Origin of the sequence: Collinsella sp. CLA-JM-H32B, from assembly GCF_040098065.1 — a bacterium.
In the GTDB taxonomy this organism is placed as follows: domain Bacteria; phylum Actinomycetota; class Coriobacteriia; order Coriobacteriales; family Coriobacteriaceae; genus Collinsella.
In genome coordinates this window covers 57672-115342 of sequence record NZ_JBBNNA010000003.1, presented here as the reverse complement: position 1 = coordinate 115342, position 57671 = coordinate 57672, and the positions used below count along the sequence as shown (strand labels likewise).

Annotated in this window: 50 protein-coding genes and 2 tRNA genes (2 of these 52 cut by a window edge); 47 read left to right on the top strand and 5 right to left on the bottom strand. The window is 61.2% G+C overall.

What is annotated here, in order from left to right:
• Positions 1 to 111, bottom strand: partial view of a LysR family transcriptional regulator gene (locus tag AAA138_RS03570; RefSeq protein WP_349089590.1) — the start only. 237 nt of this gene lie to the left of the window's left edge; 111 of the gene's 348 nt are visible here — the first part of the coding sequence; its start codon is at positions 109 to 111; its stop codon lies off the left edge, out of view.
• 193 nt (positions 112 to 304) lie between these two features.
• On the opposite strand from AAA138_RS03570, the gene AAA138_RS03565 reads away from it, so the two are divergent.
• From AAA138_RS03565 to ffh, 27 genes are all read left to right on the top strand, one after another.
• A complete protein-coding gene (locus AAA138_RS03565; protein WP_055251158.1) occupies positions 305 to 1816 on the top strand; it encodes an IMP dehydrogenase in 1512 nt (503 codons plus the stop codon).
• A gap of 260 nt (positions 1817 to 2076) precedes the next feature.
• Positions 2077 to 4653, top strand: coding sequence for a leucine--tRNA ligase (leuS, locus tag AAA138_RS03560; protein ID WP_349089589.1), 2577 nt, complete (start codon positions 2077 to 2079; stop codon positions 4651 to 4653).
• Positions 4654 to 4910: 257 nt separating this feature from the next.
• Positions 4911 to 5405 (top strand): ribosome maturation factor RimP, encoded by a 495-nt coding sequence (gene rimP / locus AAA138_RS03555; protein ID WP_118267782.1) that lies wholly within the window; start codon positions 4911 to 4913, stop codon positions 5403 to 5405.
• A gap of 1 nt (position 5406) precedes the next feature.
• The gene (nusA, locus tag AAA138_RS03550) at positions 5407 to 6654 is read left to right on the top strand and encodes a transcription termination factor NusA (RefSeq protein ID WP_022094169.1); all 1248 of its coding nucleotides are present in this window, start codon (positions 5407 to 5409) and stop codon (positions 6652 to 6654) included.
• Positions 6655 to 6745: 91 nt separating this feature from the next.
• Positions 6746 to 9460: a translation initiation factor IF-2 gene (infB, locus tag AAA138_RS03545; protein ID WP_138341290.1), complete on the top strand. Its 2715-nt coding sequence runs from the start codon at positions 6746 to 6748 to the stop codon at positions 9458 to 9460.
• Between the two features lie 11 nt (positions 9461 to 9471).
• Positions 9472 to 9882, top strand: coding sequence for a 30S ribosome-binding factor RbfA (gene rbfA, locus AAA138_RS03540; protein WP_117647311.1), 411 nt, complete (start codon positions 9472 to 9474; stop codon positions 9880 to 9882).
• Positions 9875 to 10918 carry a DHH family phosphoesterase gene (locus tag AAA138_RS03535; RefSeq protein ID WP_217750068.1) on the top strand — a complete coding sequence of 348 codons (1044 nt, stop codon included), beginning with the start codon at positions 9875 to 9877 and terminating at the stop codon, positions 10916 to 10918. The genes rbfA and AAA138_RS03535 overlap by 8 nt, the downstream gene beginning before the upstream one ends.
• A 15-nt stretch (positions 10919 to 10933) precedes the next feature.
• Positions 10934 to 11866, top strand: a complete 933-nt coding sequence (gene truB, locus AAA138_RS03530; protein WP_349089587.1) for a tRNA pseudouridine(55) synthase TruB — start codon at positions 10934 to 10936, stop codon at positions 11864 to 11866.
• Positions 11863 to 12870: a riboflavin biosynthesis protein RibF gene (gene ribF, locus AAA138_RS03525; protein ID WP_349089585.1), complete on the top strand. Its 1008-nt coding sequence runs from the start codon at positions 11863 to 11865 to the stop codon at positions 12868 to 12870. Before truB ends, ribF begins: the two co-directional genes overlap by 4 nt.
• Positions 12863 to 14977, top strand: coding sequence for a DNA primase (gene dnaG, locus AAA138_RS03520; RefSeq protein WP_349089583.1), 2115 nt, complete (start codon positions 12863 to 12865; stop codon positions 14975 to 14977). The genes ribF and dnaG overlap by 8 nt, the downstream gene beginning before the upstream one ends.
• 110 nt (positions 14978 to 15087) lie before the next feature.
• Positions 15088 to 16434, top strand: a complete 1347-nt coding sequence (gene rpoD, locus AAA138_RS03515; protein WP_118080532.1) for an RNA polymerase sigma factor RpoD — start codon at positions 15088 to 15090, stop codon at positions 16432 to 16434.
• Positions 16435 to 16598: 164 nt separating this feature from the next.
• A tRNA-Asn gene (locus tag AAA138_RS03510) sits at positions 16599 to 16673 on the top strand.
• Between the two features lie 34 nt (positions 16674 to 16707).
• Positions 16708 to 16782 (top strand) — tRNA-Asn (locus AAA138_RS03505).
• A 161-nt stretch (positions 16783 to 16943) separates the two neighbouring features.
• Entirely contained in the window at positions 16944 to 17333 is a 390-nt protein-coding gene (locus AAA138_RS03500) for an Asp23/Gls24 family envelope stress response protein (protein ID WP_187361832.1), read from the top strand.
• Between the two features lie 27 nt (positions 17334 to 17360).
• Positions 17361 to 19022, top strand: coding sequence for a DAK2 domain-containing protein (locus AAA138_RS03495; RefSeq protein WP_006234030.1), 1662 nt, complete (start codon positions 17361 to 17363; stop codon positions 19020 to 19022).
• A 10-nt stretch (positions 19023 to 19032) separates the two neighbouring features.
• Positions 19033 to 21210: an ATP-dependent DNA helicase RecG gene (recG, locus tag AAA138_RS03490; protein WP_349089580.1), complete on the top strand. Its 2178-nt coding sequence runs from the start codon at positions 19033 to 19035 to the stop codon at positions 21208 to 21210.
• Positions 21207 to 21851: a 16S rRNA (guanine(966)-N(2))-methyltransferase RsmD gene (gene rsmD, locus AAA138_RS03485; protein WP_349089578.1), complete on the top strand. Its 645-nt coding sequence runs from the start codon at positions 21207 to 21209 to the stop codon at positions 21849 to 21851. Before recG ends, rsmD begins: the two co-directional genes overlap by 4 nt.
• Positions 21844 to 22341, top strand: a complete 498-nt coding sequence (gene coaD / locus AAA138_RS03480; RefSeq protein ID WP_349089577.1) for a pantetheine-phosphate adenylyltransferase — start codon at positions 21844 to 21846, stop codon at positions 22339 to 22341. The genes rsmD and coaD overlap by 8 nt, the downstream gene beginning before the upstream one ends.
• Before the next feature lie 68 nt (positions 22342 to 22409).
• Positions 22410 to 22907 (top strand): hypothetical protein, encoded by a 498-nt coding sequence (locus AAA138_RS03475; protein WP_022094019.1) that lies wholly within the window; start codon positions 22410 to 22412, stop codon positions 22905 to 22907.
• A complete protein-coding gene (locus AAA138_RS03470) occupies positions 22907 to 23461 on the top strand; it encodes a DUF177 domain-containing protein (RefSeq protein WP_349089576.1) in 555 nt (184 codons plus the stop codon). The genes AAA138_RS03475 and AAA138_RS03470 overlap by 1 nt, the downstream gene beginning before the upstream one ends.
• A gap of 64 nt (positions 23462 to 23525) precedes the next feature.
• Positions 23526 to 23705, top strand: coding sequence for a 50S ribosomal protein L32 (gene rpmF / locus AAA138_RS03465; protein WP_022094017.1), 180 nt, complete (start codon positions 23526 to 23528; stop codon positions 23703 to 23705).
• An 88-nt stretch (positions 23706 to 23793) separates the two neighbouring features.
• Entirely contained in the window at positions 23794 to 24813 is a 1020-nt protein-coding gene (gene plsX, locus AAA138_RS03460; protein WP_349089574.1) for a phosphate acyltransferase PlsX, read from the top strand.
• A 114-nt stretch (positions 24814 to 24927) separates the two neighbouring features.
• The gene (locus tag AAA138_RS03455) at positions 24928 to 25170 is read left to right on the top strand and encodes an acyl carrier protein (protein ID WP_035138134.1); all 243 of its coding nucleotides are present in this window, start codon (positions 24928 to 24930) and stop codon (positions 25168 to 25170) included.
• A gap of 3 nt (positions 25171 to 25173) precedes the next feature.
• Complete coding sequence (gene rnc, locus AAA138_RS03450; RefSeq protein WP_022094014.1) at positions 25174 to 25899, top strand: ribonuclease III; 726 nt, start codon at positions 25174 to 25176, stop codon at positions 25897 to 25899.
• Positions 25900 to 25909: 10 nt separating this feature from the next.
• On the top strand, positions 25910 to 29446 hold the full coding sequence (gene smc, locus AAA138_RS03445) for a chromosome segregation protein SMC (protein WP_349089573.1): 3537 nt from the start codon (positions 25910 to 25912) through the stop codon (positions 29444 to 29446).
• Positions 29446 to 30363, top strand: a complete 918-nt coding sequence (gene ftsY, locus AAA138_RS03440; RefSeq protein ID WP_349089571.1) for a signal recognition particle-docking protein FtsY — start codon at positions 29446 to 29448, stop codon at positions 30361 to 30363. Before smc ends, ftsY begins: the two co-directional genes overlap by 1 nt.
• Positions 30364 to 30373: 10 nt before the next feature.
• Positions 30374 to 31849 (top strand): signal recognition particle protein, encoded by a 1476-nt coding sequence (ffh, locus tag AAA138_RS03435; protein WP_349089569.1) that lies wholly within the window; start codon positions 30374 to 30376, stop codon positions 31847 to 31849.
• Between the two features lie 120 nt (positions 31850 to 31969).
• Here ffh and AAA138_RS03430 read toward each other — a convergent pair whose 3' ends face one another.
• A complete protein-coding gene (locus AAA138_RS03430; protein ID WP_349089568.1) occupies positions 31970 to 32722 on the bottom strand; it encodes a DUF134 domain-containing protein in 753 nt (250 codons plus the stop codon).
• Between the two features lie 166 nt (positions 32723 to 32888).
• On the opposite strand from AAA138_RS03430, the gene thyA reads away from it, so the two are divergent.
• The 4 genes from thyA to AAA138_RS03410 all read left to right on the top strand — a co-directional run bounded on the left by thyA (position 32889) and on the right by AAA138_RS03410 (position 36759).
• Positions 32889 to 33737 carry a thymidylate synthase gene (gene thyA, locus AAA138_RS03425; protein ID WP_154515464.1) on the top strand — a complete coding sequence of 283 codons (849 nt, stop codon included), beginning with the start codon at positions 32889 to 32891 and terminating at the stop codon, positions 33735 to 33737.
• A 9-nt stretch (positions 33738 to 33746) separates the two neighbouring features.
• Entirely contained in the window at positions 33747 to 34265 is a 519-nt protein-coding gene (locus tag AAA138_RS03420; protein ID WP_349089567.1) for a dihydrofolate reductase, read from the top strand.
• 109 nt (positions 34266 to 34374) lie between these two features.
• Positions 34375 to 35289 carry an RNA methyltransferase gene (locus AAA138_RS03415; protein ID WP_349089566.1) on the top strand — a complete coding sequence of 305 codons (915 nt, stop codon included), beginning with the start codon at positions 34375 to 34377 and terminating at the stop codon, positions 35287 to 35289.
• A 120-nt stretch (positions 35290 to 35409) separates the two neighbouring features.
• Entirely contained in the window at positions 35410 to 36759 is a 1350-nt protein-coding gene (locus tag AAA138_RS03410) for an MATE family efflux transporter (RefSeq protein ID WP_349089565.1), read from the top strand.
• Between the two features lie 22 nt (positions 36760 to 36781).
• On the opposite strand, the gene AAA138_RS03405 is transcribed toward AAA138_RS03410, so the two are convergent.
• Positions 36782 to 37267 carry a cob(I)yrinic acid a,c-diamide adenosyltransferase gene (locus AAA138_RS03405; RefSeq protein ID WP_195245806.1) on the bottom strand — a complete coding sequence of 162 codons (486 nt, stop codon included), beginning with the start codon at positions 37265 to 37267 and terminating at the stop codon, positions 36782 to 36784.
• Between the two features lie 92 nt (positions 37268 to 37359).
• Between AAA138_RS03405 and ftsH the strand changes: the two genes are divergently transcribed.
• Positions 37360 to 39252 (top strand): ATP-dependent zinc metalloprotease FtsH, encoded by a 1893-nt coding sequence (ftsH, locus tag AAA138_RS03400; RefSeq protein ID WP_195520463.1) that lies wholly within the window; start codon positions 37360 to 37362, stop codon positions 39250 to 39252.
• Between the two features lie 76 nt (positions 39253 to 39328).
• Complete coding sequence (locus AAA138_RS03395; protein WP_349089564.1) at positions 39329 to 39781, top strand: DUF523 domain-containing protein; 453 nt, start codon at positions 39329 to 39331, stop codon at positions 39779 to 39781.
• A 130-nt stretch (positions 39782 to 39911) separates the two neighbouring features.
• Here the strand turns inward: AAA138_RS03395 and AAA138_RS03390 are convergent, their stop codons facing one another.
• The gene (locus tag AAA138_RS03390; RefSeq protein ID WP_349089563.1) at positions 39912 to 41000 is read right to left on the bottom strand and encodes an iron-containing alcohol dehydrogenase family protein; all 1089 of its coding nucleotides are present in this window, start codon (positions 40998 to 41000) and stop codon (positions 39912 to 39914) included.
• 486 nt (positions 41001 to 41486) lie between these two features.
• On the opposite strand from AAA138_RS03390, the gene ileS reads away from it, so the two are divergent.
• The 11 genes from ileS (at position 41487) to AAA138_RS03335 (ending at position 53974) form a co-directional block, all read left to right on the top strand.
• Positions 41487 to 44288, top strand: a complete 2802-nt coding sequence (gene ileS / locus AAA138_RS03385) for an isoleucine--tRNA ligase (protein ID WP_349089562.1) — start codon at positions 41487 to 41489, stop codon at positions 44286 to 44288.
• A 240-nt stretch (positions 44289 to 44528) separates the two neighbouring features.
• On the top strand, positions 44529 to 45128 hold the full coding sequence (lspA, locus tag AAA138_RS03380; protein ID WP_349089561.1) for a signal peptidase II: 600 nt from the start codon (positions 44529 to 44531) through the stop codon (positions 45126 to 45128).
• Positions 45128 to 46141 carry an RluA family pseudouridine synthase gene (locus AAA138_RS03375; RefSeq protein WP_349089560.1) on the top strand — a complete coding sequence of 338 codons (1014 nt, stop codon included), beginning with the start codon at positions 45128 to 45130 and terminating at the stop codon, positions 46139 to 46141. The genes lspA and AAA138_RS03375 overlap by 1 nt, the downstream gene beginning before the upstream one ends.
• 82 nt (positions 46142 to 46223) lie before the next feature.
• Entirely contained in the window at positions 46224 to 47519 is a 1296-nt protein-coding gene (locus AAA138_RS03370; protein WP_022094595.1) for a glycosyltransferase family 2 protein, read from the top strand.
• 81 nt (positions 47520 to 47600) lie between these two features.
• Positions 47601 to 48023 (top strand): prepilin peptidase, encoded by a 423-nt coding sequence (locus AAA138_RS03365; protein ID WP_349089559.1) that lies wholly within the window; start codon positions 47601 to 47603, stop codon positions 48021 to 48023.
• Positions 48024 to 48054: 31 nt separating this feature from the next.
• Positions 48055 to 49302: an HD domain-containing protein gene (locus AAA138_RS03360; protein WP_349089558.1), complete on the top strand. Its 1248-nt coding sequence runs from the start codon at positions 48055 to 48057 to the stop codon at positions 49300 to 49302.
• Positions 49303 to 49363: 61 nt separating this feature from the next.
• Positions 49364 to 50713, top strand: coding sequence for a replication-associated recombination protein A (locus AAA138_RS03355; protein WP_349089557.1), 1350 nt, complete (start codon positions 49364 to 49366; stop codon positions 50711 to 50713).
• A gap of 95 nt (positions 50714 to 50808) precedes the next feature.
• Entirely contained in the window at positions 50809 to 51402 is a 594-nt protein-coding gene (locus AAA138_RS03350) for a hypothetical protein (protein WP_349089555.1), read from the top strand.
• A complete protein-coding gene (locus AAA138_RS03345; protein WP_117736300.1) occupies positions 51395 to 51772 on the top strand; it encodes an ATP-binding protein in 378 nt (125 codons plus the stop codon). Before AAA138_RS03350 ends, AAA138_RS03345 begins: the two co-directional genes overlap by 8 nt.
• A gap of 1 nt (position 51773) precedes the next feature.
• Positions 51774 to 52565: an RNA polymerase sigma factor SigF gene (locus tag AAA138_RS03340; RefSeq protein ID WP_117635146.1), complete on the top strand. Its 792-nt coding sequence runs from the start codon at positions 51774 to 51776 to the stop codon at positions 52563 to 52565.
• On the top strand, positions 52562 to 53974 hold the full coding sequence (locus AAA138_RS03335; protein WP_349089553.1) for an AI-2E family transporter: 1413 nt from the start codon (positions 52562 to 52564) through the stop codon (positions 53972 to 53974). The genes AAA138_RS03340 and AAA138_RS03335 overlap by 4 nt, the downstream gene beginning before the upstream one ends.
• A 6-nt stretch (positions 53975 to 53980) precedes the next feature.
• On the opposite strand, the gene AAA138_RS03330 is transcribed toward AAA138_RS03335, so the two are convergent.
• Positions 53981 to 54220 carry a hypothetical protein gene (locus AAA138_RS03330; protein WP_349089552.1) on the bottom strand — a complete coding sequence of 80 codons (240 nt, stop codon included), beginning with the start codon at positions 54218 to 54220 and terminating at the stop codon, positions 53981 to 53983.
• Between the two features lie 196 nt (positions 54221 to 54416).
• On the opposite strand from AAA138_RS03330, the gene alaS reads away from it, so the two are divergent.
• The 3 genes in view from alaS to mltG are tightly spaced (at most 17 nt apart) and all read left to right on the top strand, a layout consistent with a single transcriptional unit that may run on beyond the window.
• Positions 54417 to 57074 carry an alanine--tRNA ligase gene (gene alaS, locus AAA138_RS03325; protein ID WP_349089550.1) on the top strand — a complete coding sequence of 886 codons (2658 nt, stop codon included), beginning with the start codon at positions 54417 to 54419 and terminating at the stop codon, positions 57072 to 57074.
• Positions 57075 to 57091: 17 nt separating this feature from the next.
• On the top strand, positions 57092 to 57520 hold the full coding sequence (ruvX, locus tag AAA138_RS03320; RefSeq protein WP_117746034.1) for a Holliday junction resolvase RuvX: 429 nt from the start codon (positions 57092 to 57094) through the stop codon (positions 57518 to 57520).
• Positions 57513 to 57671 carry the beginning of an endolytic transglycosylase MltG gene (gene mltG / locus AAA138_RS03315; RefSeq protein ID WP_349089548.1) on the top strand. The gene runs 1197 nt beyond the window's last position, so 159 of the gene's 1356 nt are visible here — the first part of the coding sequence; it begins with the start codon at positions 57513 to 57515; its stop codon lies off the right edge, out of view. Before ruvX ends, mltG begins: the two co-directional genes overlap by 8 nt.

Here is a 57671-nt window from a genome sequence, read left to right as displayed (position 1 = left end):
GTGCTCGCGGGCAATACCCTGCAGCAGCAAGACGCAGCCGTGGCCGAAGACGCCCGGTAGATCTTTGTCGCACGCTTGAATGACCAACTTTGCCGTCGTCTTGTACTCCATGTGCTCCACGTCTCCCCGCTAAAGTGTTTGCTGGGCAAACGCAAAGCCTGCGTCAAGCCCTCGTGTGCTCTTCTTAAATCATGCATTGTAGCAGTCAAAGTGCGTTAAGATACTTCCCCAGTATTGGGCGCCCAAGGTTGGGCTGGGTCCTACGAGGCCTGCAGCCGACCGGTCGCATGGAAAAAGGAGAAACATGGCTACGTTCTTTCCCGGTGAGTCCCACACGTTTTCGGAGTATCTGCTGGTTCCTGGTTACTCGTCCTCGCAGTGCATCCCCAACAACGTCTCTCTTAAGACGCCGCTGACCCGCTTTAAGCGCGGTGAGAAGCCGGCAATCACCCTGAACATCCCCATGGTTTCCGCCATCATGCAGTCCGTCTCGGGCGTCGACATGGGTGTCGCGCTCGCTACCGAGGGTGGCCTGTCCTTCATCTATGGTTCCCAGAGCGCCGAGTCCGAGGCCGCTATGGTCAAGGCCGTCAAGGATCACAAGGCCGGCTTCGTTCAGTCCGATTCCACGCTGACCCCCGACATGACCATGGAGCAGGTCATCGAGCTCAAGGAGAAGACTGGTCACTCCACCATGCCGGTTACCGACGACGGCACTCCCAAGGGTAAGCTCCTGGGTATCGTCACCAGCCGTGACTATCGCCCCAGCCGCGATGACCACCAGACGAAGGTCTCCGAGTTCATGACCCCGCGTGAGCAGCTCATCGTGGGCGACAAGAACATCAGCCTCAAGGTTGCCAACGACGTCATCTGGGACAATAAGCTCAACGCCCTGCCCATCGTCGACGACAACGATCACCTGATGGGCATCGTCTTCCGCAAGGACTACGACAGCCACAAGACCAACCCCAACGAGCTGCTCGACGGCGATAAGCGCTACATGGTTGGCGCCGGCATCAACACCCGCGACTATGCCGAGCGTGTGCCGCTGCTCATCGAGGCCGGTGCCGACGTCCTGTGTATCGACTCTTCCGAGGGCTTCAGCGAGTGGCAGAAGCGCACCATCGAGTGGATTCGCGCCAACTACGGCGAGGACGTCAAGGTCGGTGCCGGTAACGTCGTCGACGCCGAGGGCTTCCGCTTTTTGGCAGACTGCGGTGCCGACTTCATCAAGGTCGGTATCGGCGGCGGTTCTATCTGCATTACCCGCGAGACCAAGGGCATCGGCCGTGGCCAGGCCACCGCGTTGATCGACGTCTGCCGTGCTCGCGACGAGTACTATGAGGAGACCGGCGTCTACGTGCCCGTGTGCTCCGACGGCGGTATCGTCTACGACTACCACATGACGCTCGCCCTTGCCATGGGCGCCGACTTTATGATGCTGGGCCGCTACTTCGCCCGCTTTGACGAGAGCCCGACCGAGCGCGTCAACGTCAACGGCCAGTACATGAAGGAGTACTGGGGCGAGGGTTCCGCGCGTGCCCGCAACTGGCAGCGCTACGACCTGGGCGGCGCCGCGAAGCTCAGCTTCGTCGAGGGCGTCGACTCCTACGTCCCGTACGCCGGCTCCCTCAAGGACGGCGTGGGCGGTACGCTTTACAAGGTTAAGTCCACGATGTGCAACTGCGGTGCCCTCTCGATCCCCGAGCTCCAGGAAAAGGCTCGCCTGACCCTGGTCAGCTCCACCTCCATCGTCGAAGGCGGCGCCCACGACGTTGTAGTTAAAGATTCGCAGCAGTCCGTATCTTATCGATAAGGTTAGAGCTGCATATCAAAGGTTGAGTATCAACCACGTTATTTAGATAAAGCGAGATGCCTGCAAGTCGCAGGCATCTCGCTTGTCGTATTTGCTATCATCAGTCAAGTTAACCTTAGGGTCGGTCGGCTTGGCTTTGTTCGCTACAAGTTCCGCACGCAAAGAAGAGCACTAAATGTGCTCTTCGTCTTGCGCAGGACTGTCCGCAGTAGCGAATAAAGCCAAGCCGACCGACCCCAGCTAAGATTAAAGGAGCTGATATGTGCGATTGCACAGATCATAAGGACGAGATCCCTGTCTACGACGCGCAGGCCATTGAGTCCAAGTGGATGAAGGCCTGGGAGGACTCCAACCTCTTTGCCGTCGACACCGACGACAGTAAGCCCAAGAAGTACGTGCTCGAGATGTTCCCGTATCCGTCGGGCGACCTGCACATGGGTCACGCGCGCAACTACACCATCGGTGATGCCATGGCCCGTCAGGCCCGCATGCGCGGCTACGACGTGCTGCACCCCATCGGCTTCGACGCCTTTGGCCTGCCCGCCGAGAACGCTGCCATCAAGCACAACACGCAGGCTGCCGCCTGGACGTATAAGAACATGGACCAGGCGCTCGCCACGATGAAGCGCATGGGTTTCTCCTACGATCTGGATCGCATGGTCAAGACCTGCAGCCCCGACTATTACCGCTGGGGCCAGTGGATCTTTGAGAAGCTGTGGGAAAAGGGCCTGGTCTACCGCAAGAAGAACCCGGTCAATTGGTGCCCCACTTGCAAGACCGTTCTGGCCAACGAGCAGGTCACCGAGGGTAAGTGCTGGCGCTGCGGCACCGAGCCCGAGAAGCGCGATCTGGAGCAGTGGTACTTCAAGATCACCGAGTACTCCCAGGAGTTGCTCGACGATCTGGAGAAGCTCCCCGGCTGGCCCGAGCGCGTCAAGCAGATGCAGGCCAACTGGATCGGCCGCTCCGAGGGCGCCGAGGTCGACTTTACTCTGTGCGACAAGGATGGCGAGCCCATCGAGGGTGACGAGGGTAAGATCACCGTCTTCACCACGCGTGCCGATACGCTCTTTGGCGTTTCCTTCTTTGTCCTGGCTCCCGAGTACGCGCGCCTGCACGAGCTCGTCGAGGGCACGGAGTACGAGGAAGCCGTCACCAAGATCGTCGAGGACTCCAAGCATATCTCTGCCGTCGAGCGTGCCCAGGGCACCCTCGAGAAGCACGGTGCCTTTACCGGCCGCTATGTGGTGAACCCCGTCAACGGCGAGAAGGTCCCCGTGTGGGTTGCCGATTATGTCGTTGCCGACTACGGCACCGGCGCCGTCATGGCCGTTCCCTGCGGCGACCAGCGTGACTTTGAGTTCGCCCGCAAGTACGACCTGCCTATTGTGCCGATCATCCTGGACGATGACGACCGCGCTGCCGTCGAGGCCAGCGGCGAGACCATCGATACCTTCCATGCCGAGAACGTCGACTGGGATTGCGCCCACGCTGCCGAGGGCACGCTCGTCCAGTCCGGCAAGTACACCGGCATGCGCGGCGGTAAGCACTCCGAGGGCGAGGCTGCGATCGTGGCCGACCTCGAGGCCATGGGCTGCGGCCGTCGTAAGGTCGAGTTCCGTCTGCGCGACTGGCTCATCAGCCGTCAGCGCTACTGGGGCAACCCCATCCCGGCCATTCACTGCGAGCACTGCGGCATCGTGCCCGTGCCCGAGGACCAGCTGCCGGTGACGCTGCCCGAGAACCTGGACCTGGGTGCCGGCGAGACCCTCGCCGAGTGCAAGGAGTTCTACGAGACCACCTGCCCGGTCTGCGGTCGCCCGGCCAAGCGTGAGACCGATACCATGGACACTTTCACCTGCTCCAGCTGGTATTACCTGCGCTATACCGACCCGCACAACACCGAGCTGCCCTTCTCCCGCGAGGCCGCCGATCGTTGGATGCCCGTCGATAACTACATCGGCGGCATCGAGCACGCCATTTTGCACCTGCTCTACAGCCGCTTCTTTACCAAGGCGCTGCGCGACCTGGGCCTGCTGAGCGTTGACGAGCCCTTCACCAACCTGCTGTGCCAGGGCATGGTCAAGGACGAGAACGGCGACACCATGTCCAAGTCCAAGGGCAACGTCGTGCCACCGAGCTCGGTCATCGAGCCCTACGGCGCCGACACCATGCGTCTGGCGATCCTGTTTATCGCCCCGCCCGAGAAGGACTTCGACTGGGATCCCAAGGCCGTCGAGGGCGCTAACCGCTTCATCAAGCGCGCCTGGCGTATCGTGTGGCAGCTCGTCCAGTCCGGCGACGCCAACGTGGCCTTTGACAAGTCCGCGCTCGACGAGGTCGCGATGAAGCTCTATCGCGAGCGTCACCGCACCATCGCCAAGTGCACCGAGGACTTCGACCGCGGCCAGTTCAACACCGCGATCTCGGCCGTCATGGAGCTCGTCAATGCGGCGAGCGCCTACCTCAACGCTACTGAGGGCGCTTCCCGTGACAAGGCTCTATGCTACGGCGTGGCCAAGGACATCGTGAGCGTCCTTGCCCCCATCTGCCCGTTCTGGGCTGACGAGCTGTGGCACGAGGCCCTCGGCTGTGAGGGCAACGCCTACACCGCCGCCTGGCCCGAGTTCGACCTGGCCGAGTCCATCGAGGACACGGTACAGATCGTCGTACAGGTGCTCGGCAAGGTCCGTGGCCGCATCGACGTCGCCCGCGACGCCTCCAACGAGGAGATGCAGGCTGCCGCCGAGGAAGCCGTTGCCAAGTGGCTTGAGGGCAAGACGGTCGTCAAGGCCATCTGCGTGCCTGGCAAGCTGGTCAACCTGGTGGTCAAGTAAGCGCTGCGCGCATAGCTGACATCAAAAAGCGAGGGGCGATTCCGCAGGGAGTCGCCCCTCTTTTTGGATATGGATACTTGTGACAACACCCAATTATCCATTTCTTGTGGAGAACCTGTGCTCACGCTGACCTGCGGGTTTGTGTTGTGGTTGCACGTTTGCGCAGGTATTGGTATAGTTTGCTTGCAAATGAAGTTGTAATTGAAAGAAGTGGGGTTTCGGCCCCGCTTCTTTTTTGTATGGATGGAGGTGCCGCAATGGTCAAGACCAAGACCGAGCAGGCGATCATCGACGCGCTCGAGGCCGTCGCTCCCCAGCACGATGTCGACATCGTCGACGTTGAGCTCGTGGGTGCCACCAAGGCCCCCTGCGTGCGTGTGCGTATCGAGGGTGCCGAGGGTCAGAGCCTGTCGCTCAATGACGTCACGGCCAACACCAAATGGGTCGGCGATGTGATTGAGGAGCTCGACCCCATCTCTTCGAGCTATACGCTCGAGGTGTCGAGCCCGGGTATGGCGCGCCCGCTGCGCCGCCCGAGTGACTTTGCCCGCTTTGTGGGCGAGAACTGCGAGCTCACCTCCACCGCCACCGAGGGCCGTCGCAAGTACGCCGGCAAGATTGCCGCCGCCACCGAGACGAACGTGACCCTCGAGCTCGAGGACGGCGAGTCCGTCACCCTCGATTTCTCCGATGTTAAAAAGTGCAAGTTGAAGCCCACCTATGACTTCAAGCCCGCGAAGGAAGGAAAGTAAGATGGCAGCATCCGACATGATGTCCGCCCTGATGGAGCTTTGCCAGGAGAAGCACATCGACCAGCTCTACCTGATCGACCGCCTGGAGCAGTCGCTCGCCAAGAGCTATGCCGAGATCCTGCATCTTGAGTGGGGCGCTAAGGTGACCATTGACCGCACCACCGGCAAGATCTACGTCTACCGTCTGGAGCCGATCGACGATTCCATGGACGAGGAGGGCAACTTCACCGAGTTCGAGGAGATCGACGTCACTCCCAAGAACACGAGCCGCATCGCCGCCCAGCACGCCAAGGCCGAGATCAACGCCATCGTGCGCAACTCTGCCCGCGAGCAGATCTACGAGGAGTTCTCCGGCCGCATCGGTGACCTCATCAGCGGTACCGTGCTGCAGTCCACTCCCGACTTCACGATCGTCAAGATTCGCGAGGGCGTCGAGGCCGAGCTTCCGCACTTCGACCAGCGCCGTTACGAGAACGAGCGCAACGAGCGTCCGATGGGCGAGCGCTACCTGCACAACCAGCACATCAAGGCCGTGATCATCGACGTTCGCGACCCCAACTCCAACCTGCAGCCGGTTCGTGGCGAGCACAGCCGTCCGCCGATTGTCATCTCCCGTACGCACCCCGAGCTCATGCGTCGTCTGTTTGAGCAGGAGGTGCCCGAGATCTATGAGGGCACCGTCCAGATCAAGTCGATCGCCCGCGAGCCCGGTCAGCGCTCTAAGGTCGCCGTCCACTCGCTCGACGATCGCCTGGACCCCGTGGGCGCCTGCGTCGGCCCCAAGGGCAGCCGTGTTCGCGCCGTCGTGGGCGAGCTCCGTGGCGAGCGCGTCGACGTCATCCTGTGGGATGCCGATCCGGCCGTCTACGTTGCCAACGCCCTGTCGCCTGCCAAGGTCACCCGCGTCCTTATCGACGAGGAGAAGGCCTACGCCGGCGTTATCGTGCCCGACGACCAGCTGTCCCTCGCCATCGGCAAGGAGGGCCAGAACGCCCGCCTCGCTGCTCGCCTGACCGGCTGGCACATCGACATCAAGTCCGAGACCCTTGCCGCCGACATCCTCAAGAACGTTCCCGTTCACGAGGAGCCCGCCGCCGACCTGATCGGTGACGAGGAGGACGAGGACGTCCGTCGCTGCGAGTTCGTGTCCGAGGACGGCATCCAGTGCCGCAACCAGGCCCGTCCCGGCTCCCGTTTCTGCGGTGTCCACGACACCGACGCCTTCGATGATGCGGAGGACCTGATCTAGCGCGCGGTCGCGCTGGGCAGGTCCCAGCGCATACCCCACGCTCGTTCAGTCTCTAGGCACCCAAGGTGCCAGAAAGGGTAGGTGAAGTCATATGGCAAAAGTCCGTGTGTCCACCCTGGCCAAAGAGTTCGGCATGACCTCCAAGGAACTGATGGGTCATCTCGCCGAAATGAAGATTCCCGCTAAGTCCGCTTCCTCCGCCCTGGAGGACGCCTACGTTGCTATGGTCCGCAAGCAGCTCGCCTCGGTGATCGAGGCCCGCGCCCAGGAAGTCGAGGCCGCCAAGCAGGCCGAGGAGCAGGCCGCTGCCGCCGAGGAGGCAGCGCGCGCTGCCGAGGCAGAGCGCGAGCGCATCGCCGCCGAGAAGGCGCGCGAGGAGGAGCGCCGCCAGTTTGCCGCCGCCCAGGCCGCCGAGGAGGCCGCCCGCGCCGAGGCCGAGGCTAAGAAGAAGGCCGAGCAGGAGCGCCTTGCCCGCGAGAAGGAGGAGGCTGCTCGCGAGGCCCAGCGCCGCGCCGTTCCCGCTTCCGACTCCGGTTCGCGCTTCCGTTCGCTGCTCGACCAGATCGCCGCACAGGAGACCGTGCTCAAGGAGAAGAAGGACGCCGAGGAGAAGGCCAAGGCCGAGCGCGCCGCCGAGCGCGGCAACCGTCGTGGCGGCAACAACGACCGTCGCGGTGGCCGTCGTAATGATCGCAACGCCTCCGACAACAACTCCGAGCGCAACGCCTCCGAGAACCGCCCGCACAGCCATCGCACCAACGCCAGCAACAACGTCGCTGCCGGTATGGACTTCCCCAACCCCGACAAGCAGGGCAAGGGCAAGAAGCGCAAGGGCGGTCACAACAACGAAGAGGACCACTACAGCCGCATGGCTCGCGAGGCCGAGGAGTACAGCCGCGAGAAGGTGCTCGAGGAGGCTCGTGCCGCCGTCGAGGAGGCCTCTCGCGAGTCCACCGGTCGCCGCAAAAAGCGCAAGGAGAAGCGCGAGCGCGAGGCCGCAAAGGCTCAGGAAGAGCGCAAGATAGAGGAGGCGCTGGCCCAGGGCGTGAACCCCGAGGAGCTCGATGCCATCAAGGTCTCCCAGGGCGTCACCGTCCAGGAGCTCGCCGAGGCGCTCGACGTTCCGGCCAACGACATCATCAAGCGCCTGTTCCTGCTGGGCACGCCGCTTACCATGACGCAGTCCATGTCCGACGACCTCGTCGAGCTCGTTGCCGACGATCTGGGCCGTCAGATCAAGATCATCACCCCCGAGGAGGAGAACACCTTCTCGTTCTACGACGATCCCGCCGACCTTAAGCCGCGTGCCCCGGTCGTCACCGTCATGGGCCACGTCGACCACGGCAAGACTTCGCTGCTCGACGCCATCCGTCACACCGGCGTCGCTGCCGGCGAGGCGGGCGGCATTACGCAGGCCATCGGCGCTTCGCAGGTCATGATCAACGACCGCAAGATCACCTTCATCGATACCCCCGGTCACGCCACCTTTACGGCCATGCGTGCCCGCGGCGCCAAGGTGACCGACATCGTCATCCTGATCGTGGCTGCCGACGACGGCGTCATGCCCCAGACCATCGAGTCGATCAATCACGCCAAGGCCGCCGGCGTACCCATCGTCGTCGCCGTCAACAAGATTGATAAGCCGGGCGCCAACCCCGATCGCGTGCGCCAGGAGCTCACCGAGTACGGCATCATCCCCGAGGAGTGGGGCGGACAGAACATGTTCGTCAACATCTCGGCCAAGCAGAAGATCGGTATCGATGACCTGCTCGAGACCGTCCTGCTCCAGGCCGACGTGCTCGAGCTCAAGGCCAACCCTGACACCTTCGCTTCGGGCAACGTCCTCGAGGCTAAGCTCGACAAGGGCCGCGGCTCGGTTGCCACCGTGCTCGTGACCCGCGGTACCCTGCACGTGGGCGACACGCTGGTCGCCGGCCTCACCTATGGCCGCGTCCGCGCCATGCTCGACCCCAAGGGCAACGCCGTCACCGAGGCCGGTCCCTCCGACGCCGTCGAGATCCTGGGCCTGCAGTCCGTCCCCAACGCCGGCGATGAGTTCCGTGTGTTCGAGGACGAGCGCGAGGCTCGTGCACTGGCCGACGAGCGTTCGCTCAAGGCCCGTATCGAGGAGCAGAGCCGCGTGAAGCACGTGACGCTCGAGAACCTCTTCGAGACCATCGCCGACGCCGAGGTCAAGGAGCTCAACCTGATCATCAAGGCCGACGTCCAGGGCTCCATCGAGGCCCTTCAGGACTCGCTCGACAAGATGGACCAGTCCGAGGTGCGCATCAACACGATCCACTCCGCCGTTGGCGCCATCAACGAGACCGACGTCGTCCTGGCCGACGCCTCCAACGCCATCATCATCGGCTTTGGCGTTCGTCCCGACGGCAAGGCCCGCTCCGCCGCCGAGCGCGAGGGCGTCGAGATCCGTTGCTACGACGTCATCTACAAGTGCCTCGAGGACCTCGACGCTGCCCGTATCGGCATGCTCAAGCCCACCGAGGTTGAGGTCTCCACGGGCACTGCGACCGTCCTGGACACCTTCAAGGTGCCCAAAGTCGGCATCGCCGCCGGTGTCCGCGTCGAAGAGGGCGAGATCGCCGCGACCGATTCCGTGCGCCTGGTGCGCGACGGCATTGTGGTCTTCAACGGTAAAATCGCCTCGATGCGCCACTACAAGGACGAGGCCAAGAGCCTCAAGAGCGGCTCCGAGGGCGGTATTGGCCTGGAGAACTTCCAGGACATCAAGCCTGGCGACACCATTGAGGGCTACCGCATTGACCAGGTTGCCCGTACCGAGTAGGGGGTAGCGCTATGAAGCAAACGCAGGCAACCCGCCGTCTGGGCGAGCAGCTTCGCGAGAAGCTCGGTTATATCCTGCTCTTTGAGGTTTCCGATCCGCGTCTCGACCTGGTCACCCTGACCGCGGTCGAGGTCGCGGTGGACCGTTCGTTCGCGCGCGTGTACGTGTCGTGCGACGCGAGCCGTTACGACGAGGTCATGGAGGCGCTCGCCAGCGCCAAGGGCCGCATCCGTAGCCTGTTGGCCCGCTCGCTCGATTGGCGCGTCACGCCCGAGCTCGATTTTCGCATCGATCGCTCGACCGATGAGGCCGAGCGCATCACGCGTGCGCTGGAAAACGTTCCCGCCACGCTTGCGATCGAAAAGGACGAGGACGGCTATCCCATAGCGGATGCCGCCCAGGAGGCAGCTTTAGATGAGTAATTCCGCCGACCTCGCATCGTGCGAGTCTGCAGATATTCAGCGACGCATCCTCGAGCTCATCGAGGATGCGTCCTCCATTGCGATTTCGGGACATACGTCTCCCGATGGTGACGCCCTGGGCTCCGTGCTGGGCCTGGGCTTATCGCTTATGAAGTTTTTCCCCAACAAGGACATTGCCCTGCTGCTGGCAGACGATGACCCGGTTCCGCGCATCTACCGCTTTATGGAGGGCGCCGACCGTCTGGTGCCGGCATCTGCGTATACCGGCAATCCGGATCTGTTCATCTCGGTGGACGTGCCGGTCGTCGAGCGTCTGAACAACTCCGCCGAGGTGCTCCGCCGCTCGTCGCATGTGGTGTGCTTCGATCACCATCCGGCGCGCGAGGAATTTGCCGAGCTGAGCCTGAGGTGCGTCGGCGCCGCGGCCTGCGCCATGATCATCGACCGCTTTTTGGACAATTGCGGCATTGTGGCTCGCAACGGTGTCGCGACCTGCCTGTTGTGCGGCCTGGTGACCGATACCGGTCGTTTTCAGTACCAAAACGCCGATGCTGCTGCGTTCCATGCCGCCTCGCGCCTGGTCGCGCACGGTGCCGATCCGGCGCGCGTCGCGCTCGAGGTCTACCAGAGCATGCGCGTAGAGTTCTTGCATCTCAAGTCCATCGTTATGGGTCGTATCAAGACCGTGGCGCACGGTCGCGTGGCATATAGTTATGCGTACCAGAGCGACCTCGAGGCCTGCGGCGTCACTTCGGATGAGTGCGACGGTCTGGTCGATGTGGTGCGTTCAGTGATGGGCGTTGAGGTCTGCCTGTTCCTAAAGGGCATCGAGGGCGATACCAAGGTGCGCGGCAACCTGCGCTCCAAGGGTGACCTCGATGTGTCCGAGATCGCTGCCAACTTTGGCGGTGGCGGGCATCATGCCGCCGCCGGCTTTTCCAACAACGGAACGATTCGCGAGACGCTCGCCGTGGCACTTCCCATGCTGGCCGAGCTGGTGGGGGAGGATCCCGCTTCGGTGACCGTCGAGCTCTAACTTTTTGGATGGTACATGGCTCGTCGTACGCCTTCTCAATTGAATATGCTGCTCGCCGTCGATAAGCCGGTGGGCTGCACGTCCCACGACGTGGTATCGCAGTGCCGACGCGCTCTCCATGAGCGACGCATCGGCCATGCCGGTACGCTCGACCCCATGGCCTCGGGTGTCATGGTGGTGGGCGTGGGCCAGGCGACCCGTCTGCTGGGCATGCTAACTCTCGATACCAAAAGTTATGTCGCCGACATTTCGTTTGGCGTCGAGACCAACACCGATGACGCGGAGGGCGAGGCCGTTCGCACGGTGCCCGTTGCCCCCGAGCTGCACGATCTCGCTTACGCCCGTGAGCAGCTGGCCGCTATGCTTGGCCCGCAGTTGCAGGTGCCGCCAGCTTTTTCGGCCATCTCGGTCAATGGCGTTCGCGCCTATAAGAGTGCTCGCGAGGGCAATGCGGTTGAGTTGCCCCCGCGCCCCGTCGAGGTCTATGCCGCCGACCTGATCGCCGTGGGCGGCGAGGGCGATACGTGCGTCTGGACCGTGGCGTTTTCGGTAAGCAAAGGCACCTACATTCGCGCGCTCGCTCGCGATCTGGGTCGTGCCTGCGATAGCGCTGCACATATTTCCGCGCTGCGCCGTACGGCCTCCGGCGTGGTTTCCATTGGCGCCTGTCATGCGGTAGAGGAGCTCTCTGCCGAGACCGCTGCCGGTTTCGCTCTGGATCCCATCGCCGCCCTAGGTGCCACGCGTGTCGATTTGCCGGGTAATCTTGCAGACGACCTGCTTTGTGGCCGCCGCGTTCCCGTTGAACGCGCGCTTGCGGACTTCGATACGGCGAAGGCGCCGTTCGCGCTCGTGCTCGATGGGGGATTGAAGGCGCTTGCTCGTATCGAGGGCGGCCGCTTTGTTATGGAGCACGTCTTTCCGCAGGCGATCGGCGGTGTTCGATGATGCTGGCGCCCCGCGAGCTCGCGCGTATCTTTTTCGCGGGTGAGTTGGATGAGGCCCGTATCGTTTCTGCCGATGCATTTGATGGGTGCGAGTTCTTGGGTGCCGCGTCGATCGCCATTGGCGTGTTTGATGGCGTGCATCGTGGGCACCAAGAGCTGATTGAAGCGGTTATTCGCGATGCACATGATCACGGCAGCAAAGCGGTCGTGGTCACCTTCGATCCTGATCCGGACGTCGTGGTGAGTCCGTCGCCCGCCCAAAAATTGATGACGACGGCCGACCGCCTGCATGCCCTGGCTCAAACCGGGGTCGATGCGGTGGTGGCCGTTCCCTTTACGTCCGCCGTGGCGGCACTCGACCATGTCGGGTTTCTGGCGCTGTTGTCGCGCGTTGTCGACATTCGCTCCATTCGTGTAGGTAGCGATTTTAGGCTCGGCCGCGGCGGCGCTTCGGGCGTTGCCGAGATGCGCGCCTGGGGCACTGAACGTGGGGTTGACGTTTACGGTCACGACCTGCTCTGCGTTAACGGGCAGACCATCTGCGCCACGCGCATCCGCCATGAGCTGGGCCAGGGTCATGTGGAGCTGGCTGCCGAGCTTCTCGGCCGTCCCTATATGCTGCGCGGCGTTGTGGCGGCTGGCCGTCACGAGGGCTCCGACATGGGCTTTCCCACAGCAAACATCCAGGTTCCCGACGGCATCCAAGTGCCTGCCGATGGCGTCTATGAGGGTCTGGTGCTGGTCGACGATACCGTATGGCCTGCTGCCGTTAACGTCGGCCTGCCGCCGACCTATGCCGATGATGCCGCCTCGGCGCATCTCGAGGCCAACTTGATCGGCTATGCGGGCGACCTGTATGGCGCTTCCGTGTCGCTGGCGTTTACGCGCTGGCTGCGTCCGTCTCGCGTGTTCGATTCCCTGGACGAGCTTATCGCGACCGTCGAGGGTAATATCGACGATATCCGTCATAACTTGGGTGAGCAGGGGGTGAGTATCCGTGATTAGTGATGAGGAAAAAGATCAGGTACGCGCGGCGTCAGACTTGGTTGCCATCGTGCAGGAAACGGTTGAGCTCAAGCCCCGCGGCCATGAGTTTTGGGGCTGCTGCCCGTTTCATGGCGAAAAGACCCCATCGTTTCACATTATCCCTGCTACGCAGGTGTGGCACTGCTTTGGCTGCGGCGAGGGCGGCGACGTCTTCACCTATATCATGAAGCGTGAGAACCTGAGTTTTCCCGATTCGATCCGCTATTTGGCTGATCGTGCGGGCATTGAACTGCACGATACCGGTGCGCAGCGCGATCGCGGCACCAAGCGCGCTCGCATCTATGACCTGTGCGCCGAGACGGCTCAGTTCTACCACACCATGCTTATGCGCGGTAAGGACAGCCGTCCGCGCGAGTACTTTGCCAGCCGCGGTATGGGTGGCGATGTCTGTCGACGCTACTGCCTGGGTTTTGCGCCGGGTCGCAACGCGCTGGTGTCGCATCTGTCGCAGGCGGGCTTTACCCCGCAGGAGATGATCGACGCCAACGTGGCCGTGAGCCGTGGGCGTGGGCAGCTTGCCGACCGTTTTTACGACCGCGTGATGTTTCCCATCTTTGACGAGCAGGGTCATAACATCGCCTTTGGCGGGCGCATTATGGGCGACGGACAGCCGAAGTACCTCAACACCGCCGAGACGAGCGTGTTCCATAAAAAACGAAACCTCTACGGCTTTAACTGGGCCAAGGAGTTTATCGTCGCGCAGGATACCGCCATCGTGGTGGAGGGATATACCGACTGTATCGCCTGCTGGGAGGCGGGGATTAAAAACGTCGTCGCCACGCTGGGCACGGCGCTAACGGAACATCATGTAAAGACGCTCGCCCGCTTTGCCAAACGCATTGTCTATATGTTCGATGGCGACGCCGCCGGTCAAAAGGCCGCGCGACGCGCGATTCAGTTTATCGAGCAGGATTCGATGGACCTGCGCTGCGTGGTGCTTCCCGACGGCAACGACCCTATGGAGTTCATCACAGCGCATGGGGGCGAGGCGCTGCAGGCGCGCATCGATGCCGCCGAGCCCCTCATGGACTTTGTGTACCGCTCACTGCAGGAGTCGAGTGACATTACCACGCCGGGCGGTCGTGCCAAGGCGCTCGAGGATGCGCTGACGCTTATCTATCCGCTGCGCGATAGCTATATGATCGATACGTACTTTATCCAGATTGCCGACTTGTTGGGTTTGGACTTGGAGACGGTGCGTTCGAGCTCGGGACGCGTGTTTCGCGATGTTGCCAAGCGTGAGGATGTCGAGCGTCGTCGCGAGCAGAACTACGAGCGCCAGCGGGCGCAGGCCGAGCGCGCAGGCAGCGCGGGCGGTCGGGCGTCTGGTTCGCGGGAGGCGTCTCGCGGTGCCTGGGCGTCGGGAGCGACGCCGCCGGTGTCCGCACCGGTCGAGGAAGAGCCGTACGACTATGTGCCGCTCGAGGCCTACGGGGCCGCGCCGGTCGAGGTCGTCGACGATATGCCGCCGATCGATGTGCCGGTTGGTGTGGATGGCGCGGCGCCGGTTGCCGATGCAACGGACGTGTCTGCGGCATCGACGATGCCGATCGTGCTGACCGACCTGGAACGAAAGTCTTTGGCGGGGGAGCGCGAGCTGCTGACGATGCTCACGAGCTACCCCGACCTGTTCCGCACGTATGCCGACCGCATCTGCTCGATCGAGTGGGTGGATCCGCGCCACGAGTCCATCGCGTGGGCCGTGCTCGCGACGCCGCCGGGCACCGACCCCACGGCGTGCATGGATGCGGCGCGCGCGGTGTGTCCCGAGGCAGCGTCGCTTGTCAGCGCCGGGCGCATTTCGTCGACGAGCAAGCACCCCACCGAGACGAACATCGTGTTTATGCTTGATACCCTTGAGCTCTACACCATCAAGCGCCGCATGCGCGCCGCACAGGCCAAGCTTCGCCAGGACCGGTCGCTCGACGATGAGGCGCGCCGTGTGCTGACGATGCAGGCGATGCAAGATTCTCAGCGCCAGCGCGAGCTCCAAAAGTCGATTGGTGGCGTGGCCGATCCGTTCCGTTTGATCGGTTTGGAGACTGCGGGCGCCGACCAGGCCTAGATGTTGTGGTCAACCAGCGTATTTGCGCCTATATCCAGTCTGAATTTTGGGTATAGACGTTAATGTGTGTGCTAAAGTAATGAGTCCTGTGGACTATGAAGGGAGAATCTGTGCCAAAAAAGAGTGAGAGCACGGGTACTGGGCTGGAATCCTACGTTGCAAAGCTCATGGGCAACGGCTCAAACAGGACTTCGGTAACCGAGGACGAGATTCAGGTCGCTCTGAAGGATATCGATGTGTCTGACGAGCAGCTCAACGCGGTGTATTCCGCGCTGCGCAACAGCGGCATCCAGATTATCTCCGCGAGCGGAAACGACGACGCCCCCATGGACGTCGACGATGACGATAACGATAGCGATACCGACGATTTCGATGACGACGAGCACGATTCCGGGTCGCTGGACGATCACGAGCTTAAGATGGCCCGTCAGGCCGACGCCGAGATGGGTTCTTCCAAGAGCAAGAAGAAGCGCACCGTGCGCACGTCCCGTTCGCGTTCGCGCGTGCGTGGCATCGATGCCTCCACGGTGATGCTGACCGGCGACCCGGTTCGTATGTACCTTAAGGAGATCGGTAAGGTCGACCTGCTGACCGCCTCCGAAGAGGTCGATCTGGCCATGAAGATCGAGGCTGGCCTTGACGCCACCGAGAAGCTCGAGGCCGCCGAGGCGGGCGAGATCGAGCTTACCCGCGCCGAGATGCGTCGCCTGACCCGCATCGAGAACGTGGGTCTCGAGGCCAAGCAGGCGCTCATCAGCGCCAACCTGCGTCTGGTCGTCTCCATCGCCAAGCGCTATGTCGGTCGCGGCATGCTGTTCCTGGACCTGATCCAGGAGGGCAACCTCGGTCTGATCCGCGCCGTCGAGAAGTTCGACTACCAGAAGGGCTTTAAGTTCTCCACGTACGCCACGTGGTGGATCCGCCAGGCCATCACGCGTGCTATCGCCGACCAGGCCCGTACTATCCGTATTCCCGTGCACATGGTCGAGACCATCAACAAGCTCGTCCGCGTGCAGCGCCAGCTTCTCCAGGACTTGGGTCGCGACCCGACCCCCGAGGAGATTGGTGCCGAGATGGACATGAGTGCCGATCGCGTCCGCGAGATCCAGAAGATTTCGCAGGAGCCCGTGTCGCTCGAGACCCCCATCGGCGAGGAAGAGGATTCCCAGCTGGGCGACTTCATCGAGGACTCCCAGGCTATCGTTCCGCCCGATGCTGCCAGCTTCTCCATGCTGCAGGAGCAGCTCACCCAGGTGCTCGACTCACTTGCCGATCGTGAGCGCAAGGTTATCGAGTTGCGCTTTGGCCTTGTCGACGGACATCCCCGCACGCTCGAGGAAGTCGGCCGCGAGTTTGGCGTTACGCGCGAGCGCATCCGCCAGATCGAGTCCAAGACCCTGGCCAAGCTTCGTCATCCCAGCCGCAGCAGCAAGCTCAAAGACTACATCGAGTCTTAACCTCGCAAGCAAGAAGCGCCCTCAAGCACATCCGCTTGGGGGCGCTTTCATGTAGTCATTGGGGACGTCCCCAATGACTAGGTCGGAAAAATTCTCAAAAAAGTTCTTGCCCTAAGCTGATTCGTCCGTATAATAAACTTCGTTGCTTGAGAGCACGCACCTTTTCCTCGGTAGCTCAATGGTAGAGCACGCGGCTGTTAACCGCGCTGTTGTAGGTTCGAGTCCTACCCGGGGAGCCAGAATTTCTCAGCCCATTCTGCTGGGCTTTTAAATTCCTCGGTAGCTCAATGGTAGAGCACGCGGCTGTTAACCGCGCTGTTGTAGGTTCGAGTCCTACTCGGGGAGCCAGGTTGTAAAACCCGTCGCTTATGCGGCGGGTTTTTTCATGCCGCGATCGCCTGGCGCGAACGTTGCCATATCAACATTTCGTGTCGAGGATGTAATCCCGTGACCCACCACCTCAACATGGCGCGGTCGTTGTAGAATAATGCAATGATTGCTCCCACGAGATGGTGCCGCGAGCACCAGATAAGGAGATTCTTGTGTCTGAGACCATTAACGGCAGCCTGAGCGTCTCGAACGACGTTATTGCCGATATTGCCGGTTATGCCGCGATGACGTGCTATGGCGTCGTCGGTATGGCCGAACAGCTTCAGGGCGCCGAGAGCGTGCGCCTGCTTGCCGGTCAGCGCCTCCGCAAGGGCGTGCTTGTCTCCGCCGACGAGAACGGCCTTACGGTCGATCTTCACGTCGTGCTCGAGAACGGCGTCAACATGAAGTCCGTCTGCCACAATCTTTCGAGCTCCGTTGCCTTCACCCTGCAGGAGATCGCCCAGATCGATCCCGCCAGCCTTAAGATCGGCATCCACATCGACGCGCTCAAGAGCCGTCTGAACTAGCATCCGAAAACGGAGATTCAAATACCCATGATTGCAAAGACCATTCGCACCTGTTTTCCGATCGCTGCGGCTGCCGTTTCCGACAAGGCCGAGGAGATCAACAAGCTCAACGTCTTCCCCGTACCCGACGGCGACACCGGCACCAACATGTCGCTCACGCTCGCCTCGGTGACCAAGGAGCTTTCCGCCCTTCCCGCCGATGCCGATATGGAGGCCATTGCCGGCGCCATCACCCACGGCTCCCTGATGGGTGCCCGCGGCAACTCCGGCGTCATCACCTCGCAGATCCTGCGCGGCGTGGCCGAGGGTCTCGTCTCTGCCGACGAGCCCATTACGTCCGCCAACATCGCCTTCGCTTTCCGTCGCGCCGTCAAGGTCGCCTTCCAGGCCGTCCGCAAGCCCATCGAGGGCACGATCCTCACGGTGCTTCGCGATGTCTCGACCAAGGCCGATGAGTGCGAAAAGAAGAAGTTCTCGGCCGAGGACGCACTCGATGCCATCGTCGTCGAGGCCTACCAGTCCGTCGCCCGCACGCCCGACCTGCTGCCCGTTCTGAAGGAGAACGGCGTGGTCGACTCCGGCGCCTTTGGCTTTGCCATCTTCCTGGAGAACTTTGTTGCCGCCGCGCTTGGCCGCAGCACCGTTGTCGAGGATTTCTCCGCCACGTTTGATTCCGCCGGTTCTGCCCGCGACGCGGCTCTCGGCCGCGTTGAGATCGAGGCTAACGACGATTGGGAGGGCTCGGAGTTCCGCTACTGCAACGAGTTCCTCTTTAAGGCCGACGCTCCCTTTGACGAGGATGAGTGCCTTAAGTTCCTGGGCTCCATGGGCGACTGCGAGCTGCTCGTGGGTGCCTACCCCGACTACAAGATCCACGTGCACTCCAACACCCCCAACCTGGTGCTCGAGCACATGCTGCAGCTCGGTCAGATCTACGAGGTCTTTATCCACAACATGGAGATGGAGGCGCACGACCGTACCGCCAAGATTCACGAGGACCAGGAAAAGGCCGCTGAGCCCGCCAAGGCGCTGGGCTTTGTCGCCGTTGCCGCCGGTTCCGGTGAGGCCGACATCCTCAAGTCCCTCGGCGTTGACGTGATCGTCTCGGGTGGCCAGACCATGAACCCCTCGACCGCCGACCTGCTGGGCGCGGTGGACCAGGTCAACGCGACCTCGGTCATTATCCTGCCCAATAACGGCAACATCCGCATGGCTGCCGAGGCCGCCGCCTCTGCCTGCACCGACAAGAAGGTCGCCGTCGTTCCCACCAAGACTGTCCCGCAGGCGTTCTCCGCGCTGTTCGCGGTCCTGCCCGATTCCGAGCTCGAGGACGCCGTCGCCGCCATGGTCGACGCCATCAGCGAGGTCCGCGATGGCGAGGTCACCCGTGCCGTGCGCGATTCCAGCGCCTCTGATGGCTCTCCGATTCACTCCGGTGATGTCATGGGTATCATTGCCGGTTCCATCGATGTGGTCGGCTCCGACGTGAAGCAGGTCACGCTCGACTGCATCAACCGCATGCAGGAGGAAGAGGAGGGCGACGCGCTGACGATTCTGGCCGGCGAGGAGCTGTCCGATGAGGCCTTCCAGGAGATCGTCGACGCCATCGAGGAGGCTCAGCCCGACTTGGAGATCGATGCCCATCGTGGCGAGCAGCCGCTCTATCCTGTGATCTTCTCGATCGAGTAGGCATCTGCCCATGTCCGAGCTGTGCTCCGTGCCGCGCGTCTCGGAGCGCTTTGCCCAGAGCAATGCGCTCGACGAGGATATCGCGCGACTCAAATATGTTTCGGGTAAACGTGAGGAGGCCCTTCGCCGTCTGGGAATTCGGACGGTGGGGGACCTCCTTCTCCATATCCCTCATCGATATCTCGACTTCACGCGCTCCTGGTCTATCGAGATGGCGCCCATCGGTACCGTTTGCACGATAGTCGCCACGGTCGATCGCATTGTTCAAAAGCAGCCTCGCCCGCGTATGCAGGTGACCGAGGTCTCGCTGGTGGACGAGACGGGCGTGCTGCAAGTCGCCTTTTTCCGTCAGCCATGGATTGCCCAGCAGTTTAAGCAGGGAGACCGCCTGGCCGTGATGGGTAAGGTCGAGTTTGCCTACGGCTTTAAGCAGATGGCCTCTCCGCATTTCGAAAAGCTCGAGGGTGGGCGTGCCGCGGGCACCATTCTGCCGGTCCATTACGTGAGCGATGGCGTGAGCCAGGCGTGGATGCGCCGCATCGTTAGCGGCGCGCTCGAGGTCGTCGGCAATCCCTTCGACCCGATTCCCGCACGCTTGCGCGTCAAGCGCCGCCTGATGAGCAATGCCCGTGCGCTGCGCTCAATTCATTTTCCATCGAGTATGGCCGAGCGCGATATCGCGCGCGCACGGCTTGCCTACGAGGAGTGCCTCTACCTTCAGCTGGCGCTGCGCCTGCGCAACGACGGCGGCTTGGTCGAAGTCGCTCCCTACGCCCACGCCGCGGGTGAGCACCTGGCGGCGCTCAGGGAAGCCCTGCCGTTTTCGCTGAGCGACGAGCAGGAGGCCGCGTTCCAAGACATCCTGCACGATATGTGCGATGGCGGGCGCGTGATGAACCGCCTGCTACTGGGCGACGTCGGTACCGGCAAGACGGCCGTCGCCGCCTGCGCGCTGGCTGTCGCGGCCGATTCGGGCACTCAGTCCTGCGTTATGGCGCCTACGGGCGTGCTGGCGCGCCAATATGCCGATAAGACCGGCCCCTTGCTCTCCCAGGCTGGCATGTCTTGGGCGCTCCTGACGGGTGCCACGCCGGCGGCCGAGCGCGAGCAGATCCATGCGCAGCTGGAATCGGGCGAGCTCGACGTCCTCTTTGGAACCCACGCGGTCCTTTCGGATAACGTGGCGTTTAAGCATCTGTCGCTTGTCGTCATCGACGAGCAGCACCGCTTTGGTGTGGGCCAGCGCAATGCTCTGCGTGCCAAGGGCCCGGGTGCCGACCTGCTCGTTATGACGGCCACGCCGATCCCGCGCACGTTGGCGCTCTCGGTCTACGGCGACCTGGACACGAGCATCATCCGCCATCGACCTGTTCCGGGGGCGGGCGTTACGACGCGCGTGCTTACCGAGTCGAGCCGCGACCTTGCCTACGGCGCAATTCGCGAGGCGCACGAAAAGGGCCAGCAGGCTTACGTGATCTGCCCGCTTGTGGAGCCGAGTGACTCGACCGATGAACTTGAGGATGTCCCCGGTATCGCCCGCGACGACGAGGGCCGCGTGACCGTGCCTGTGCCGCTGCACGATACGGCAACCGAGCTCGACCGGCTGCGCCTGGCGTTGCCGGGACTTACCGTCGAGCGCCTTCATGGCCGCATGCCGGCGGGGGAGAAGGACCGTGTGATCGATGCCTTCAAGCGCGGCGAGATCGACGTGCTCGTATCGACCACGGTGGTCGAGGTGGGTGTCGACGTGCCCAACGCCACCGTCATGGTCATTGAGAACGGTGAGCGCTTTGGCTTGGCGGCCCTGCACCAGCTGCGCGGTCGCGTGGGCCGCGGCAGCGTTTCAGGCACCTGCCTGGTCATGACGCACTCCAAGGGCAATGGCGGCGCCTCGGCGGCACAAGAACGTCTCCAGTCGCTCGAAAAGACTTCGGACGGCTTTACGCTCGCCCAGATGGACCTGCGTCTGCGCCACGAGGGCGAGATTCTGGGCTACCGCCAGCACGGCGGCGTGACCCTGCGCTTTGTGGACCTGGACGCCGACGAGGATCTTATCGAATGGGCCCATTTGGACGCGGTCGAGCTCTTGCGGTATGCTTGCAACCTTGACTCCGTGGCGACGCGCCCCTTGCGCGACGCGGTCGCCATGCGTTATCGACATATCTTTAAGGAGGTCAGCGGAGGATGAGAATCATCGGCGGTGAATGGCGCGGCCGCAAGATCGAAGAGCCGCGTGGGCGCGATGTCACCCGTCCCACGACCGATCGCGTGCGCGAGGCATGCGCGTCCATGGTCATGTCGGCGTTCGACTTCGATCTGGACGAGGTCCGCGTGCTGGACGCCTTTGGCGGCTCCGGCGCCCTGGGAATCGAGATGCTCTCGCGTGGCGCCCGCTCGCTCACCACGTTCGAGATCGATCGCAATGCCGCCCGTCTGATCACCAAGAATATCGAGTCGCTGTGCCGCGACCGCTCGCGTTGGCGTGTCGTTACCGGCGATGTGTTGGCGAGCGCCTCGCGCGGCCGTGTGCCGGGTGGTCCCTTTGACCTGATCTTGCTCGACCCGCCCTATGCCTTTGGCGCCGAGCCGGTCGAGGAGCTGCTGCAAAATCTTTCCCAGCAGGGACTACTGGCGCCCGGGGCCTTTGCCCTTTTTGAACATGCCGCAGCCGATGCAGGTGCTCATCCGGCTTGTTTCAAGACCGTGCGAGAGAAGCGCTACGGCATTACCTCGGTTGACTTGCTGCGCTGGGTGGCCGAGGACGAGAACGACCATGCTGACGAGAACGAAAATGACGAGGATGTGCCTTCGGAGGACACCCATGAATGACACCATCAACCGCGTAATCGTCCCGGGCACCTTCGATCCCATCACCTTTGGCCATATCGACGTGATCCGCCGAGCTCGCCGTATCTTTCCCAGCGTGATCGTCGCCGTGGCCGAATCGCAGGGTAAAAACGGCGTGGGTACCACCTTTATGCTCGACGAGCGCGTGGCGCTGGCCCGCGAGGCCCTCGGTGATTTGGACGGCGTCGAGGTACTGCCCTTCACCGGCCTGCTGGTCGACTTTGCACGTGAACAGAGGGCGGGTGCCGTCGTTAAGGGTCTGCGCGCCATGACCGACTTTGAGTACGAGTTGCAGCAGGCCGACCTCAACTATCGCCTGGATAGCGAGCTGGAGTCCATCTTTGTCATGAGTGCTCCGCAGTACGGCTATATCTCGAGTTCGGTGGTGCGCCAGATCGCGTCGCTTGGCAGCGACGTGTCGACGTTTGTGCCGCCCAACGTGGTCGAAGCACTCAAACATCGCTTTTCGTGACGTTTTTTATTGCCTGGTGGCATGTGGTAAACTAACACGATGACATGTTACCTATGAAAGGAGACCGGATGCCGGGCGAGAATTTTCCTGGCGACAGGATCGTGAGTCTTGTCGACGAGCTCGAGGGGCTCATCGAAGAGGCTAAGACGCCGTTCGGCAAGAACGCCCAGATGAAGGTTATCGACGCCGACGTCTTCTTTAACATCCTCGATGAGATCCGCATGAGCTATCCCGAGGAGTGGCAGAAGTCCCGCCGTATCCTCAAAGAGCGCGAGGAGCTTATGGCCTCCGCCGCCGCTCAGGCTGATTCCATCATTGCCGACGCTCAGCAGCAGGCGCTCACCATTGCCGGTGAGCAGGAGATCGTTCGCTTAGCCCAGCAGCAGGCCGACGACATCCGCGACCGTGCCCAGCAGTACGAGCGCGAGACGCGCTATGCCGCCGAGGATTACGCCGAGCAGGTCTTTACGCACCTCGAGGAGAACCTTAAGAGTCTGACCGGCACCGTCACTCGTTGCCGTCAGCAGCTCAACGAGGGCGCCGCCCAGCAGAACGGTCAGTGGTAATGGCTGAGTTCCCGAGCGTAACCGTCGATCTTTCCGAGCAGCTCGAGTTTCCCGGAGACTCTTATCCGCTGACCGGCAAGGTCGATGTCGCCACCTACACGGTGGGCGAGAAGGAGTACCAGCTGCAGGACGGCATTTCCTACGACGTGGTCTTTACCAACGCCGGTACCGGTGTTCTGCTTTCGGGCATGGTCCGCGCTCACGCCACCGGCGAGTGCGATCGCTGCCTGGAGCCCGCATCGTTTGATATCGCAGGCGAGATCGAGGAGTTCTACCTCTTTAACGAGCCCGAGGACCCCGAGGCCTACGAAGACGGCTACGAGTTGCTGGGCGAGGATCGCATTGTCGATCTGGGCGAGCCCATCAACGACGCGGTCGTCATGGACACGCCGTTCGTTGTCCTGTGCAAGCCCGATTGCCGCGGCCTTTGCCCCACCTGTGGCATCAATCTCAACGTCGAGCAATGCGATTGCGCCGCCAAGGCGGAGGCCGAATGGGCCGCTGCCACGGAAAATCCATTTGCAGCATTAAAGAATCTTAAGCTTGACGAGTAAAACTGTGGTAATATCGCTACTTGCGCGTAATCGCCACACTGGATAGTTCATAAGGAAGGTCACTATGCCCGTACCTAAACAAAAGCAGGGTCGTATCCGCACCCATACCCGTCGTTCCGCCAACATGAAGATCTCGGCTGCGGCTCAGTCCACGTGCCCCCGTTGCGGCGCTGTTAAGCTCCCGCACCACGTGTGCCCCAGCTGCGGTTTCTACAAGGACCGCGAGGTTATCGTTACCGAGTAACTGTATACTCTGGATACGATGCCGTTCCAACTGGAACCACAATGGCCGGCTCAATGAGTCGGCCATTTTTGTATAAGGAGCATATGAAATGAGTAACGTTCGCGTTTGTGTAGACGTTGTGGGCGGAGACGAGAAGCCCCAGGTTGTTCTCGATGGTATCGAGGCTGCGCTTGCGGCAGATTCCGAGATCGAGATTTTGGCCGTCGGTCCCGCCGAAATCGTCAACCCCTTTGCCGCAGCGCATGCCCGCGTGGAGGCCTTGGAAGCCCCCGACGTCATCAGCATGGAGGACGATCCCATCCGCGCTGTGATGACCAAGCGCAAGTCCTCGATCGTGCTTGCATGTCGTGCCATTAAGAAGGGCAATGCGGACGCGTTTTTCTCGGCCGGCTCGACCGGTGCCATGACCGCTGCCGCCACGGCCTACGTCACGCCGTTTAGGTATTTGGCAGAGGGCAAGAAGCAGCCGGTCCGTCCGTGCTTGACCAACGCACTGCCCAATCGTGCCGGTGGCCTGACGGTGCTGTGCGATATGGGCGCCAATCCCGATGTCACGGTGGACGATATGGTGCGCTTCGCCCAGATGGGTGCTGCCTATGCCCGCGTGGTTTTGGGCATCGAGCATCCTCGCGTGGGCCTGCTTGCCAACGGCACCGAGGACGAGAAGGGCTCCAACTTCACCAAGTCGTGCTTCCCGGCCATGAAGGCCGCTGTTCCCGGCTTTGTGGGCAACTGCGAGGGCACCGATCTTACGTCGGGTAATTTTGACGTCGTGGTCGCCGATGGCATGTCGGGCAACATCGCGCTCAAGGCCACCGAGGGCGCTGCCAAGTTTTTGCTTCAGGAGCTCAAGGGTGCCTTTATGTCCTCGCTCGGCACCAAGATCGCCGCGCTGCTCATTAAAAAGCAGATGCGCCAGATTAAGGCTAAGCTTTCGGGCGATGCCAAGGGCGGTGCGATCCTGCTGGGCCTGCGCGGCGTCGTGTTGATCGGCCACGGTGCTACGTCAGTCGAGGCCGTCAAGAACGGTACGCTTGCCGCGGCTCAGGCCGTGCGCGTCGGGCTTGTCCAGGACGTTGCCAATTCCATGGACGGTATCGTTTTGTAAGAGCCCCGTTACGTGGCTCAACCTGTACCGTGTGGGGTAGAATCGGAGCCGTATTGCAACGCGGCTTCGATTGCCGTGTTGTGTTGTGTTCCATGACATACGAGAGGAAGCGCTATGGACCGCTCCGAAATCTTCGATAAGATCGCCGAAGTCGCCGCTGACGTGCTGGGCGTCGATGTCGCCGACATTAGCGACGAGACCACTTTTGACGATCTCGATGCCGATTCGCTCGAGCGTCTGCAGCTGGTGACGGCCATCGAGGACGAGTTCGACCTCGAAATCGATGACGAGACCCTGCTGTCGCTCAACTCTGTCGCCGACGCCGTCGACGCGATCGAAAACGCCAAGGAGGCCTAAGTCTTGGCTTTGTCTGAACGACTCACGCGCGCCCAGGAGATTCTGGGCCATGAGTTCAATAACAAGGTGCTGCTGCGCGCGGCGCTCACGCATCCCTCGGCCGTCGAGGGCCTGCCGGTCTCTGCCAGCTATGAGCGCCTTGAATTTTTGGGCGATTCCATTTTAGGCGCCGTGGTGGCCCGTTCGCTCTTTGAGTCCTATCCCGAGTTTGACGAGGGCAAGCTCACGCGCCTGAAGGTGTCCCTTGTCTCGGGCGCCACGCTGTCCGAGGTGTCGCACGAGCTGGGTATCGACGACATCATCATCTTTGGCGCCTCCGAGACCGGTACCGGCGCCCGTGGCCTGCACTCGGCGCTTGAGAACGTTTACGAGTCGCTCGTGGGCGCGCTGTACCTGGATGCCGGTTGGGATGCAGCGGCGGAGTTCATCCACCGTACGCTTAAGCCGCACCTGGCCACCGAGCGTGCCGAGCACCCCGCGAACCCCAAGTCGTTCTTGCAGGAGTGCGTGCAGGCAGACGGCCACGAGCCTCCCGCGTATAAGCTGGTCGGCTCCGAGGGCCCCGCACATGCGCCCACCTTTACCGCTGTGGTGCTCATCGACGGTATTCGCCAGGGCCGCGGCACCGGGTCCTCCAAGAAGGAGGCCGAGGGGGCCGCTGCACTCGAGGCGCTCGACCGCATGGGCTACACCACCAACGGCGTGATTCTTAACAAGAAGCCTGTTTAAGCGAGGAACCGTGTATCTCAAGTCCCTCACGCTCAAAGGGTTCAAGTCGTTTGCCGACCGCGCCCATATGTCATTTGAGCCGGGCCTGACCGTCATCGTCGGTCCCAACGGCTCGGGAAAATCGAACATCTCCGACTCGATTCTGTGGGTCCTGGGCGAGCAGAGTGCCAAGCAGCTGCGCGGCCAGGCCATGGAGGATGTCATCTTCTCGGGCTCGTCGGCGCGCAAGCCGGTGGGTGTCGCCGAGGTCACGCTGGTGCTCGATAACTCGGACCATATGCTGCCCGTCGACTTTGACGAGGTCGCCATCACCCGTCGTATGTATCGCTCGGGCGAAAGCGAGTACCTCATCAACTCGAGCCCGTGCCGCCTGATGGACATTCAGGACATCCTGCACGATTCGGGCCTGGGCAAGGATACGCATTCCATCATCAGCCAGGGCAAGCTCGACGCCATTTTGCAGAGCCGCCCCGAGGAGCGCCGCGCCCTGATCGAGGAGGCTGCCGGCATCTCCAAGCACAAGCGCCGAAAGGAGCGTGCGCTCAAAAAGATTAAATCGATGGACGAGCACCTGACCCGTGCCCGCGACATCAATAAGGAGATCGCCCGCCAGCTGCGGCCGCTGGAGCGTCAGGTCGATCGCGCGCGCAAGTACAAAGAGCTGTCCTCGCGTGCGAACGAGCTTACGCAGATGCTGGCCGTCGACGAGCTTCGTTCGCTGCAGTCGCAGTGGAACGACCTGGAGAGCCGCTCCAAGGAGGGCACTGCCGAGCTTGAGCTTGCGCAATACCGCTTGGGCGAAAAAGAGCGCGAGCTCGAGAAGCTCCAAGTCATGCTCGAGGAAAAGGGCCTGTTTGTGGGTGATCTGGGCGAGCAGCGCCGTCATATGCAAGACGTGGTCGGCCGCATCAACTCCGACATGCGCCTACTCGAGGAAAAGGGCCACAACATGGTGTCGCGCCTGTCCGACATGCGCGGCCAGATCTCGAGCTCCGAGCATCAGCGTCGTCGCGTGGTCGAGGAGCTCGAGGATGCGCGTGCCCAGCTTGAGGAAGTGACCGGTGCGCACATGCAGGCCCAGGACGACGTTGACGCCGCCGGTCCTGCCGCCGCCCAGCTCCACGAGCGTCGCGTGGCGCTCGACAATCAGATTTCGCAGCTCACGCGCGAGCAGCGCGATGTGCAGCGTGTGGCCGATAACGCCGCGCTCGAGCTCGCCAAGGTGAAGGACTCGCTGAGCAACGCCGAGGTCGAGGACAACATGTACGCCTCGCGCCTGGAGCAGATCGACGAGCAGCTCGAGGAGGTCACGGCCTCGCTCGAGAGCCGTCGCGACCGCGCTGAGGAACTTGACGGTGCGCTCGATCAGGCCCGCCAGGCCCAGATTGATGCTCGCGAGGCCACCGAGGTCGCCCGTGCGGCGTTGAAGGACTTGCGTAATCGTGAGAGTGAAGCGCGCAACAAACTTTCTGAGGTGCGCTCGGAGCTTGCCAGCCAAAAGAAGCTCGATGCCCGCATGGCCGACAGCTCGCCGCTGGTGAGCCGTCTGATGGGCGCGATGGGCGATGATGTCTCGGGTCGTCTGGGCGACGTGCTCGAGGCTCCTCGTGAGCTCGAGGGCCTGGTCGAGCAGCTGCTTGCTGGCGATATCGATGCCTTGCTGTTTGATGACGCCGCCACGCTTGAGCGTGCCGGTCGTGCGGCTCTGGACCAAAAGAAGGCCTCGGGCGAGGCACTGCTGGTGGCGCGCGGCGTGAGCGGCGGTGCTGCTGCTAAGGGCGCTGCCGGTTCGCGTCTGGTCGATCGTCTGTCCGTGCGCTCCGGTTATGGCCCGGTTGTCGAGGCCCTGCTCGGTGGCTATTACGTGGTCGATGACTTGGCTGCCGCACTGGCGGCACCAGTCGTTGACGGTGTGACCTACGTGACGCCCGATGGCGCCCGCGTGAGCTGTGGAGGCTTGGTGCGCGTGGGGCTCGATGCCGGCGAGGCCTCGGGTGCCCTGGAGCGTAAGCGTTGTATTCGTGAGCTGGAGGGCTTGGAGCCCGATCTGGCTGCTGTGTTTGAGCATGTGTCGGATCAGGTCGTCGAGGCCAATGCGGCCGTCGAGGAGGCACGTGCCGCCGAGGGCGATGCCGCCGGCGAGATCGCCCGTCTTGAGGGCGAGCGCCGCTCGCTGCTCTCCGAGATCGGCCGCCTGGAGCAAAGCGCCAACAACGCCGAGGTCGAGCGCGTGCGCATCTCCAAGCGCCGCGAGCAGGCCGCCGAGGCCGTTCGCGCTGCGCGCCCGCGCGTGGACGAGCTCACCCGTTCGCGCGACGAGGCCCGTGCGCAGGCAAGCGACCTGGGTCTCCAGATTGCCGAAGCCAACGACGAGCTTGATCGCGTGCGCCGTGACGATTCCGAGGCCGCCGGCAAGCTCGCCGATGCCAAGGTGCGCCTGGCCCAGACGAGCGAGCGTCTGCGTTCGCTGAAGGGCCGTGTGCCCGACCTGGAGCATCGCCTGGAGGGCATCGACCGCCGTATCCGCGGAACACGCCAGGCCTCGCGCTCGCTCGAATTGCTGCGCCTGCGCGTCGATCCCATGCACGAGCGCTATTCGGCCCTGCTGGAGCGCGCGTCGGATTGGGCCGCGCGTCTGCGTGACCAGGCTTCGCTCGAGGAGGCGGACTCGGCCTCGCTTAAGAAGACCATCGAAGACGCCAAGGCCGAGGTTGCTCGTGCCAAGGAGCGGGTCGATGCCGCCACGGCGACGCAAAATGAGTTCAAGGTCTCTCACGGCAAGCTCGAGGTGCAGGTAGAGGCGGCCATCAAGGCCATTACCGCCGATGGCACCACGGTGCTCGAGGAAGCGCTCATGCTTCCTGCGCCTACCGACCGCGATGCCGCCGAGCGCGAGCTCAACCAGCTCGTGCGCCAGATCAACAACCTGGGCCCTGTGAACCAGGTTGCCATGGAGGAGTACGAGCAGCTCAAGCGCCGCGCCGATTACATCGAGGAGCAGCTGGCCGATCTGGAGAGCGCACGCAAGGCGCTCACCAAGATCACGGTGGCCATCGACCGCAAGATGCGTAAAGCCTTCCTGGTGACCTTTGAGAAGGTCGATGCGAACTTCCGCGAGATCTTCGCCATGCTGTTCCCGGGCGGCCAGGCGCATCTGGAGATGACCGACCCCGAGCATCCGGCCGAGACAGGCATCGAGGTCGTGGCGCAGCCGCGCGGCAAACGCATTACCAAGATGATGCTCATGTCGGGCGGCGAGAAGAGCCTGACGGCGCTCGCCCTGCTCTTTGCCGTGTACCGCACGCGCACGGTGCCGTTCTATGTGCTGGACGAGGTCGAGGCGGCACTCGATGACGCCAACCTGTCCAAGCTCATCGGCGCACTCGACGTGTTGCGTTCCGATACGCAGCTCTTGGTTATCTCACATCAGCGCCGTACTATGGAGGACGCTGACGTCCTCTACGGCGTCTCGATGCAAGCCGACGGCGTCAGTCGCGTCGTCTCGCAAAAACTTGATCGCGAAACCGGAAAGGTCGTGAATGCATAATGGGATTCTTCGATGCTCTCTCGCGCGGACTTGAGCGCAGCCGCGAGGCCCTCAACGAGGTCTTTTACTTTGGCGGCGAGGTCGATGAGGATTTTTGGGAGGATCTAGAGGACACCCTCGTCATGGGTGACATGGGCGCCGAGGTCGCCATTCAGGTCTCCGATGACCTGCGCGATACCGCGGCCAAGAAGAACCTCAAGACCGCTCCGCAACTCCGTCGCGCCCTGGCCGAGCAGCTCGAGCAGCATTTTGTGCCCGCCGAGCGCGATCCGTTCGCTGACACGCCGAGTTGCGTGCTGTTTGTGGGCATTAACGGTGCCGGCAAGACCACGACGGTCGGCAAGATCGCGAGCGCCATGGCCGCCCGCGGCAAGAACGTCGTGATCGGCTCGGCCGATACCTTCCGCGCCGCCGCCATCGAGCAGCTCGATGTGTGGGGCCAGCGCGCCGGTGTCCCCGTCATCAAGCGCGACCGCGGCTCCGACCCGGCAAGCGTTTGCTACGACGTGCTCGACGAGGCCGACAAGCGCGGCAGCGACCTGGTGCTTATCGACACCGCCGGTCGTCTGCACACGAGTCCCGAGCTCATGCGCGAGCTCGCCAAGGTGGTCAACGTGACGCGTAAGCGCGCCGCCAATATGGCCGCCGGCCCCATGCCGGTCTCAGTTGTCCTCGTGATCGATGCCGCGACAGGCCAAAACGGTCTGAACCAGGCGCTCGAGTTTAACGAGGCGCTGGGTCTGGACGGTATTATCATGACAAAGCTCGACGGAACGGCTAAGGGCGGTATCGCCATGGCCGTTGCCGAGAAGCTCAAGCTCCCGATCCTGCGCATCGGCGTGGGCGAGCAGGTCGATGACCTGCAGGAGTTCAATGCCAAAGATTTCTGCCGCGCCCTGGTGGGCGAGTCCAATTAAGGAGTAAACAGTGTTTGATTCCCTGAGCGATCGCCTCAACGACACATTTGACCGCCTGCGCGGCAAGGGCAAGCTGACCGAGGCCGATATCACCTCGGCCATGCGCGACATTCGCATGGCGCTGCTCGAAGCCGACGTTAACTTCAAGGTCGTCAAGGATTTTGTCGCCAAGACCAAGGAGCGTTGCATGACCGCTGAGGTCATGGAGTCGCTGTCGCCGGCGCAAAACGTCGTCAAGATCGTGCTCGACGAGCTCACCGAGATGCTCGGCTCCACCGAGAGCAAGCTCGTCTTTAGCAACCGCATCCCCAATGTCATTATGCTCGTGGGTCTGCAGGGCTCCGGTAAGACCACGGCGGCCGTAAAGCTGGCCTACCTGCTCAAGAAGCAGGGCCGCTCGCCGCTGCTCGCCGCGTGCGACGTCTATCGTCCCGCCGCTGCCGACCAGCTGGCCACGCTCGGTGGCGAGATCGGCGTACCAGTCTTTCGCGGCGACGGTGCGCACCCGGTCGACATCGCCAAGGGCGCCATCCAGGAGGCCGTCGACCACCTGCGCGACGTGGTCATTGTCGATACAGCCGGTCGTCTGCAGATCGACGAGCAGATGATGCAGGAGGCCGTGGACATCAAGAAGGCCGTCAAGCCCGACCAGGTGCTGATGGTCGTCGATGCCATGACCGGCCAGGATATCGTCAACGTCGTCTCGACGTTTGCCGAGCGCACCGACTTTGATGGCGTGATTATCTCCAAGCTCGACGGCGATGCCCGTGGCGGTGGCGCACTTTCGGTGCGTCAGGTGACCGGCAAGCCCATCAAGTTTGTGAGCATGGGCGAGAAACCCGATTCGCTTGAACCGTTCTATCCCGATCGCATGGCCAAGCGCATTCTGGGCATGGGCGATGTCGTAGGTATTATCGAGAAGGCCCAGGAGGCAGCCGATGCAGAGCAGCTTGAGGCTGCCGAGCGTATGCTGCGCGAGGGCTTTACCATGAACGACATGCTCGACCAGATGAAAGCCGTCAAGAAGATGGGCGGCATGAAGGGTATCCTGGGCATGCTCCCCGGCGGCCAGCGTGCGCTCAACCAGATGGGCGGCAACCTGGACGAGGGCATCTTCGATAAGAACGAGGCCATCATCATGTCGATGACCAAGGAGGAGCGCCTGCGTCCTTCCATCATCAACGGCCAGCGCCGTGCTCGCATTGCCAAGGGCGCCGGCGTGACCCCCACCGAGGTCAACAGCCTTATGAAGCAGTGGGGCGAGATGAATAAGATGATGGGCCGCATGCGCACGATGGCCAATCAGGCACAGGCCGGCGGCAAGAAGGGCAAGAAGGGCAAGAAGGGCAAGAGGATGCGCATGCCCAATATCCCTGGCCTGGACGCTATGGGTCTGGGCGGCATGGGCGGCCTGGGTACGGGCGGTCCCAAGTCCGATATGGAGTTGCTGCGCCAGATGGAAGCGCAGATGCGCAATAAGAAATAGGGCTGTAATTCTAGCTTGATATGGCAAAGGCCACTCGGAAGCTACCGGGTGGCCTTTGTTGTTGGCTTTGATTGTTGGGCTGCGTTCAGCGTCGCGCCCCAAGTTCGCGGTGCCGTGCCATTAGTGGCAGCCGCAGCCCTCGTGACCCTCGTGCTCGCGATGGCCGTGGCAGCTGCAGGACTCGCCATGTTCGTGGTCATGGCCGTGGCAGCCGCACGTGGCCTCGCCGTTCTGTGCGAGCGTGCCGGCGATAAGGGCCTCGACGCAAGCGTCGCAGCTGCCCTGGGCACCTGCGTATACCGTGATGCCGGCTTGGGCAAGCGCGTTGATAGCGCCACCGCCGATGCCGCCGCAGATGAGCGTGTTCACGCCGCCGTTGGCGAGCAGGCCCGCCAGGGCGCCGTGACCGGTGCCGCCGGTGCCCACGACCTGCTCGTTGAGCACCTTGCCGTCCTGAATGTCGTAGATCTTGAACTGCTCGCTGCGGCCAAAGTGCATAAAGATGTTGCCGTTGTCGTATGTGGTTGCCACCCTCATGGTGTCGACCTCCTTTGCTGGCCATGCGGCTGTTGTCGCGGAAATGGGGGAGTACGTGATGTTGCCGCCTTCGATGACGATCGCCCGTCCGTTGACCAGCGCGTTTGCCACCTTGCGATGCGCGCGGCTGCAGATTGCCGCCACCGTGGCGCGGGCAATGCCCATGTGCTGGGCGACGGCCTCCTGATTGAGGCCTTCCAGGTCGCACAAGCGCAGCACCTCGAGCTCGTCGACCGTCATGTCGATGGCATTGCCGCTTGCTAGGCCGTCAGGGGTAAAGCCGCGGTATTCGGGGATGATCCCGACGCGGCGCAGTTTTTCGCGTCTTCCTGCCATGCGCACTCCTTATCTGACATATGTCAACAATAGGATAACTCGATGCTCATTGAGCGCAAGGAATTTCTGGCATATATCAGAAAATGAGGGCTTATGTTAGGGCTGTGGGGCCGCGTGCGCCTGGGCTACAATGAATCTCGCTTGTAGGCGACTGACAGGAGGGTCAATGAGCAAGGCTGATCAACAGTTTGTAGCCATGTGCCGCGATATTCTGGACCATGGCACCACCACCGAGGGCCAAAAGGTCCGCCCGGTGTGGGAGGACGGCACCCCTGCCTATACCATTAAAAACTTTGGTGTCACGGCGCGCTATGACCTGCGCGAAGAGTTCCCGGCACTTACCCTGCGCCGTACGGCGCTTAAGTCTGCTATGGACGAGATCCTGTGGATCTATCAGAAGAAGTCCAATAACGTACATGACCTCAACAGCCATATTTGGGATGAGTGGGCCGACGAGACCGGCTCTATCGGCAAGGCCTACGGCTATCAGATTGGCCAGAAGAGCCATTATGCCGAGGGTGACTTTGATCAGATGGACCGTGTGCTGTACGACCTCAAGCACACGCCGTACAGCCGCCGCATTATGACGAACACCTATGTGTTTAGCGACCTGTCCGAGATGCACCTGTATCCGTGCGCCTACAGCGTGACGTATAACGTGACGCAGCGCCCGCAGGATGATAAACCGACGCTCAACATGATTCTCAACCAGCGTAGCCAGGACATTTTGGCCGCGAACAACTGGAACGTATGCCAGTATGCCATTCTGTTGATGATGGTCGCACAGTCGGTCGATATGATTGCTGGCGAGCTGCTGCACGTGATCGCCGATGCCCATATTTACGACCGCCATGTCGATATCGTCCGCGAGCTTATCGAGCGTCCGCAGTTTGCGGCTCCCAAGGTAACGCTCAACCCCGATGTGCATGATTTCTACGCGTTTACGACCGACGACCTGATCGTCGAGGGCTATGAGCACGGTCCGCAGGTAAAGAACATCCCCATTGCGGTGTAGGTGACGCGCATGACGTGTAAGCTTTCTGCCATTGTCGCCGTGTGCGATGACTGGGGCATTGGGTGCGAGGGCGACATGGTGGTGTCCAACCGTGCCGACATGCGTCATTTTGTGGCGTGCACCAAAGGTTGCCCGGTCATCATGGGGCGCAAGACGCTGTTGAGTTTTCCCGGCGGACGACCGCTCAAGAATCGTCGCAACATTGTGCTCACGCGCGACGAGGGCTTTGCCCCCGAGGGCGTTGACGTGGTGCATAGCATTGAGGAAGCGCTCGCCGCGGTTGCCGATGAGGCTGTTGCATGGGTGCTCGGTGGCGGCGATGTCTATCGGCAGTTTTTGCCGTATTGCGTGGAGGCCGAGGTTACGCATGACCATTGCGTGCATGACGTGGATACGTACTTTCCCGATCTAGATGCCGATCCCGCGTGGGAGATTGCGCGGCGTGGCGGTGTTGCCACGATTGCCGCGGGCGAGGGCGACGAGGGTGTCGATTATGAGTTCGTGACGTATCGCCGCGTTGAGGCGTAAATCGTCTGGCGTGAACGGTATCATCGGGTTATTTGATTGCATGGGGCGGCGCTTAGCGTCGCCTCGTTTGGTATAGATGTGCTGTAAAGAAAGGTGCGGGCTGGCTGCTATGACTGATGCCGTTGAGGTGCTGCGAATCGATTCGCTCGAGGACGAGCGGCTCGATGCCTACGTGCGACTGACCGAGCGCGAGCTGCGCTGCGTGCTGGAGCCGCAAAAGGGCATCTTTATCGCCGAGAGTGCCAAGGTTATCGAGCGCGCGGTGCGCGCCGGATACGAGCCGGTGAGCTTTCTTTTGGGCGAACGCTGGCTCGACCAGATGATGCCGCTGTTTGAGCGCCTGGCGGTACGCGAAGGTGCGGGCCCGGTTCCCGTGTTCGTGGCCTCGATGGAGCTTATGGAGCAGCTGACGGGCTTTAACGTGACGCGCGGTGCGCTCGCGGCGTTCCGTCGCCCGCGTCAGATTCCGGTTGATGAGTTCTTGGGCGGCGTCGTCGAGGCGGCGGGAGAGCGCCCGGTGCGCGTGTGCGTGCTCGAGGGTATTGTCGACCACACCAACGTCGGCGCGATTTTCCGCTCGGCGGCTGCGCTGAACGTCGATGGCATTTTGGTGAGCCCTACGTGCTGCGATCCGCTGTACCGTCGCTCGGCCCGCGTGAGCATGGGCACGGTGTTCCAGGTGCCCTGGACACGCATTGGCAGCGAGGCGCGCGTATGGCCGCATGATGGGCTGGCGGCGCTGCACGATGCCGGCTTTTCGTGTGCCGCGATGGCGTTGACGGATGATTCGGTGTCGTTGGACGATCCCGCGCTGCAGGAGATTGACCGCCTGGCAATCTTTATGGGCACCGAGGGTGCTGGCTTAGGCGCCAAGACCATTGCTGGCTGCGACCGAGCCGTGCGCATTCCGATGGCGCACGGGGTCGATTCGCTTAACGTGGCCGCGGCAAGTGCTGTCGCCTTTTGGCAGCTGTGCCCGCATGTGAGCAACGAGTACCACTACCAGCCGGGGCTGTATCACTAGTGGGGTGCTCTCGAGCTTTGCCGCCAGAGGTGTTTCGACTGCCTTCGGTCGGTGTCAAGCTGAAAGCGGCTTTGCCGTACTATTGATGTGTTGTTTGGCGTACGCTAGCGGGGAGGGCGTGTGGCTAAGAAATCTACGGCTATCGATGTAACGCAGGGTGTCATTTGGCAGCAGCTGCTGTCGCTGTGCGTTCCCATCTTCTTTAGTTCGTTCTTTCAGCAGGCATACACGCTTATCGGTACCTATATCGTCGGTCAGTTTGGCGGCAAGCTCGCGCTGGGTGGCATTCAGGCCACGATGGTGCTCACCGAGCTCTGCATTGGCTTTTGCGTTGGCGTCGGTGCCGGCTGCGCGGTCATAACGGGCCAGTTTTTTGGCCAGCACGATGACGAGCGCCTGAGCCGATCGGTCCACACGGCCATGACGCTCGCGCTGGTGGGCGGTATCGCTTTCTCGATTCTTGGCATAGTTTTCGTTGAGCCCATGCTGGTGCTTATGAATACGCCGCATGAACTATTGGCCGAGGGCGTGGCCTATGCCCGTTGCTATTTTGCCGCCATGGTTGCGGCGCTGCTGCTCAATATGGGAACGGCATTGCTGCGCGCCGTGGGCGACACGCGCGGGCCCGCTGTGATCATCGCTTCCGGCTGCCTTGTTAATGCGGTGCTGGATGTCATCTTCGTTGCCGTACTTCATATGGAGGCTCTGGGCTGCGGCATCGCGGTGGCGCTGACCATTTGCTCCAATGCCACGATGATCGTGATTCGTATGATGCACGCACCGGGTTCGTGGCGGCTTTCACTGTCCAAACTCGGCATTGATCCTGGTATTTGTAAGAGCATGATTTCGTGTGGTCTGCCGCTTGGCTTTCAGTCTGCTGCGTATTCGATTTCCAACGTTTTGATTCAGGTGTCGGTCAACTCGTTTGGTGCCGATGTCACCACGGCTTGGGGTCTTTCGGGCCGCCTGGATGGCATTGTCTGGATGGTTACCGAGGCGCTTGGCGTGTCGATTACCACGTTCTCGGCGCAGAACTTTGGTGCGCGCAATTATGATCGCATGCGAAAGGGATACCACACGTCGCTCGTGCTGTCGTTTATGCTCATTGGTGGCCTGTCTGCCGTGCTGCTGGTGTTCTCGGGTCCGTTGTCGCGCCTGTTTGTCGACGATGCTTCGATTTCGGCGTACACCACGACCATCCTCCATTTCATTGCGCCGTTCTATGCGATTTTCTCGATTATCGAGAACGCCTCGGGTTCCATCCGCGGCGCCGGCGTGAGCTTGCAGCCCATGCTGCTCACGATTTTTGGCACCGTCGTGCTCAGGGTGATCTGGGTATTTGCGATTATGCCGTTCGATCCGTCGCTTGAGCACCTGCTGCTGGTCTACCCCGTAACCTGGCTCATCACCGCCATAATGTTCACCATCTACCACCACAGCGGCAACTGGCTAGGTCGCGCCACCGCCTAGCCATTGGGGACGTCCGCAATGGCTAGTATTCGATGCCTTGGCGGGCTAGGAGGCCTTCGTCGAAGTAGTGTTTGACGGGGCGCATTTCGGTTACTAGGTCTGCAAGGTCGGCGAGGGGCAGCAAGCCACGGCCGGTGAACACGAGCTCCGTGGTGGTCGGTTTCATCGCGATCAACGCTTCGACATCTTCGCGCGTCACAAAGCCCCGTCGCATGGCTTCTCCCAGCTCATCCAAGATCAGCACGTCGACCTGGCTAATCTGCTCGCGCGCCAGCTCCATGATCTGTGCGGCACAGGCTTCGGGCGTGTCGCGGTCGGCTTGTACGATGCGTAGCCCCAATCGAGGTGCTGCGTCATGTTCGGCACAGTGCAGCTTCTTGGCAAACTGAAGCATGAGCACGTTAAGTCCATAGCCCGTGGCGCGTAGCGCGAGCCCCAGCGCAGCCGTCGTCTTGCCCTTGCCGTCGCCTGTATAGATTTGAACCTTGCCGACTTCCAGTGATGCCATCTCTGTCCTTTCGTGCCCGGCGTCGGTTTATCGCCGTCCGGGTTGGGTATTCTAGAAAGCATTATCAACCCCAGTAGATGGAGTTCAAGCAGATGGAGATGGATGACAACAAACGTAGACGGAATATGATCCTCTACGTGCTCATCGCCTTCGTCGTCTACCTCGTGCTCTCGACCGTTCTGTTCCCCAACATCGGTCACACGCAGCAGATTACGAAGACCGATTATTCGACGTTTGTCAAAGCGCTCGATAAGAAGAGTGTCGACAAGGTCGAGTACAACACGGACGATTACACGATTTATTACACCAAGAAGGGCGAGGACGAGAACATCGCCTACAAGACGACCGGTGTGCCGAATGACGCGGGCTTTACCGATCGCGTGCTTGAATCTGGCGCCTCGCTTGAGTCGGTCGTTCCCGATAAGAACTCGGGTCTGATGACCTACTACCTGCTTACGCTCATTCTTCCCATGGCGATTTTCTTCCTGATCGGCTGGTGGCTCAACCGCCGCATGAAGAAGGCCATGGGCGATGACGGTCCGTCGATGAACTTTGGCGGCGGCGGTTTTGGCGGCGGTGGACTGGGTAAGTCCGGCGCGCGCGTGATCGCCTCCAAGGACGTGGGCGTGACCTTTAAGGATGTCGCCGGCCAGGAAGAGGCCAAGGAATCCCTCAAGGAGGTCGTCGACTTTCTGGAGAAGCCGCAGCGCTACGAGGAGATTGGCGCCAAGCTGCCGCGCGGTGCTCTCCTTGTTGGCCCTCCGGGTACCGGTAAGACCCTGCTAGCCAAGGCTGTTGCCGGCGAGGCTGGTGTTCCGTTCTTTAGCATTTCGGGTTCTGAGTTCGTCGAGATGTTCGTCGGCCGTGGCGCCGCCAAGGTGCGCGACCTGTTTAAGCAGGCCAAGGAAAAGGCCCCGTGCATTGTGTTTATCGACGAGATCGATACCATCGGCAAAAAGCGTGACGGCGGCGGCTTTAGCGGCAACGACGAGCGCGAGCAGACGCTCAATCAGTTGCTGACCGAGATGGACGGCTTCGATAACCACAAGGGTATCGTTGTCCTTGCCGCAACCAACCGCCCCGACAGCCTCGATCCCGCCCTGCTGCGCCCCGGTCGTTTTGACCGCCGCATCCCCGTTGAGCTGCCCGACCTGACCGGACGTAAGAACATCCTCGAGCTCCACGCCAAGAGTGTGAAGACCGAGCCGCCGATCGATCTGACCGCAATTGCCCGCGCCACGCCCGGTGCCTCGGGCGCCGACCTGGCCAACATCATCAACGAGGGCGCCCTGCGTGCCGTCCGTGAGGGTCGCAAACGCGCCACGCAGGACGACTTCGAGGAGTCGGTGGAGGTCGTCATCGCCGGCCAGCAGCGTAAGTCTACGGTGCTGTCCGACCATGAGAAGCAGGTTGTGTCCTACCACGAGATCGGCCATGCCATCGTTGCCGCTCGCCAGAAGGGCTCTGCGCCGGTCACCAAGATCACCATCGTGCCTCGCACGAGCGGTGCTCTGGGCTACACCATGCAGGTCGAGGAGGATGAGCGCTTCCTGACCACGCGCCAGGAGGTGCTGGACAAGCTCGCCGTCTATTGCGGCGGACGTGCCGCCGAGGAGCTTATCTTTGGCGAGATGACGACCGGCGCCGCCAACGATATCGAGCAGGCCACCAAGCTCGCCCGTAACATGGTGACGCGCTTTGGTATGTCCGACGAGTTTGGCATGATGGCGCTCGGTACCGTTCAGAATGCGTACCTCAACCAGGACACGTCGCTCACCTGCGCTCCCGGTACGGCCGAGCGCGTGGACGCGATTGTCGCCAAGCTGATCGAGGATGCGCACGACCGCGCCCTGCAGATCCTGAAGGAGAACAAGTTTAAGCTCCACGAGCTGGCTCGTTACCTGTACAAGAAGGAGACGATCACGGGCGAGGAGTTTATGAATCTCCTCACGCGCGAGAATCCGCTGATGCCAAAGCAGCAGTAATACTGGTTGCGCAGTGTCAATCGCCCCATTTGAGTGCCCATCTCAAATGGGGCGTTTTGCGTGGGGAGTGTTGTATATGAAGATCGTGGTGAGCGCCTGTTTAATGGGCGAGAGCTGCAAGTATAACGGGCTCGACAACTATCATCGAGAGCTGGTCGAGGCTTGCGAGCGCACGGGGACCGAGGTCCTCTTGGTGTGCCCTGAGGTCTTTGGCGGCCTGCCCACGCCGCGCAAGCCGTCCGAGATTGTGAACGGCGAGGTCCGTACCTGCGAGGGCATCTCGGTTGATCGCGAATTTCGCCTGGGTGCCCAACGTGCGCTCGATATGTGCGAGCAGGCAGGCGGACCGGAAGAGATAGTCGCGTGCATCCTGCAAGATCGCAGTCCCTCGTGCGGCGTCGGCCGTAACTACGACGGAACCTTCAGCGGCACGCTCACTCCGGGCAACGGTGTTTTCGTCGACCTGCTGCTGCGTCACGGGTACCGCGTGATTCCGGCCAGCGAATTTGACCCCAGTATGTTGGAATAGCAAATGAAAGGGGGAGGCCATCGAGTAGATGGTCGCCCCCTTTACTGACAAGCTAAACTATTTCAACAGATGTTCAATGGCGTTTGCCCAGATAAAACCTGCCAAAATAAACCTGTCCCTTTTTGGTAGGTTAGGCGAGGAGGGTGTGGCCGTAGGCGTCGGCGGCCTTGATGGCGGCGGCGAATTTTTCGTCGGTGAAGGGCTCGGGGTTTCCCTGCTTCCACTCGTTGGTGGCGTGGGCATACTCACACAGCGCCGGAATGTCGGCCTCGGTAAGGCCGACCTGCTCAAGCGTCACGGGCAGCCCCATCTGCTTGTTAAAGGTGGCGTAGCGCTCAAGGTTCTCGGTGTCGCCCGTGTAGGCGAACAACACGAGCACGCCCAGGCTCACGACCTCGCCGTGCAGGTAGGTGCCCTCACGCGGAATGCTGCAGGTGGCATTGTAGAACGCGTGCGCCACGCTCGAGTTGTAGTAGTAATCGTTCTGGTTGGTCAGGTTCGAGACATAGCCCGTGTTGACCACGATATCGAGCGCGATCTGCTTGACGGCCTCGCTCGACAGGTCCTGGCGCACGTCCTCAAGACCCTGGACGCCATAGGTAAACAGCGGCTCGGAGCAGGTGTGGGCGAGTGCCAGGCCAAGACCGGCGGTGTGCTCCAAATCACCGGCGCTCGTGGCGTACTCGACCTCGGGCTGCTTAGAGAGGGCATCGCCTACGCCGGCCCAGAAGTACTCCGCCGGTGCCTCGGCGATGATCTTGGGGTTGATGAAGATGTGCGCCGGTCGGTTGGGGTACGAATAGCCCTCGAGCGAGCCGTCGTCGTTGTACACGACGGCAATGGCGGTCGCGGCGGAGCAGTTGGAACAGATCGTCGGGACCGTAAAGACGATCTTCTTGAGCTCGATGGCTGCGGTCTTCACGGTGTCGAGCGCCTTGCCGCCGCCGCACGCGATAAGCACGTCAGCTTCCTGGCAGGCAGGGGAATTCACGACCTTGGCGATATTGGCACGCGTACTGTTGGTGCCGTAGACGCGCGTCTCGAGAATTTCGACGTCGGTACCCGCCAGCGCAGCTTCGATACCGGGAAGTGCTGCGGCCAGTGCCCGCTTGCCACCGATGATCGCGACCTTCTTCGCGCCGTACTCGGCCAGCGCGCCGGGCAGCTCGTCAAAGCAATCCTCCCCAACGGTGTAGTCGCTCATTCCAATCGTGCGCATAGCAACCTTCTTTCGTTCGATAAAGTGCTTTCAGGTATTTTGCTCCAAGAGAAGGTCCACAGCCGCGAGAAATTTCGAACGTATAAAACCAGTGTTGAGGGTTTTTCGCCGGCGAGGAACGTGCTAGCATACTCCGCATAAGCGTTGATGGGGACGAGTAGTCGGCCATCCGCATGCTACAGAGAGCGGGGAGCGCTGAGAACCCGTGCATGCGACCGATGAAAATCACCCCGGAGCTGCGGTCCCAACGGACGTGCCGCACAGGCACGTCTCAGTAGATATCGCCGAGATGGTCGTCGATACAGGCCAGCCGAGTAACGGATGCGAGCGCGCTAGAAGCGGGCGAGGGCATCTAAGCTGGGTGGTTAAGCGAAGAGCTTTTGCGGGCGCACAGCCCGTTTTATGGCGCTTCGTCCCAGCTTGCAGGGACGGGCGCTTTTTTTGGTGCCCAGAGGGCGTGCGCGCCCACGACATGAAAGGGGTACCGTGGCAAACGAGTACAAGCAGACGATGAATCTGCCCAAAACCGGATTTCCCATGCGTGCCGGTCTTTCCAAGTCCGAGCCCAAGCGACTCAAGGACTGGCAGGACAACAAGGTCTACGAGCAAGTTCTAAAGAAGAACGAGGGGCATAAGAAGTTCGTGCTGCACGACGGCCCTCCGTACGCCAACGGCCCGATCCACATCGGCCATGCCATGAACAAGATCTCCAAGGACATGATCAACCGCTACTGGATGATGCAGGGCTATGAGGTTCCTTATGTCCCCGGTTGGGACTGCCACGGTCAGCCGATTGAGCACAAGGTCGAGGAGAAGCTCGGCACCGAGAAGTTCAACCAGACCTCCACGGCTAAGATCCGCGAGCTTTGCAATAAGTTCGCTGTCGAGAACATCGAGCTGCAGAAGGCCGGCTTCCGTCGCCTGGGCGTGCTCGGCGATTGGGACAACCCGTATCTGACGCTCTATCACCAGCATGACGCCGCCGACATCGAGGTCTTCAAGGCTATGTTCGACAAGGGCATGATCTATCGCGGCCACAAGCCCGTCCACTGGTGCAAGCACTGCCACACCGCGCTGGCCGAGGCCGAGATCGAGTACTCCGACGAGACGAGCCCCTCTATCTTCGTTCGCTTTGAGATGACCTCCAAGCCTGCCGGCCTCGAGAACTTCGACGGCCCGGTCGACTTTATCATCTGGACGACCACGCCGTGGACCATCCCCTCCGACCAGGCAGTTTCTCTCAAGCCCGGTGCCGCCTACGTCGCCGTTGAGCACGATGGTCGTGCCGAGGTCATGCTCGAGGACCTGGCTCCCAAGTGCTGCGAGGAGTTTGGCTGGGAGTACACCCCGGTCATGGTCGACGGCAAGCCCTACGTGGTTCCCGCCGAGACCTTCCACCACATCCACTACAAGCAGCCGATCTTTGACGGCGTTGAGGGCGTGGCGCTGCTGGCTGATTACGTCGGTGTCGATGACGGTACCGGTATTGTCCACAACTCGCCCGGCCACGGCGTCGACGACTACTTTGCCTGCCTCAAGGAGGGCATCACCGACATCTGCATGCCGGTCGATGACGATGGCAAGTTCTACACCGGTGAGGAGTTTGGCACCGGCGGCCCCTTCAGCGGTATGGATACCGACGAGGCCAACCCGCACATCATCGAGTTCCTGCGCGAGCGCGGCACCCTGGTCCTCGAGAAGAAGATCACGCACAGCTATCCGCACTGCTGGCGCTGCAAGCATCCGGTGCTCTTCCGTGCTACCGACCAGTGGTTTGTCTCGATGGACAAGACCGGCTTGCGCGAGCAGGCTGGCAAAGAGGTCCGCGAGAACGTCAAGTGGTATCCGGCGCATGCCGCCAACCGCATCGGTGCCATGGTCGAGCAGCGTCCCGACTGGTGCATCAGCCGTCAGCGCAACTGGGGCGTGCCCATCCCGAGCTACACCTGCGCCGACTGCGGCGAGAAGGTCATGAACGACGCCACGCTCGACGCCGTCATCAAGCTCTTCCACGAGAAGGGCTCCGACGCCTGGTTCACCGACGCTCCCGAGAGCTACCTGGGCGAGGCCTGCGTCTGCCCCAAGTGCGGCGGCCATCACCTCAAGGCCGATAAGGACATCCTCGACGTGTGGTGGGACTCCGGCGTGTCTTGGAAGGCCGTCTGTGAGTATCGCCCCGAGCTGGAGTATCCGGCGGACGTGTATCTCGAGGGCTCCGACCAACACCGCGGTTGGTTCCAGAGCTCGCTGCTCACTTCGGTGGGTGCCAACGGTCATGCTCCGTACAAGGCAGTCGTCTCGCAGGGCTTCACGCTCGACGGCCAGGGCCGCAAGATGTCCAAGTCGCTCGGCAACGTCATCGACCCCAATAAGGTCTGTGACGAGATGGGCGCCGACATCATCCGCCTGTGGGTCGCCTCCGTCGACACCAGCTCCGACGTTTCCATCGACCATGAGATCCTTGCTCGTACGTCCGATGCCTACCGTCGTTTCCGCAACACGCTGCGCTTCCTGCTCTCCGAGCTCGAGGGTCAGTTTGAGCCTGAGACCGACGGCGTCGCCTTTGCCGACCTGCTGCCGCTCGACAAGCTCATGGTTGCCCGCCTGACTCAGGTCCAGGCCGAGGTCGACGACGCCTACGCCAGCTACGAGTTCCCGCGCGCCTACCGTGCGCTCTACGACTTCGTGGTTACCGAGCTCTCCAACGTGTACCTCGACGCCCTGAAGGACCGTCTGTACTGCGAGAAGCCCGGCTCGCTCGAGCGCCGCAGCGCCCAGACCGTGCTTGCCGAGCTCTTCTCGATGCTCATGCGCGACCTGCAGCCGATCCTGTCCTACACGGTCGACGAGGCCATGGCCTATGCGCCCGCCGGCTGCGTCGACCACCAGAAGTACGCCGCGCTGCTCGATTGGTACAAGTCGCCCATCACGGTCGACGAGGCCAATGAGTTCGAGGGCGTGCTCGAGGCTTCGCTCGAGCTCCGTAGCGCCGTGACCAAGGCCCTTGAGGATGCCCGCTCCGCCGGCACCTTCACCAAGAGCCAGCAGGTCCGTGTCAAGGCGGTCGTTCCCGCCGAGATGTACGCGCTGCTGACCGGCGACAAGGCCGTCGATCTGGCCGAGTTCTACATCGTCTCCGATGTTGAGCTGACCCAGGGCGAGGAACTTTCCGTTGCTATTGAGGCTGCCGAGGGCGAATGCTGTGACCGTTGCTGGAACTATCGCACCACCGTCGGCGAGTACAACGGCCACGCGCATATCTGCAAGCGCTGCGCTGACGCGCTGTAGTTACGCGGTTTTACCAAACCGCGTAACGGCTCGACGCTGCAAACCCGCCAGAGCGGCAATCTGCCTTTCAGCTTCGGCGGCATGACCATAAGGTCTATGCCGCCTCGCTTCAAGGCACCTTGCTCGCTCTGGCGGGTTTTCGCTGTCGGTAACGAATCATCGGCTATTTCGTTGCTGGTCAATATAAGATATTGATTTGCATTAAACGTAATTCGATGTTCTTGAGGGTAGGGGATTGATTTGGGTCGTACTGGGGATATGACGCCGCCTTTGCGTTGGCGGTTGGGTGTTGCTGGTGGGGTGGCGCTGGTTGTGCTGCTTGTTGACCAGCTGACCAAGCTTGCGGTTCGTGCCGTCGGCGACGCTTTGCATGTGACTGTCATCCCCGGTGTGATCGACTTTATGTTTGTCCGCAATATCGGCGCTGCCTTTAGTATGGGTGAGGGGCATGGCATCGCGTTTGCCGTGCTGGCGTTGGCGGTCATTATCGCTATTGCCGTGTACCTCGTTCGTGCGCCCCAGCTCGCCCATCTTGAGGTTGTGGGCATGGCGATGGTTGCGGGCGGTGCTATCGGCAACGCTATCGATCGTTTGGCCTTTGGCTTCGTGACCGATTTTATTGCAACCACCTTCATCGACTTCCCCGTCTTCAATGTGGCCGATATCGGCATTACCTTGGGCGTCGTGCTCGCCCTCTTCGGCTACATGTTCTTGAGTCCCGCGGCCCGTGAGGTCGATGCGACCGCCGAGCTTAACGCCCGTGACGAGGCCCGCGCCATGCGCAAGGCTAAACAACGTGGGGAGCGTGCCCGCAAGATTCGCGAAAGGAATGAGCGTTAATGGCCGACATCCATATTCTCGTTGCCGATGATTCCGCTGGTCAGCGTCTTGACGCCTATCTGGGCGCCAACGATGGCTGTCCCACGCGCTCTGCCTGCGCGCATCTGATTGAGGGCGGTGCCGTATGTGTCAATGGCGAGACCTGCCTGTCCAAAAAGTACGCCGTGCGAGTCGGCGACCGTATTTCGGTCGATCTGCCCGAGCCACACGATCCCACCGATGTGATTCCCGAGGCCATCCCGCTCGATATTCGCTATGAGGACGACTATCTCATTGTGCTCTCCAAGCAGCGCGGCCTGGTGTGCCATCCTGCACATGGTCATGAGAGCGGTACGCTCGCGAATGCCCTGGTCTATCACTGTGGTATCGACCATCTGGGCACCGTGCAGGGCGAGGACCGCCCCGGTATTGTGCATCGCCTGGATCGCGATACCTCGGGTCTCATGCTTGCGGCAAAGGACGACGACACCCAGCGCGCGCTCCAAAACCTTATCCGTACGCGCACGCTCGACCGCCGCTACATTACGCTCGTTCACGGTCATATCGCTATGGATGAGGGCACCATTAACACCGGCATTGCCCGGTCTACGCGCGACCGTGTCAAGATGGCGGTTTCTGATGACCCCTTTGCGCGCCAGGCCATTACGACCTTTAAGGTCCTTGAGCGCTACGATTCCACGCGTTTTGACGACGGCTATACGCTCGTCGAGTGCCACCTGTTTACGGGCCGCACACATCAGATTCGTGTGCATATGCGCCATATCAACCACGCCTGCGTGGGCGATCCACTCTACGGCAAGTGCGATGCACGCGCCGATCAGGGTCTGACCAGGCAATTCCTTCATTCCTGGCGCGTCGCATTTGACCATCCCGTGACGGGGGAGCGTATTGAGTGCCGCGATGAGCTGCCGTGGGACCTTGCCGCGGTTCTGGATGACCTGGCCCCGCGTTCGCTCGGCCGCACTGCCGCCGGCGACGACATCGTCCCGCAGCTTGGCCTTCTAGAAGCCTAGCCGGTATTAGGTGGTTTCTTGAACTCGGTAAGCCTGCGGTAAGATATACGATTGTTTACGTAATGCGTTCCTGGGAGCCTGCATGCTCGCCTTTTTACAAACCAACACACCCATCGTGATTTTCAACCAGATTGTCGTCACGCTGCTCACGGTCTGCTTTCTGTACCAGGTGGTCTTCTTTGTCATCGGCGCTCTTCGTGGCGAGGTCGCGCCTCCCAAGGCCAAAAAACTCCACCGCTATGCCTTCTTTATCGCGGCGCATAACGAGGAAGCCGTGATCGCCAACCTCGTACGCTCCATCAAGGACCAGGATTATCCGTCCGAGCTCATCGAGGTCTTCGTGGTCGCCGATGCCTGCACCGACAACACGGCGCAGCTTGCGCGCGAGGCCGGTGCTATTGTTTATGAGCGCAATGACCTGGCCCGTAAGGGCAAGAGCTGGGTCATGGACTTTGGTTTCGATCGCATTCTCAACGAGTATCCCGACACGTTTGAGGGTTACTTTATCTTCGATGCCGACAACGTTATCTCCCGCGATTACGTGTCTAAGATGAACGATGCCTTTGACCAGGGCTTCCATGTGGTCACGAGCTATCGCAATTCCAAGAACTTCGGCAGCTCGTGGATCTCGGCAGCTAATGCCACTTGGTACCTGCGCGAGGCGCGCTTCCTCAACAACGCGCGTAATATCTGCAAGACGTCCTGCGCTGTCTCGGGTTCGGGCTATCTCATCTCCGCCAGCGTTATCGAGGGCATGCACGGCTGGCAGTTCCATACGCTGACCGAGGATATCCAGTTCACCACGTTCTGCGCCATTCACGGCATTCGCATTGGCTATGCGCCGGCGGAGTTCTTTGACGAACAGCCCGTGACGTTTAAGGCGTCCTGGAAACAGCGCATGCGTTGGACCAAGGGCTTCTACCAGGTGTTCTTTACCTACGGTAAGCACCTGGTCAAGTCGACGTTCCGCTATCATCGCTTTGCTGCCTACGACATGTTTATGACCATCGCTCCGGGCATGCTGCTGTCCCTGATCTCCATGCTCGCCAACGCGACCTTCCTCATCGTGGGCGGGCTTTCGCACGGCTTCTTGGCCACCGAGGTCGAGATGCAAGCTTGTGCCGCTTCGCTCATCATGACCTTCGCGATGATGTACCAGACCTTCTTTATCCTGGCACTGCTCACGACCATCTTTGAGTACAAGCATATTCACTGCGCGCAAAAGTGGCGTTTGGTGACCAACCTGTTTACCTTCCCGATCTTTATGTTCAGCTATATCCCCATCACGGTGGCGGCCCTGTTCCTAAAGGTCGACTGGGTCCCGACGCAGCACGCCGTCAACGTTACCCTCGACGAGGTCATGCAAGGCGCCAAATAACCACCACCAAAACCACCACAAAGGGGACAGGCACCTTTGTGGTGGTTTTTGCTTTCGAGTAGCTGCCCAAGGAGGTGCACGATGCCCTACATCCCATTTTGGATTTGCATCTTTGCCGGTGCGTTGGTTGATGCCCGTGAGCGACGGTTTCCCAATGAGCTTGCCGGCGTGTGTGCGGTGGCGGCGTTGGCAGGCGTCTGGCTCGACAAGGGCGTTACCACGGCGCTTGACCACGCCGGTCTTGCGGTCATCGTCTACCTTGCCCTTGTGCTCACTGAGTCGCTCTGGCGGCGCCTCCGCCAAACCCCCGGCATCGGCATGGGGGATGCCAAGGCGCTCTTCGCGCTTTGCACGCTTGACCCTCTGGGCGGCATCGTGGCATTTGCCGTCGCACTCCTGGTCCTTGCCCTCTCCTGCCTCTTCACAAAATCGCGCTCCCTGCCATTGCTCCCGTTTTTGGTGCCGATTTTTGCCATAATCGAGGTCGTGGGCTGCACGGTGTAACCGATTGTGCATCCTTCTTAAGGAGCATGCCATGGCAACTAATCAAGAAACGGCCGTCATTAAGGCGCGCATGGACCGGATTCCGTCGGCGTTGTCGCCCGAGCTTTTCGAGCGCATTTCCGCCGATCGTGCTTCGGGTTCTGTCAACCCGTATCGTTGCAACGACAACCAGGTCATTCGTCGTATTGATCGCGCTGCCGACAAAGGCACGCTTATGCGACCGGCATTTATGCGCGATACCGAAAAGATTCTTCATCTTCCGGCGTACACCCGTTATGCAGGCAAAACGCAGGTCTTTAGCTTCCGTAGTAATGATGATCTGTCGCGCCGCGGATTGCACGTGCAGCTTGTCTCGCGCATTGCGCGCGATATCGGTCGCGCCCTGGGGCTCAACTGCGATCTGATCGAGGCGATTGGCTTAGGCCACGACTTGGGCCACACGCCCTTCGGTCATGCCGGTGAGCGATTCCTCAACGATATCTATCACGAGCGTACCGGCCGCTTCTTTTTTCATAACGTGCAGTCGGTTCGCGTGCTCGATGCGCTGTACGGTCGTAACGTGTCGCTCCAGACGCTCGACGGCGTCTTGTGCCATAACGGCGAGTACGAGCAACGCGTGTTTGAGCTTTCGGACATGGGTTCCTTTGACCAGTTCGACCGAACCGTCGAGGAATGCATTGCCACGGGTTATAGCGCAATAGAGCACCTGCGCCCCATGACACTCGAGGGCTGCGTGGTTCGCATCTCGGATATCCTTGCCTACGTTGGGCGCGATCGCCAAGACGCTATTGCGGCGGGCCTGCTGTCACCCGACGCCTTTGACGATGGCCTGGGCGGGGCATACAACAGCTGGATACTTACGCATGCCTCCATCGATATCGTTGAGCACAGCTATGGCAAGCCGCGCATCGAGATGAGCGAGGAGCTGTTTGAGGAAATCCGCCGAGCCAAGCGCGAGAACTACGTAAAGATTTATAGCAAGGGCGGCATTGAAGGCGACTCCGAAGCGGAACTGCGCGAGGCGTTCGAAAAGCTCTACGACCGTTGCCTGCAGGATATAAACGAAGGCGACGAGTCCTCTTACATCTTTAAGCATCACATTTCGCGCATTGAGCAGCAGCTTTCCTACTACGATCGCACCTATGCCTGGCAGGACGACAAGGATCAAGCGGTGGTGGATTACATCGCGAGCATGACGGACGGTTATTTCTGTGAGCTGACGAGCAAGCTGTTCCCGGGATTAAAGTTTCCGCACCGTACCTATATTAACGAACGGTAGTTCGTATATATTCGGTATACTTATTAGTGAAAAACGTTTTTGATTGATGCACGGGATGGCTATGGACGACCTTTTTTCTGCCTCGACGCGCGAGCGTTCCTTTAAAAATGCGCCGCTTGCGGTTCGCATGCGCCCCAATTCGCTCGACGAGTACGTGGGTCAGCAAAAGGCCGTGGGCAAGGGTTCGTGGCTGCGTGCGGCAATCGAGCATGATGTGCTATCGAGCGTGATTCTGTATGGGCCGGCCGGCACGGGCAAGACGACACTGGCCCACATTATCGCTAACCATACCAAGAGTGAGTTTGTCGAGGTCAGCGCCGTGACGGGCACCGTGAAGGACTTGCGTCGCGTGATTGACGAGGCAAAGACGCGCCTGAATACGTATGACCGCCGTACCATCTTGTTCATCGACGAGATTCACCGTTTTTCGAAGTCGCAGCAGGATGCGCTTTTGCATGCGGTTGAAAACCGTACCGTCATTATGATTGGCGCCACGACGGAGAATCCGTACTTCGAGGTCAACTCGGCGTTGCTCTCGCGCGGTCGCGTGGTAGAGCTTGAGCACCTGAAGGACGAGGATATCGCCACGCTGATTGAGCGTGCACTCGAGGCACCGCAGGGTCTGAGCGGCAAGTTCTCGGCCGATGAGGATACGGTTAAGACCATCTGCACGCTGGCCGCGGGTGATGCTCGCTCGGCGCTCACGACGCTCGAGCTTGCAAGCGAGATTGCCGTAACGCGTCCCGATACCGAGGGAACGCCAGCGCCGGCGGCGGGGGAGCGCTATCCCATCACCGTGGATGACGTGAAGATTGCCAACCCGCGTCGTGGCTTTTCGTACGACAAAAACGGTGACATGCACTATGACATTATCAGTGCGTTTATTAAGTCTATGCGCGGCAGCGACCCCGATGCCACGATCTATTGGCTTGCACGCATGATCGATGCTGGAGAGGACCCCAAGTTTATTGCTCGCCGTATTATGATCCATGCTTCCGAGGACGTCGGCAACGCCGATCCGCAGGCGCTTTTGGTGGCGCATGCCGCATTTAAATCTGCCGAGGTCATTGGCTATCCCGAATGTCGCATTAACCTGGCTCAGGCTGCGCTCTATGTGTGCTTGGCACCAAAATCCAACGCGTGCGAGGCTTCGATCGATGCGGCGCTGGCCGATATCCATTCAAGTGGACTGCGCGAGGTACCGAGTTATCTGCGCGACCGTCATCGCCCGGGCAGCGACGAATACGGTGTGTATAAATATCCGCATGATTATCCCGAAGGCTGGGTCGATCAGCGCTATTTGCCCGAGGGACTGGAGCGCGGTGCGTTTTGGCAGCCTGCCGGCCGCGGTTGGGAAGAGTGGCGCGTAGAACAAAGCGAACGCGACCGTAGCGGCAATGCTCCCAAGTAGGTCATTGGCGCCTCGCACATTCCCTTTGGGTATCTTTCCCCTTCTTTGGGGTACCATGAAGAGCGTCTGTATTTCGATTCCTTCGGGAGGCTTGTATGAGTCCCATTCAAATCGCCCTGCTGTTGCTTGCCGTTGTCGGCGTGTGGGCTGTTATCGAACTCGCGCTCACGCTGCGCAAGACCCGCACCGTCGTTGATTCGCTCGACAAGACAGTCAGCGACCTCAACAACACCATCGCCGAGGCTCAGCCCGTGGTGGCAAAGCTCGATGGCGCTGTCGATGAGCTCACCCCCGCACTTGCCCAGGTTGAGCCACTCCTCAAATCGAGCAAGACCGCTGTCGACGCCCTTACTTCCAATCTCGTAGAGGTCGAAGCCGTGGTTCGCGACATCTCCGAGGTTACGGGCAGCGTGGCCGAGGCCAGCAATGCCGTATCGAGCGTGACCGACTCTGCGGCTGGTGCCGTGCAGAAGCTCTTCAATAAGGTGAAGGCTCCTGCAGCCGACGCCGATCGCAAGCTCGCCGCTGCCGCCGCCGAGGCCGAGCAGCCTACCGAGCGCGTTCTGATTGGTGAGGCTGAGGACGAGGCCGCCGATGGTGCGGATGCGGCTCATAAGTCCGCAGCCAAGCCTGCTCAGTATTACACCTATACGCCCGCCGAGACCTCCGAGGAGTCCTGCGATGAGTAGCGAAGCAACCTGCCCCATTACGCTGAGCGTTGCCGGTGATCCGCGTCTCGCGCGCTTGGTGCGCATGACTGCCGCCAACGTCGGCGCCCTGTGCTCTATGTCCGTCGATCGCATCGAGGATATTCGTATGGCTGCCGAGGAAGCCTTCATCTTTGGATGCACGGCCGTTGATTCCGACGATATTTCGATCAAATTCGATGTCGACGAATCCCATGTGGGCATGACCTTTACCTTTGGCGACCAGGCGACTGTCGATGAGGATGACCAGGCTGCCGTATATGCCGAGCTCATTTTGGCGAGTGTGTGCGACTCCTACGAAAAGACTACAGCGCCCCTGACGCTTTCCCTCGACCTCAAGGCGGATATCTAATATGACCGAACGTTCCCGGAGCGGCAAGACCGCTTGGGACAAGGAGAAAACCCGCGAGCTGTTTCGTCGTTATAAGGAGACCGGTGATCCGGATGCACGCGAGCAGCTCGTCATGTCCCACATGAACCTGGTAAGGTTTCTTGCCAACAAATTTAAGAACCGCGGCGAGCCGCTCGATGACCTTTTGCAGGTCGGCTATCTGGGCCTGCTCAAGGCTATCGACCGCTTTGACCCTGAGCGCGGGCTCGAGTTCACGACGTTTGCCACGCCCACCATTCTGGGCGAGATTAAGCGCCATTTCCGCGACAAGGGCTGGAGCGTGCGCGTGCCTCGTCGCTTGCAGGAGCTCTCTGCCAAGGTCAACCAGGCTACCGACAAGCTCACCAACGAGCTTCAGCGTTCGCCCAAGGTTGAGGAAATCGCCGATTACCTGGGCGTGACCGTCGACGAGGTGCTCGAAGCCATGGAATCGTCCTCGGCCTACACCTCGGTGCCCATCGAGGCCCCCGGTGCGTCCGATTCCGACGATGCGCCTTCGATTCTCGATCGCTACGCCGACGACGACAACGAGCTCGACTTTACCGATGACCGCCTGGTGATTGAGGAGGCCATTCGCGATTTCTCGCCGCGCGAGCGCGAGGTAATCGAGCTGCGCTTTGTGAAGGGCATGACCCAGATCGAGATCGCCAAGAAGCTGGGCATCTCGCAGGTGCAGGTCTCGCGCCTGCTGCGTCGCACCCTCAAGAAGATTCAGGACAAGATCGACCCCGACGGAGTGATGGTTCGTTCATGAATGAGCACCCCCAACAAACCGACCGAACGCTGCGCGATACCCGTATTCTGACGTTGCGCATTTGGGGCGTCGTCGGCTGCATTGTCATCGCCGCCGTCATCTTTAACCTTATGGGCATCCTGGCGCCGGTCATCGAGTTTCTCGCTGTCGGTTCCATCATCGCTTTTGTGATGTCACCGATCACCAATTGGCTTGAGCACCATGGCGTGAATCGCGGCATCGGTTCGCTTGTTGCGCTTATTGTGGTCGTTGCCGTGCTCGTCGGCGTCGTTTGCATCTTGTCGCCGATTCTCTTTGGTCAGATCATGGAAGTCCTGAGCCGCCTGCCCGAGCAGCTTCGTGTTGCTGGTGGCGACCTCAATGAGATGATCTCGCATGCCAAGACGCTCAACAACACGCCGCTCAAGGAGTATCTGGACGATAACCTTTCTTCGCTCGTCACGGTGGCGTCCAAGTATGTCTCACAGATTGCCGCCGAGCTTGGCCGTGGTGTATTCCCCCTCATCACCAATACCGCGTCGCAGCTGTTTGTTATCTTTCTTGGCTTAGTGCTTGCCTATTGGTTGGCCTGCGACTATCCCCGCATGCACCACGAGGTCTGCACCATTATTGGTCAGGAAAAGGAGACCTCGTACCGTTTTATGGTCGCGATTCTTTCGCGCTCGGTCGGCGGCTACATGCGTGGCATGGTCGTAACGTCGATCTGCGGTGGCATCCTCGCCTTTATCGGCTTTACGATCATCGGGCATCCGTATGCTGCACTCATGGCCATCTTTACCGGCATCATGCACTTGGTTCCGGTTGTCGGACCCTGGGTGAGCGCTGCGATTGCCACGGTGCTCGGCTTTATGTTCAGCCCCATGCTGGCGTTATGGACCTTGATCGTGACTATGGTGGCACAAAATGTCACCGACAACGTCATTTCGCCTAAGGTCATGCAGAGCTCGGTCCAGGTGCATCCCATCATGAGCCTGACGGCCCTCGTTATTGGTTCGGCACTCATGGGCCCCATCGGCATGGTCATCGCCATCCCGTTGTGCGCGGCCCTCAAGGGCATTTTCGTCTACTACTTTGAGAACGAGACCGGTCGCCAGCTCGTGGCATACGACGGCGCCGTGTTTAAGGGAACGCCGTATCGCGATGCCGAGGGCAACCCGGTCGCCGCCTATGACGCGCTTGGAGACGATACGTTCATCTATGAGTCCGAGCTCATCGGCAACGAGACTGCGCCGGAGGCTAAGGCTATGCCCAAACCAGAACTCGATAATCCCTGGATTAAGCTGTCGGGTCTTCAGCCCGACGCGACAGGCTTTTTCAAGAACCCCTTCGCCAAGGATGACGATTCCAATACGGACGACGACACCAAAACCGGCATCGACGGCTCCATGGACGATTCGGATTCCAAATAGGTCCCGTTAGCGTTTCTTGATGTTGTAAAAGACAAGAAACACGAGCAAAGCGATTGATAAGGGGCCGGCTACATAGAAATAGAGAACGTCAATTGCGCGTAGAGTGCAATAAGCGTTGTCGCCGGACGTCACTGCATACAGTACGTAGCCAAATGCTGGTTGGTTTGCGTACCATTGGGAGAAGGCCAAGAGCGCTAAAAGTGCCACTACCAGAAGTGCATTCAGGACAAATCGTTTGCTTTTCATCGATCGCTCCTTCCGGATGGTTCTTATATAGCATTTTACCAAACCCATTTTTTTCAAAGGATTGCTTAGTCCTAAATAACATGCACTTTCGCTGGAGGGTCGCTGTTTGGCGGCCCTCTTTTTTGCACAGGCGCGGTGGGATGGTAATATCGTTACGTTTGAACTGTTTCGATATGAAACCGAGGAGATTCCCTCTATGAGTGCTGACTACCCGTCAATGACTACGGCCGAGATTCGCTCTAAGTTCCTCAACTTCTTTGAGGAGCGCGGTCTTAAGCTCTATCCTTCTTCGTCCCTCGTCCCCGACGATCCTTCGCTGCTGCTTGCCAACGCCGGCATGAACCAGTTTAAGGAGTACTACCAGGGTAAGAAGACCATGAAGGAGATCGGCGCGATCTCCTGCCAGAAATGCGTCCGCACCAACGACATCGACTGCATCGGCGAGGACGGCCGTCACCTGTCCTTCTTCGAGATGCTCGGCGACTTCTCCTTTGGCGGCGTCTCCAAGCAGCAGGCCTGCGCTTGGGCCTTTGAGCTCATCACCAAGGAGTTCAAGCTGCCGCTCGACCGCCTGTACTTCACCGTCTTTACCGAGGACGACGAGACCCACGACGTGTGGCGCTCCCTGGGCGTTGCCGAGGATCACATTTCGCGTCTGGGCGAGGACGACAACTTCTGGGCCGCTGGCCCCACCGGCCCCTGCGGTCCGTGCTCCGAGATCTACTTTGACATGGGCGAGGAGGTTGGTTGCGGTAGTCCCGACTGCAAGCCCGGCTGCGACTGCGACCGCTTCCTTGAGTTCTGGAACCTCGTGTTTACCCAGTACGATCGCCAGGAGGACGGCTCCATGCCGGAGCTGCCGCACCGCAACCTCGATACGGGCATGGGTCTGGAGCGCATGGCCGCTATCATGCAGCACAAGACCGCTAACTACGACGGCGATTTAATGCAGCACCTCATCAAACTCGGTGAGGAAATCAGCGGCAAGACCTATGACGCCGACGATTACTCCGGCGCCAGCCGCTCCCTGCGCATCATCGCCGACCACTCCCGCGCCGTTGACTTTATGATCTCGGACGGTATCCTGCCCGGTAACGAGGGTCGCGAGTACGTCCTTCGCCGCCTGCTCCGTCGTGCCGTGTTCCACGGCCGCCTGCTGGGCATCGAGGGCGCTTTCCTGACCAAGTTTATCGACGAAGTCAACGCTCAGATGGGCGAGGCCTATCCCGAGCTGCTCAAGAACGTCGCGCTCGTCAAGGGCATCGTCGCCTCCGAGGAGGAGCGTTTCTCCACGACGCTCGACAACGGCCGCGTTTACCTGGATGAGGCCCTGGCCGCGCTCGCCGAGGGCGCTGTGCTTCCGGGCGACGTTGCCTTTAAGCTACACGACACCTTTGGTTTCCCCATCGACCTGACCGTCGAGATCGCCGGCGCTGCCGGCCACGACGTCGACATGGACGGCTTTACCGCCTGCATGGAGGACCAGAAGGCCCGCGCCCGTGCCAACGCCAAGGGCGATGCCTGGGGTAGCTTCAACGACGTGTGGGTCGAGCTTTCCGACAAGGTTGCCGCGACCGAGTTCGACGGCTATGACAACGACGTCATCGAGGGCGCCAAGGTTGTTGCCATCGTGCGCAACGGCGAGTCCGTTGAGTCCGCTGCCGCCGGCGAGGACGTCGAGGTCGTGCTCGACCGCACCCCGTTCTATGCCGAGATGGGTGGCCAGCAGGGTGACGCCGGTGAGCTTTCCGCCGAGGGCGTTGCGCTGACTGTTGCCGACACCAAGAACCACAACGGCCTGTATGCCCATGTCGCGCACGTTGCCGAGGGCGCGTTGACCGTCGGTGCTACCGTGACTGCCGCGCTCGACGCCGAGCGCCGTGGTTTCCTGCGCCGCAACCACACCGCCACCCACCTGCTCGACGCCGCGCTTAAGCAGGTCCTGGGTGAGCACGTCTCCCAGGCCGGCTCGCTGGTGACGCCCGAGCACCTGCGCTTTGACTTCACGCACTTCGAGGCCCTGTCTTCCGAGCAGCTCAAGGCTGTCGAGGACCTGGTCAACCAGCAGATCTTCGCTTCCAAGCCGGTCGTGACCCATGTTATGGGCATCGACGAGGCCAAGGCCGCCGGTGCTGTCGCACTGTTTGGCGAGAAGTACGGCGACGTCGTCCGCGTCGTCTCCGTGGGCGCCGAGGACCAGCCGTTCTCCCGCGAGCTCTGCGGTGGTACGCATGCCGCCAACACCGCCGAGATCGGTCTGTTCAAGATCATCTCCGAATCCTCCACGGGCTCGAATGTCCGCCGTATCGAGGCCGTGACCTCCAAGGGCGCTCTCGATTACATGGCCGACCGCCTGGCACTCGTTGACGCCGCTGCCGCTGCGCTCAAGTGCCGCGTCGACGAGGTTCCTGCCCGCGTGGAGAACCTGCAGGCCGAGCTGCGCGAGACGTCTAGCAAGCTCAAGAAGGCGCTGACCGGTGGCTCCTCCGACGCTATCTCCAGTGCCATCGACGGCGCTGTCGAGCTGAACGGCTACAAGCTCGTCGTCGCTGAGCTCCAGGGCCTTGAGGCTGCCGACCTGCGCAACGTTTGGGACACCGTGCACCAGAAGGTCGCCGGCCCCGTCGCCTGCGTTGTTGCCAGCGTGACCGAGAAGGGCACCCCGGCTCTGCTCGCCGCCGGCTCCGATGACGCCGTGAAGGCCGGTTTCCACGCCGGTAACGTGATCAAGCAGATTGCGGGCCTGGTCGACGGTCGCGGTGGCGGTCGTCCCAACATGGCCCAGGCCGGTGGCAAGAACGCCGCCGGTATCGCCGATGCCCTCGCGGCCGCTAAGACCGCGCTCGGCGCCTAAGAACCTAAGTAGTCGCTGTGGTCGCGCTCGCACTGGACATAGGGGAGACCAGGATTGGCATTGCCGTCTCGAGCCGTGATGGCAAGATGGCAATGCCTGTCAAGGTGCTTCCGGCTGCCGAGGTCACCGGTATGTCAAAGACGTTTCGCTACCTGGTCGAGGACTATGAGCCCGATATCCTGGTAAGCGGACGTCCTTTGACCATGGCCGGTGAACCCGGCCCCCAGGCCGAGCGCGTCGCCGCCGTGGCCCAAAAGATTGCCGACGAGCTCGACCTTCCGCTGGAGTTTGAGGACGAGCGTCTGTCCTCGCAGGAGGCCAAGCGAATCCTGCGAGAGCAGGGGCTCAACGAAAAGCAGATGAGGGGCAAGATCGACATGATCGCCGCCAGCCTGTTCTTGCAGACGTGGCTCGATCGCAAAAACGAGGAGGTTTCGCATGTCTAGCGCTTTCGATCCGCGCCAGCCGAATCGTACACGGCAGCCCGCGCCGCGCCCTGCTCAGGCTGGCCAGCGCCCGGCGCAGCCGATGCAGCGTTCGGCTCAGCCTACTCAGCGTGCTGCTCAACAGCCCGCCGCTCGTCCCGCGCAGCCCGCT

Excerpts from the sequence above, each read along its gene's own strand:
- AAA138_RS03565 (WP_055251158.1), top strand. The coding sequence starts at position 305 with ATGGCTACGTTCTTTCCCGGTGAGTCCCACACGTTTTCGGAGTATCTG.
- leuS (WP_349089589.1), top strand. The coding sequence starts at position 2,077 with ATGTGCGATTGCACAGATCATAAGGACGAGATCCCTGTCTACGACGCG.
- rimP (WP_118267782.1), top strand. The coding sequence starts at position 4,911 with ATGGTCAAGACCAAGACCGAGCAGGCGATCATCGACGCGCTCGAGGCC.
- nusA (WP_022094169.1), top strand. The coding sequence starts at position 5,407 with ATGGCAGCATCCGACATGATGTCCGCCCTGATGGAGCTTTGCCAGGAG.
- infB (WP_138341290.1), top strand. The coding sequence starts at position 6,746 with ATGGCAAAAGTCCGTGTGTCCACCCTGGCCAAAGAGTTCGGCATGACC.
- rbfA (WP_117647311.1), top strand. The coding sequence starts at position 9,472 with ATGAAGCAAACGCAGGCAACCCGCCGTCTGGGCGAGCAGCTTCGCGAG.
- AAA138_RS03535 (WP_217750068.1), top strand. The coding sequence starts at position 9,875 with ATGAGTAATTCCGCCGACCTCGCATCGTGCGAGTCTGCAGATATTCAG.
- truB (WP_349089587.1), top strand. The coding sequence starts at position 10,934 with ATGGCTCGTCGTACGCCTTCTCAATTGAATATGCTGCTCGCCGTCGAT.
- ribF (WP_349089585.1), top strand. The coding sequence starts at position 11,863 with ATGATGCTGGCGCCCCGCGAGCTCGCGCGTATCTTTTTCGCGGGTGAG.
- AAA138_RS03500 (WP_187361832.1), top strand. The coding sequence starts at position 16,944 with ATGGTGCCGCGAGCACCAGATAAGGAGATTCTTGTGTCTGAGACCATT.
- AAA138_RS03495 (WP_006234030.1), top strand. The coding sequence starts at position 17,361 with ATGATTGCAAAGACCATTCGCACCTGTTTTCCGATCGCTGCGGCTGCC.
- recG (WP_349089580.1), top strand. The coding sequence starts at position 19,033 with ATGTCCGAGCTGTGCTCCGTGCCGCGCGTCTCGGAGCGCTTTGCCCAG.
- rsmD (WP_349089578.1), top strand. The coding sequence starts at position 21,207 with ATGAGAATCATCGGCGGTGAATGGCGCGGCCGCAAGATCGAAGAGCCG.
- coaD (WP_349089577.1), top strand. The coding sequence starts at position 21,844 with ATGAATGACACCATCAACCGCGTAATCGTCCCGGGCACCTTCGATCCC.
- AAA138_RS03475 (WP_022094019.1), top strand. The coding sequence starts at position 22,410 with ATGCCGGGCGAGAATTTTCCTGGCGACAGGATCGTGAGTCTTGTCGAC.
- AAA138_RS03470 (WP_349089576.1), top strand. The coding sequence starts at position 22,907 with ATGGCTGAGTTCCCGAGCGTAACCGTCGATCTTTCCGAGCAGCTCGAG.
- rpmF (WP_022094017.1), top strand. The coding sequence starts at position 23,526 with ATGCCCGTACCTAAACAAAAGCAGGGTCGTATCCGCACCCATACCCGT.
- plsX (WP_349089574.1), top strand. The coding sequence starts at position 23,794 with ATGAGTAACGTTCGCGTTTGTGTAGACGTTGTGGGCGGAGACGAGAAG.
- AAA138_RS03455 (WP_035138134.1), top strand. The coding sequence starts at position 24,928 with ATGGACCGCTCCGAAATCTTCGATAAGATCGCCGAAGTCGCCGCTGAC.
- ftsY (WP_349089571.1), top strand. The coding sequence starts at position 29,446 with ATGGGATTCTTCGATGCTCTCTCGCGCGGACTTGAGCGCAGCCGCGAG.
- AAA138_RS03430 (WP_349089568.1), bottom strand. The coding sequence starts at position 32,722 with ATGGCAGGAAGACGCGAAAAACTGCGCCGCGTCGGGATCATCCCCGAA.
- thyA (WP_154515464.1), top strand. The coding sequence starts at position 32,889 with ATGAGCAAGGCTGATCAACAGTTTGTAGCCATGTGCCGCGATATTCTG.
- AAA138_RS03420 (WP_349089567.1), top strand. The coding sequence starts at position 33,747 with ATGACGTGTAAGCTTTCTGCCATTGTCGCCGTGTGCGATGACTGGGGC.
- AAA138_RS03415 (WP_349089566.1), top strand. The coding sequence starts at position 34,375 with ATGACTGATGCCGTTGAGGTGCTGCGAATCGATTCGCTCGAGGACGAG.
- AAA138_RS03405 (WP_195245806.1), bottom strand. The coding sequence starts at position 37,267 with ATGGCATCACTGGAAGTCGGCAAGGTTCAAATCTATACAGGCGACGGC.
- ftsH (WP_195520463.1), top strand. The coding sequence starts at position 37,360 with ATGGAGATGGATGACAACAAACGTAGACGGAATATGATCCTCTACGTG.
- AAA138_RS03395 (WP_349089564.1), top strand. The coding sequence starts at position 39,329 with ATGAAGATCGTGGTGAGCGCCTGTTTAATGGGCGAGAGCTGCAAGTAT.
- AAA138_RS03390 (WP_349089563.1), bottom strand. The coding sequence starts at position 41,000 with ATGCGCACGATTGGAATGAGCGACTACACCGTTGGGGAGGATTGCTTT.
- AAA138_RS03375 (WP_349089560.1), top strand. The coding sequence starts at position 45,128 with ATGGCCGACATCCATATTCTCGTTGCCGATGATTCCGCTGGTCAGCGT.
- AAA138_RS03370 (WP_022094595.1), top strand. The coding sequence starts at position 46,224 with ATGCTCGCCTTTTTACAAACCAACACACCCATCGTGATTTTCAACCAG.
- AAA138_RS03365 (WP_349089559.1), top strand. The coding sequence starts at position 47,601 with ATGCCCTACATCCCATTTTGGATTTGCATCTTTGCCGGTGCGTTGGTT.
- AAA138_RS03360 (WP_349089558.1), top strand. The coding sequence starts at position 48,055 with ATGGCAACTAATCAAGAAACGGCCGTCATTAAGGCGCGCATGGACCGG.
- AAA138_RS03355 (WP_349089557.1), top strand. The coding sequence starts at position 49,364 with ATGGACGACCTTTTTTCTGCCTCGACGCGCGAGCGTTCCTTTAAAAAT.
- AAA138_RS03350 (WP_349089555.1), top strand. The coding sequence starts at position 50,809 with ATGAGTCCCATTCAAATCGCCCTGCTGTTGCTTGCCGTTGTCGGCGTG.
- AAA138_RS03345 (WP_117736300.1), top strand. The coding sequence starts at position 51,395 with ATGAGTAGCGAAGCAACCTGCCCCATTACGCTGAGCGTTGCCGGTGAT.
- AAA138_RS03340 (WP_117635146.1), top strand. The coding sequence starts at position 51,774 with ATGACCGAACGTTCCCGGAGCGGCAAGACCGCTTGGGACAAGGAGAAA.
- AAA138_RS03335 (WP_349089553.1), top strand. The coding sequence starts at position 52,562 with ATGAATGAGCACCCCCAACAAACCGACCGAACGCTGCGCGATACCCGT.
- AAA138_RS03330 (WP_349089552.1), bottom strand. The coding sequence starts at position 54,220 with ATGAAAAGCAAACGATTTGTCCTGAATGCACTTCTGGTAGTGGCACTT.
- alaS (WP_349089550.1), top strand. The coding sequence starts at position 54,417 with ATGAGTGCTGACTACCCGTCAATGACTACGGCCGAGATTCGCTCTAAG.